We start from the raw sequence: 56,007 nt of genomic DNA, 5'->3' as shown, positions 1-56,007 counted from the left end.
GCGGGTCGCCGTCCGCGATCGTTTGTCGCCGTGTGGGAGCGGGCTTGCCAGCGAGCTGTTGGGGCCATAACCGCTCGCGGGCAAGCCAGCTCCCACACCCATTGTTACCATCCAAACAACAGTGTTTCTCCCCGTATCAAATGACAACTTGTCGCAGGGGCGTGATTTTTTGGTATGCTTACATTCAGTAACTAACTGATTAGTTAATTGCGTTTAAGTGGTCACCGACCCAAGCTGGCGAGTCGCATCGCCCAGGGCGGTGCGCAGACCTTGCAAGCCCCACGGTGAACATTGTCAAGGCTTTGGCTTTCAAAAGCCGAGGCCTCCACTACTCTTAAAACTTCCCCGCAACGTTCATGCGTCAGTAGGATCATGTACATGACTAACACTCGAACTTCGGCAAACGTCAGCCGCTGGCCCGCATGGGTCGCCGGTCTGGGCGTGCTGGTTTTTGCACTTCTCTACATCGGGCTGGGTGGTTACCTCGCGTCCGTTGGCGGTAGCTGGTACTTCGTACTGGCCGGCGTCGGCATGCTGGTTTCCTCCGTCCTGCTGTTCAAGCAGCGCCTGGCCGGTGCCTGGCTGTTCGCCGCTGTAATGGTGGCCAGTGTCATCTGGGCCATCGCCGATGCCGGCTTTGTGTTCTGGCCTCAGGTGTCGCGCCTGTTCGCCCTGGCCGTTCTCAGCCTGGTGGTAGCACTGGTCTACCCGACCCTGCGCAAGGCCAATGGCCTGGCCGGTGGCAAGGGTGGCTACGCGCTGGGCGGCCTGCTGGCTGTCGGCGTGGTTGCCGGTGCCTATGGCATGTTCATCCCGCATGACTCGGTGTCCCCGACCGGCGACGGCCCAGGCCTGACCAAGGTTGACCCGGCTCACGCCCAGAAAGACTGGAAACACTACGGTAACGATGAAGGTGGTGGCCGCTTCGCCGCACTGGACCAGATCAACCGCAGCAACGTTTCCAAGCTGGTACCCGTGTGGACCTACCACACCGGTGACGTGGCCGTCAGCGACGGTAACGGCGCCGAAGACCAGGACACCCCGCTGCAGGTTGGCGACAAGGTGTTCATCTGCACCCCGCACAACAACATCATCGCCCTGGACGCCGACACCGGCAAAGAGCTGTGGAAGCGTGACAACCACGCCCAGAGCAAGGTATGGCAGCGTTGCCGTGGCCTGGCGTACTTCGACGCCACCGCCGCTGTCGCCGCGCCTACCGATGGCAGCACTCCGGCCGCCGCCGTTTCGGTAGCCCCGGGTGCCATGTGCCAGCGTCGCCTGCTGACCAACACCATCGACGCCCGCCTGATCGCGGTTGACGCCGACACCGGTGAATACTGCAAGGACTTCGGCAACAACGGTCAAGTCGACCTGAAAGCCGGCCTGGGCGACGTGCCTGACTCCTACTACCAACTGTCGTCGGCACCGCTGATGGCCGGTACCACCGTGGTGGTTGGCGGCCGTGTAGCCGACAACGTCCAGACCGACATGCCTGGCGGCGTGATCCGTGGCTTCGACGTCGTCACCGGCCAGATGCGCTGGGCGTTCGACCCGGGCAACCCGGAAGACAAGCAAGCGCCGGAAGCCGGCAAGACCTACGTGCGCAGCACCCCGAACAGCTGGGCGCCGATGTCCTACGACCCGGCCATGAACACTGTGTTCCTGCCGATGGGCAGCTCGTCCACCGACATCTACGGTGTAGAGCGCAGCAAGCTGGACCACAAGTACGGTGCCTCGGTACTGGCCTTGAACGCCACCACCGGCGAAGAGAAGTGGGTCTACCAGACCGTCCACAACGACCTGTGGGACTTCGACCTGCCGATGCAGCCTAGCCTGATCGACTTTGCCAAGCCTGACGGCAGCAAGGTTCCTGCCGTGGTGATTGGTACCAAGGCTGGCCAGATCTACGTGCTGGACCGCCACACCGGCAAGCCGCTGACCGAAGTGAAAGAAGTTCCGGTCAAGGCTTCCAACATCCCGAACGAGCCGTACTCGCTGACCCAGCCGAAATCGGTTGGCATGCCGCAGATCGGCGCGCAGACCCTGACCGAATCGGACATGTGGGGTGCCACGCCGTTCGACCAGATGCTGTGCCGTATCGCCTTCAAGAAAATGCGTTACGACGGCCTGTACACCGCACCGGGCAGCGATGTGTCGCTGAGCTTCCCAGGTTCGCTGGGTGGCATGAACTGGGGCAGCATCTCCACTGACCCGGTACACGGTTTCATCTTCCTGAACGACATGCGTCTGGGCCTGTGGAGCCAGATGGTGCCACAACAGAAAGACGCCAAGACCTCCTCGGGCGGTGAAGCACTGAACACCGGCATGGGCGCTGTACCGCTGAAAGGCACCCCATACGCCGTGAACAAGAACCGCTTCCTGTCGGTAGCCGGCATTCCTTGCCAGGCTCCGCCGTTCGGTACCCTGACCGCCGTGGACATGAAGACCCAGAAGATTGCATGGCAAGTGCCGGTCGGCACCGTGCAGGACACTGGCCCAATGGGCATCCGCATGCACCTGCAACTGCCAATCGGCATGCCAACCCTGGGCGGCACCCTGTCCACCCAAGGTGGCCTGGTGTTCATCGCCGGTACCCAGGACTTCTACCTGCGTGCGTTCAACACCGCCAACGGTGAAGAAGCCTGGAAAGCCCGCCTGCCAGTCGGCAGCCAGGGCGGCCCGATGACCTACGTTTCGCCGAAAACCGGCAAGCAGTATGTGGTCATCACCGCCGGTGGTGCTCGCCAGTCGACCGACCGTGGCGACTACGTGATCGCTTACGCGCTGCCTGACAGCAAGTAAGCCCCTCGCGTGAAAGCCCGCTGTCGCCCCCAGGGCGGCAGCGGGTTTTTTTATGCGTGGCCACTTGTGGACGCTGGCGGTACCATTTCATCATTCAGATTATCGAGGCGCACCCATGACCAGCCGCACTGTCGCTGCGAGCCACCCGGCCTACCGGGATGACATCGCCGACCTCATCACCCGCCGGCCATTGCCCGGCCCTGGCCTTGAGCAGGTCGACCCGTTCCTGTTCCTCAACCACCACGGCCCGCAGGTGTACGCGCCGAACAACAACGGCCTGCCGTTCGGCCCGCACCCGCATCGCGGCTTCGAGACCGTGACCTTTATCCTCACCGGCAACCTGGCGCACTACGACACCGGCGGCCACGAAAGCGTGATAGAGGCCGGTGGCGTGCAGTGGATGACGGCCGGCAGCGGCCTGATTCACGCCGAAGTGTCGCCGCCCAGCTTCAAGCAGAGCGGCGGCCCGCTGGAGATCCTGCAGCTGTGGGTGAACCTGCCGTCGACGCTGAAAATGACCGCGCCGCGCTACACCGGCGTGCAGGCCGATGGCATCCCGGCGCTGCCGGTGGCTGACGGCAAGGGTGTGCTCAACCTGATTGCCGGCGAGTTCCACGGCACCCGGGGGCCCATCCCGTCGCTGACCGGCGTGTTCATGAGCACCCTGCGCCTGCAGGCTGGCGCCCAGGTGCAATTGCCGGCACCGGCCGCGCGCAGCGTGTTCCTGTACGTGGTCAGCGGCCAGCTGAGCATCGGCGGCACGCCGGTAAAACCGTGGCACCTGATCAGCCTGAACGCCGACGGCGACACCCTGGCCATCGACGCCAGCAGCGACGCCGTGCTGGTGTTCGGCCACGCCGACCCGATCGATGAACCGGTGGTGGCCCATGGGCCGTTCGTGATGAACACCCGCGGCGAAATCGAACAGGCGATCCGCGATTACCAGGCGGGCAAGTTCAATGGCGATGGCAAGCTGCTGGAGGTGGGGCAGTAACCCTGACGCGGCCTGCCGCCGCTGCTACGTAATGTGGGAGCTGGCTTGCCAGCGAGCTGTTGAGGCCCTGAAAACTCGCTGGCAAGCCAGCTCCCACAAAGACAGTTGCTGCTACATGAAATCCGTAGCAGCTGCCGCAGGCGGCGTCGCCGTTATTACGGGGCGCGCATCGACAGCTCCACGTCCTCGGCGAACGGCAGCGAGAGGTAGCCGCTGGCCGTGGAACGCACCTTTTCCAGGTATTCGGGGCTGTGGTCGGCGTTGTCGGCGACGATCAGCGCCCCGGGTTTCAGGCGGCTTTCCAGCAGCGCCAGGATCTCCGGGTACAGCGCCTTGGCACCATCCAGCAGCACCAAGTCGATCTGCGCGGGTAGGTCGCGGCTCAAGGTCTGCACGGCATCGCCTTCGCGGATTTCCACCAGGTCCAGCAGCCCGCCGGCCGCCAGGTTCTGCCGGGCAACGGCGACCTTGGACGCTTCGAACTCGCTGGTGATCAGCTGGCCGCCGCCGTTGTCCCGCAGGGCCGCGGCCAGGTGCAGGGTGGAGAGCCCGAACGAGGTGCCGAACTCGACAATGGTCTGCGCCTGGCTGCTGCGCGCCAGCAGGTACAGCAGCTTGCCGGTGGCGCGCGACACGGGCAGGGCGAAATCCTTGAGGCGGCTGTACAGCTCGCGGTAACCAGTCTTGCTTTGCATCAGTTGCGCCAGCTGCTCGGCCGGCAGTTGCGACATGTCCGGGTGGTAGGCTTCGGCCTCGTCGAACAGGCGCTCCAGCAGGGCGGCGAGGGGCGCGGAAGTCAGGGTATTCATCGCATTCTCCAGGGTGGGTGTGCAGCGGTGTGGGTGTGGGTCTAGAATGCGATCAATCCATCACATTTTCTATTCGCATTCCCGAGCCCCCATGAGCGAACGCCCCGCACCCCCGATTTTACAGCGCAAACAGCCGCGCCAGGCACGTTCCACCGAGCTGGTGGCGGTCATTCTCCAGGCCGCCACTCAGGTTTTGGCCCAGGAAGGCGCGCAGCGCTTTACTACTGCGCGGGTGGCGGAGAAGGCTGGCGTGAGTATCGGCTCGCTGTACCAGTACTTCCCCAACAAGGCCGCGATCCTGTTCCGCCTGCAAAGCGAGGAATGGCGCCAGACCAGCGACCTGCTCACCGCCATACTCGCCGACGCCGGCACGCCACCCTTGCAGCGCCTGCGGCAGCTGGTGCACGCGTTCATCCAGTCCGAATGCGAAGAAGCCGCCATGCGCGTGGCCCTGGACGACGCTGCGCCGCTGTACCGCAACGCGCCCGAAGCCCAGGCGGCGAGGGCGGCGGGTGAGGGGGCGTTCCAGCGCTTCCTGCTGGAGGTGCTGCCGCAGGCTGACAACGCCGCGCGTGGGCTGGCCGGGGAGTTGATACTCGCGACCTTGAGCGGGGTGGGGAAACGGTTTTCCGAAACTCCGCGCACGCCGGCGCAGATCGAGGCGTATGCAAAGGCGATGGGGGATATGTTTTGTGCGTATTTGGCGGGGTTGGGGGCGCAGAACCGGGCTATGGTGTCCTTATGAATCTCTTGTTCATCTGCGGCAAAAACCGCCTGCGCAGCCCTACCGCCGAGCAGCTTTACGCCAATTATCCGGGCGTGCAAACCGCCTCGGCGGGGGTTGGCCACGACGCCGATGTACCGGTGGACGGGGAGCTGATTGCCTGGGCTGACCTGATCCTGGTCATGGAGCCGGTACACCGTCGCAAGTTGTCGGCGCGCTTTCGCTCCGTGCTGGCTGACAAGCGCGTGGTGTGCCTGGACATCCCTGATGACTATGAGTACATGGAGCCAGCGTTGGTGGAGTTGCTGCAAAGTCGCATGCAACGCTACCTGTAGCAGCTGCCGAAGGCTGCGTCGCGGCCCCTGGGATTCATCAGGTTATGCGCCGCGTCTGTGACGCGGCCTGGCGGCCGCTGCCACAGATAGTCACAAGACGCCGTAGCCGCTGCCTCACGGCAGCGGCTACGAGGGTTACCGCTTACTTGATCAGCGGCACGCCGCTCAGCTTCTCCAGCTCTTCGAAGCTGATGTCCGCGACGATCTCGCGCACTTTCAGGCCGTCGCTGGTCACGTCCAGAATGGCCAGGTCGGTGTAGATGCGGCTCACGCAACCGATGCCGGTCAGCGGGTAGGTGCACTCGGGCACCAGCTTGCTTTCGCCGGTCTTGGTCAGGTGGTCCATCATCACGAACACTTCGCGTGCGCCGGTGGCCAGGTCCATGGCGCCGCCCACGGCCGGGATCGAACCCTCGGCGCCGGTGTGCCAGTTGGCCAGGTCGCCCTTGACCGACACCTGGAAGGCGCCCAGCACGGCGATGTCGATGTGGCCGCCGCGCATCATCGAGAACGAGTCGGCGTGGTGGAAGAAGGCGCCGCCGGTGAGCAGGGTCACGTGCTGCTTGCCGGCGTTGATCAGGTCGTCGTCCTCTTCGCCTTCGGCCGGGCTTGGGCCCATGCCCAGCACGCCGTTTTCGCTGTGCAGGAACACTTCCTTGTCGCCCAGGTAGTTGGCCACCAGGGTCGGCACGCCGATGCCCAGGTTGACGTAGGCGCCTTCTTTGATGTCTTCGGCCACGCGTTGGGCCATTTCGTTACGCGACAGTTTTTTCATGGTCATGGCGGGCCTCAAACGGCTTTGGCGGTCGAAGAAACAGGGTAGGTCGGCACGGCGACCACGCGCTGGACGAAGATGCCCGGCGTGATGATGTGCTCAGGGTCCAGTTCACCCAGTTCGACGATTTCATTGACCTGCGCGATGGCGGTCTTGGCAGCCATGGCCATGATCGGGCCGAAGTTGCGTGCGGCCTTGCGGTACACCAGGTTGCCCCAGCGGTCGCCCTTGTAGGCCTTGATCAGCGCGATGTCGGCGTGCAGCGGCATTTCCAGCACGTAGTTGCGGCCGTCGATGACGCGGGTTTCCTTGCCCTCGGCCAGCAGGGTGCCGTAGCCGGTTGGCGAGAAGAACGCACCGATGCCCGAGCCTGCGGCGCGGATGCGCTCGGCCAGGTTGCCCTGGGGTACCACTTCCAGCTCGACCTTGCCGGCGCGGTACAGCTCGTCGAACACATAAGAGTCGGACTGGCGCGGGAACGAACAGATCACCTTGCGCACGCAGCCGGCTTTCAGCAGCGCGGCCAGGCCAACCTCGCCGTTGCCGGCGTTGTTGCTGATGATGGTCAGGTCGCGGGCACCGGTGGCGATCACGCCATCGACCAGCTCCGAAGGCATGCCGGCGGTGCCGAAGCCACCCACCATGATGACCGAACCGTCGGCAATCCCTTCCACCGCGGCAGCGACGGACTCAAACGTTTTATTGATCAAAGCGAGCTCCTGGTTTTTCCTGGAGTGTGAATGAATCAAGGCACGGGCCAAGGGCTGAGGCCACGTCTTCTTGTTATCAATTTAGCCGAAGCGCTGTCGGCAGCGACGTCAGGCGCCCAATGGGCAGCGCTTGTCGTCATGGCTATAGCGTGCCGTAAAACGGGGCTGGGGGGAGAGTGCCTGAAGCGGAATTGGTGCGATTATCGGACTGTTGTGCGATATAAGGCCGTTTTTTGTTGCCTTTCAACTCATCGAGGCCGCCTTGCGCCGTGCCCATTGCTTGAGCCACTGCACAAGTGCCCCTGGCGCCAGCGGCGGCGAAAACAGGTAGCCCTGGCCCACCGGGTAGCCTTGCTCCTGCAGGCGGGCGCGTTGCGAGTGGGTTTCGATGCCCTCGGCCACCAACGTCAGGTGCAGGCTTTGGCCCACCCCCAATATAGCCTGGCTGAGGGCGCGGGCGGCTTCGCTGTGGTCCAGGTCGGCAACGAAACTGCGGTCCAGCTTCAGTTCGTGGAACGGCAGCCGGCGCAGGTAGCTGAGGCTTGAGTAGCCGGTGCCGAAGTCGTCCATGGACAGCCGAATGCCGCGTGCCTGAATGCGCTGGATGGTGTCCAGGGTGCTGGGGTTGCTGTCCAGCAGAATACTCTCGGTGAGTTCGATGATCAGGTCCTGGGGCGCCAGCCGGTGACGGTGCAGCAGGGTGTCTGCCAGCGTCGCCAGGTCCAGGCGATGGAAGCTCACCGACGACAGGTTGACCGCTACCGACGGCACGTCCACGCCCATGGCACGCCAGGCCGCCAGTTGCCGACAGGCTTCGTCGAGGGCCCAGCGGCCCAGCTCGTCGATCAGCCCGCTTTCCTCGGCCAGTGGAATGAAGCGCCCCGGCGGTATGTCGCCCAGCTGCGGGTGGCTCCAGCGCGCCAGGGCCTCGACGCCGTAGAGCCCGCCGCTGGCCAGCTCCACCTGGGGTTGGTAATGCAGGTGCAACTGCCGGTGGGTGATGGCCTGGCGCAGCGCCGACTCCAGCGCCAAATGCTCGCGGGCGACGCTGTTCATTTCCTGGCTGAAGAAACGGAAGGCGCCGCGGCCGCTGTTCTTCGCCTGGTGCATGGCAATGTCGGCGCGGTGCAGCAGGCTCTCCATGTTGGCGCCGTCCAGCGGGTACAGGGCAATGCCCACGCTGGCGGTGATGCTCAGGCTGGTCTGGGCGATGGTCATGGGCTGGCTGAGCAGCGCCTGGATACGCTCCACCGTGAGGGCGGCGTGCTCGGCGTCACCGGCGGTGAGCAGCACCACGAACTCGTCGGCCGACAGCCGTGCGGCAATATCCGCCTCGGCGAGCTCGTGGCGCAGGCGCGCGGCCACCTGGCGCAGTAGCTCGTCGCCGGCCGGGTGGCCGAGGGAGTCGTTGACCTGGGTGAAGCGGTCAAGGTTGATGAACAGCACCGCCACCGGGTGCGCCTTGCCGGCACCGCTGGCGATGATCGCGTCGGCGCGGGTCTGCAGGAAGGTGCGGTTGGGCAGGCCGGTCAAGCCGTCGTAGAACGCCAGCTGGCGGATGCGGTGGCGCGACGCATCGCGCTCCAGCGCCAGGGCGCAGAGGTTGGCGCAGGCGTCCACCAAACGTTGGTGGAAGGCCTCGGCATGGGCATTGCGCGGCGCATGGAAATAGAAGGCGAAGGTGCCGATGGGCTGGCCTGCGCTATTGCGAATCGGCGTCGACCAACTGCCGATGATGCCCAGTGGCAGGGCCAGGTAGAGAAAGTCGGCCCACAGCGGATCCTCGGCGATGTTGTCGATGCGCACCGCTTCGTTGCGCCAGGCGGCGGTGCCGCACGAGCCGACCTTGGGGCCGATGCTCAGGCCGTTCAGCTGGCGGCAGTATTCGGGGTCCAGGCTGGGCGCGGCCAGCGAGTGCAGTTGGCCCTGGTCGTCCACCGCCAGGATCGAGGCAGTGACTTCCGGGGCGATACGCTCCACTTCCAGGCAAATCAGCTCCAGCACTTCGGTCAGCGGCTGCTCGCGGGCGACGGCCTCCAGCACCTGGTGCTGCAAGGCACGATGGATTTTGCTTTCGGTGATGTCGGTGAACAGCGTGACGGTGTGCTGCAGGTGGCCGTTGTCGTCCACTATCGGGCTGCTGGTCATGCGCGCCCAGTAACGCTGGCCGTGCTTGCCGGTGACAATGGCCTCGCGGTGGCCGCCGTCCTCGGCGCTGCAGTCTTCGCGGGGCGCCAGCAGTTGCGCGGGGTCGCAGCCCCAGACTTCGTGGTCGCTCCAGCCGAACATTTGCCGGAAGCCGGTGTTGGTGTAGGTGATCAGGCCCTGGCGGTCAGTGATCACCGCGGCAGTGTCGCTGACCTCGGCGGCAATCGACAGCAACTTCAGCCGCTCCTGCTGGGCGCGCTCCTGCTCCAGGCGCGCGGTGATGTCCGTGGCGATCTTGAGCACCTGCACCACCTGTCCGTTTTCATCCAGCACCGGCAGGTACGTGGCCTCCAGCCAGCAACTGCTGCCGTCGCGGCGCAGGCGCTCGGCGACACCGGAGCGCGAACCGCCGTCGCGCAGGCTCTGCCAGAACGTCGCGTATTCGGCGCTGCTGACCAGCGCCGGCGGGCAGAAGGCGCTGTGGTGGCGGCCGCGAAGGTCGACGCCGCCATAGCCCAGCAGGGCCAGGTAATTGGCGTTGGCATCGAGCAGGGTGCCCTCGGGGCTGAACCAGGCCATGGCCATCACCCGGTGCAGGGCAGCCAGTTGGACGGCGTTGGCGGTGACGCTGGAAGTGTCAGGTGTCATGGGCACGGCCTGCTGGCGGCAAACGGAAGGCTGCAGGCTTCCGTGCCGCTCGTGAATGCTCAGTATAGCGCCGGGTTTTTGCGCTGCCGCTCATGCCCGTCGGCATTTGCCCATGGCAATGCGCGGCGCTTTTGTAAACAATAGCGCCCTGCAAAACCGCGCGGCCCGTTCGGGCCCGCGCCATGGTCATTTTTACCGGGAACTCCATGCCTTCGATTTTCGCCTGCCACGCGCCATGCTCTCCTGCCCGGGAGCTTCAGCCATGAACGATTTCACCGTTGAGCTGCTGCCCACCCAGGTGGAGCAGGCGCAGCTGATCCGCAACCTGTACCAGTTCTATGCCTACGAGTCTTCGGACTGGGAGCAGGAGGACGTCGACGACGACGGCCGCTATTACATCCATGACGAACACCTGATGCGCTACTGGCACGAGCAGGACTGGAGCGCCAACCTGCTGCTGGTCAACGGCTGCGTGGCCGGTTTCCTGCTGGTGGAGCGCAGCGAACTGCCGGGCATCGATGCGCTGGAGCTGGCCGACCTGTTCATCCTCAAGCGCTACCGCCGCAAGGGCATCGGCAAGGCGTTGGTTACCCAGGTGCTGATGGGCGGCCACGAGAACTGGCTGGTGCGCTACTACCGCCAGGATGACGCGGCCATGGCGTTCTGGGACTCGGTGCTCGAAGAACTGCCGCGCCCGGCGCGCGCCATCGAGCTGGATGACGAGCCGGATTTGGCGAACTTCCTGGTCACCCGGGTTATGCACTGACGCGGCCTTTGGCCGCTGCTACAGGAACTCCATACACCGCCAGGGTGCCGCAAGGCCTCGACCAATAACGCGAATGCTGGTCACCCGGGTTATGCACTGACGCGGCCTTTGGCCGCTGCTACAGGAAGCTCATCCGCCGCCCCGTAGCAGCTGCCGCAGGCTGCGTCACAAGGACGGGACAGGGTGCCGCAAGGCCTCGACCAACAACGCAAACGCCGGCGAAGCCTGGCGCCGGCTGGTGTAGTACAGGTGAAAGCCGGCAAACGCCGGGCTCCAGTCCTCCAGCACGCGCACCAGCTCACCGCGCTGGAAATAAGGCTCGCACAGGTCTTCCGGCACGTAGCTCAGCCCCAGCCCATCCACTGCCGCCGCCAGCAGCTGGTAGACGCCGTTGTGGATGACCTGCCCGGTCACTTTCACGTTGAGGCTTTCACCGCCCTTGGCGAATTCCCAGGCATACAGGCCGCCGTGGGTGGCCAGGCGCAGGTTGTTGCACGGGTGGGCGGTGAGGTCGCGGGGCGTCAACGGTTTGGGGTAGCGGGCGAAATGCCCGGGGGTACCGACCACGGCCATGCGCATGTCGGCGCTGATCCGCGTGGCGATCATGCCTTCGGCCACTTGCTCGCCCAGGCGCACGCCGGCGTCGAAGCCCTGGGCGGCAATGTCCACCAGGCCGTTGTCGCAGCACACCTCGACCTTGATGTCCGGGTACTGCTGCATGAAGGTCCTGAGCCTGGGCCGCAGCACCGCGTCCAAGGAGTAATCGGAAGCGTTGATGCGCAGGTTGCCGGCGGGGCGGTCGCGCAGGTCGCTGAGCGCGGCCAGTTGAATTTCGATTTCCTCGAAGTGCGGGCCCACCGTCTGCAAAAGCCGTTGCCCGGCCTCGGTCGGCGACACGCTGCGCGTAGTGCGGATCAGCAGGCGCAGGCCCAGCCGGGCTTCCAGGCCGCGAATAGTGTGGCTGAGCGCCGATTGCGACACGCCGATCTTCGCCGCGGCTTTGGTGAAGCTTCGCTCGCGGGCCACCGCGAGAAAGGCGAGCAGGTCATTGGCGTTCTCGCGCAGCATTGAGGCAATTCCTTCAGGGGCGGCCCCTGATTCTAGCAGGGGCCGCAGCGCATCAGCCGCCTACGCGCTTCTGCAAATGGGCCGGGTAGCGGTCACCCGCCACGGTGATACCGTCCAGCGCCACCTGGATGGCCGCCAGGTCATCGGCGCCCAGCACTACGCTGGCGGCGCCGGTGTTTTCTTCCAGGCGGTGCAGCTTGGTGGTACCCGGAATCGGCACTATCCACGGCGCCTGGGCCAGCAGCCAGGCCAGGGCGATCTGCGCACGGGTGGCCTGCTTGCGTTCGGCGATCTGCCCCAGCACTTCCACCAGCGCGGCGTTGGCCTTGCGGTTGTGCTCGCTGAAGCGTGGCACCTGGTTGCGAAAGTCGCTGGCGTCGAACGTCGTGGTCTCGGTGATGGCGCCGGTGAGGAAACCCTTGCCCAGCGGGCTGAACGGCACCAGGCCGATGCCCAGTTCCGCCAGCGTCGGCAAAATCTCGCGCTCGGGCTCGCGCCACCACATCGAGTATTCGCTTTGCAGCGCCGCCACCGGTTGCACGGCGTGGGCGCGACGGATCGAACCGACCCCGGCTTCCGACAGCCCGAAGTGCTTGACCTTGCCTTCGGCGATCAAGTCCTTCACCGCGCCCGCCACGTCTTCCATGGGCACGTTGGGGTCGACCCGGTGCTGGTAGAACAGGTCGATACGGTCGGTCTTCAGGCGCTTCAGCGACGCTTCCGCCACCGCGCGAATGCGCTCGGGGCGGCTGTTGAGCGGCTGTTTGGAGTCGCCGTTTTCAAAGCCGAACTTGGTGGCGATGACGACCTGGTCGCGGAACGGCGCGACGGCTTCGCCTACCAGTTCCTCGTTGGTGAACGGGCCGTAGCATTCGGCGGTGTCGAAAAAGCTCACGCCGCGTTCAAAGGCGGCGCGCAGCAATTGCACGCCGGTGGCGCGGTCGACGGCGGGGCCGTAGCCGAAGCTCAGGCCCATGCAGCCCATGCCCAGGGCCGAGACCTGCAGGCCGGTGCTGCCTAGTTGGCGGGTTTGCATGGTAGGTGCCTCCTTGTGGATGAGCAGTGCATGCTACAAGGCGTGGCGTGGGTGATTAAGCCGATGGATCAGAATGGACTTATGAGTGAGGCTCATGAATTCCCTGTAGCAGCGGCCGCCAGGCCGCGTCAGGGCCGGACGCGGCCTGGCGGCCACTGCTACGGGCGGTGGGAGACGACGTGGGCGTGGAAGCCGGTCTGGCCGGGCGCCACTTCCTCGCGCAACGTCAATTGTGGAATCTGGTAATCCCCACCATTCTGCGCCCGGTACGCTATCGGTGCAGCGCTGAACAGCGTGTCCAGCCGCTGCCCCAGGGCATGTTCCAGCGTGGCATAGCGGTCTTCATCCACGCGACTGGTGCGGTGCACCAGGAACGGCGGCAGCACGTCGAAGCCGGGGTAGTGCAGCATGCCGTGCTGGATGGGGAACAGCAGGTCCGCCATCGGCCCATTGATACCGCGCTCGCTGTAATGCGACTCCCAGCCACCGCTGGTCACCACCAGCATGGCGCGCTTGCCCTGCATGGAGCCCTCGCCGTAGCGGTTGCCCCAGCGGGTGTCCGAGTGTTCGCCCACGCCGTAGGCGAAACCGTACGCGTACACCCGTTCAAACCAGCCCTTCATGATCGCCGGCATGGAGAACCACCACAGCGGGAACTGGAAAATAACCGCGTCAGCCCACAACAGCTTCGCCTGTTCGGCGGCGATGTCGGCACTTTGCAGGCCGTTGGCGAAGGCGTGCCGGGACTCTTTCGAGGCGTCGAAGCGGGCCGGGTCCAGGCGCTGCCGGGTGTCGTCGGCGTCCAGCGCGGCCTTCCACTGCATGGCGTACAGGTCCGAAACCTGCACCTGGTGGCCGGCCTGCTGCAGATGGGCGACGCTGAAGTCTTTCAGCGAACCGTTGAGGGATTTGGCTTCCGGGTGGGCGTAGACGATCAGGATGTTCATGGTCGGGTCCGTGCGTGTGGGGGTGGGGCTATCCTCGCGCCGGCTGCGGTATAGTGGAAATGAATAACCCATATTGCAGGTATTGGCATGGTTAATCTGCGGCAGCTGGACCTGAACCTGCTGGTGACCCTGGATGTGCTGCTCAGCGAGCACAACGTGACCCGCGCGGCGCAGCGCCTGAACTATTCGCAGCCGTCCATCAGCGTGCACCTGGCCAAGCTGCGCGAGGTGTTCGATGACCCACTGCTGCTGCCCGGCCCCCGCGGCATGCGCCCCACCGCGCGGGCGCAGGCCCTGCGCGAACCACTGCGCCAGGCGCTGGCGGCACTGGAACATGCAGTGGCACCAGTGGCGCCGTTTGACCCAGCCCAGGCGCGCGACACCTGGCGCGTGGCCGCCTCGGACAACAGCGTGGCGACCATCCTGCTGCCGGCCTTGGGCAGCCTGCGCGCCGCCGCGCCGCACACGCGGTTGGCGGTGTTGCAGATGGTGCCGGCGCACGTTGCGCGGCAGGCCGAGCAGGGCGACGTGGACCTTGCGTTCCATACCCGTGATGACTCGCCGGAAAGCCTGCGCAGCCGCGTGCTGTTTGAAGAGCGCTACGTGCTGGTAGGGCGCCACGACCACCCACGGCTCAAGCGCAAGCCCACCCTGGCGCAGTTCTGCGCGCTTGAGCAGGTGATCGTTTCCCCCGACGGCGGCGGTTTCAGCGGCGCCACCGACAATGCCCTGGCGGCGCTGGGCCTGAGCCGCAAAGTGGTGCTGTCGGTGCCGCATTTCCTCGTGGTGCCGCATGTGCTGGCCAGCAGCGACCTGGTGGCGTTGCTGCCCGAACGTCTGGTGCGGCGCCACCCCGAGCTGCGCGTAGTGGCGCCGCCACTGGCAGTGGCGGGCTTCCAGATGACCATGCTCTGGCCCGAGCGCTGCCACCGCGACCCGGCGCACCGCTGGTTGCGCGAACATATCGCTGCAACATGCGCACTTGTGGGAGCTGGCTTGCCAGCGAGTTTTTAGGCCTCAACAGCTCGCTGGCAAGCCAGCTCCCACGCGCCTGTCGAGAATTTCATGGTGCGGCAACTTGACGCAGGCCTGTCAAAATTGCGCTAATCGGTGCTTTGACGTGTATACAAAAAGCCTTCTCCAGCAGTGTCACGGGCGTGCAGCCTGCCGGCGCTACCCTGGGCGGAGTGCTTTTGCCTGATGACGGAAACCACCCATGAAAAATGTGCCGAACCAGTCTCGCCCCCTGTACATCGCCTACGCCGGCCCTTCGCTTCTGGAAATGCCGCTGCTGAACAAGGGCAGCGCCTTCACCCCGCAGGAACGCATCGACTTCAACCTGATCGGCCTGCTGCCGCAGAACGTCGAGACCATCGAAGAGCAGGTGGACCGCGTCTACCGCCAGTACGAGCAGTGCGCCAGCGACCTGGACAAGCATATCTACCTGCGTTCCATCCAGGATAACAACGAGACCCTGTTCTTCCGCCTGCTGGAAGCGCATCTGGACAAGATGCTGCCGATTATCTACACCCCCACCGTCGGCCAGGCCTGCCAGGAGTTCTCCAAGATCTACCGCACCCACCGCGGCCTGTTCATCTCCTACCCCGACCGTGACCGTATCGACGACATCCTGCGCAGCGCTACCAAGGACTCGGTGAAGATCATCGTGGTCACCGACAGCGAGCGCATTCTGGGCCTGGGCGACCAGGGCATCGGCGGCATGGGCATTCCCATCGGCAAGCTGTCGCTGTACACCGCCTGCGGCGGTATCAGCCCGGCCTACACCCTGCCTATCGTGCTGGACGTGGGCACCAACAACCAGGAGCTGCTGGACGACCCCATGTACATGGGCTGGCGCCACCCGCGCGTCACCGGCCAGGACTACGCCGAGTTCGTCGACCTGTTCATCCAGGCGGTGAAGCGCCGCTGGCCGGACGTGCTGCTGCAGTTCGAGGACTTCGCGCAAACCAACGCCATGCCGCTGCTGGAGAAATACCGCGACGAGCTGTGCTGCTTCAACGATGACATCCAGGGCACTGCCTCGGTGGCCGTGGGCACGCTGCTGGCCGCCTGCAAGGTCAAGGGCCAGAAGCTGGGCGAGCAGGTGGTAGCATTCGTCGGTGCCGGCTCTGCGGGCTGCGGCATTGCCGAGCACATCGTCGCGGCCATGCAGATCGAAGGGCTGTCGGAAAGCGAAGCGCGCCAGCGCATCTTCATGGTCGACCGTTTCGGCCTGCTGACCGACGACATGACCGGCCTGCACGACTTCCAGATGCGCCTGGCGCACAAGGCCAACGCCCTGCAAGGCTGGCAGCGCGACGACAACGGCCTGCCGTTGCTGGAGGTGGTGAAACAGGCCAAGCCGACGATCCTCATCGGTGTGTCGGGCCAGCGCGGGTTGTTCACCGAGGCCGTGGTGCGCGAAGTCTACGCCCACTGCAAGCAGCCGCTGATCATGCCGCTGTCCAACCCCACCTCGCGCGTCGAGGCCACCCCTGCCGAAGTGCTGGAGTGGACCGAAGGCAACGCCTTGGTGGCCACCGGCAGCCCGTTTGCACCCGTGGAAATCAACGGCCGCACCTTGCCGATTGCCCAGTGCAACAACGCCTATATCTTCCCCGGCATCGGCCTGGGCGTGGTAGCCGCCAAGGCCACGCGCATCACCGACGCCATGCTGATGGCTGCCTCCAACGCCCTGGCCGAGTGTTCGCCGGTGGTCACGGGCAGCGGCGACGCCGTGCTGCCGCCGCTGAAAGACATCCAGGCCGTCAGCAAGAAAATCGCCGTGGCTGTCGCCAAGCAGGCCCAGGCCGATGGCGTAGCCCTGGAAACGCCCGAAGAGCTGCTGCTGGCGGCCATCGAGCGCAACTTCTGGTTCCCGCGCTATCGCTTTTACCGCCGTGCGGCGGTATAAGTTCCAGCCATCAAGCTGAATGAAAACGGGCCTGGTCAGGCCCGTTTTTTTTCGTCTTTTTTTCGTCCGATGGACAGGCCGAAACTCCAGCCATCGCCTATTACTCAGTGACACCCGTCGTACAGGACACGCTGCGTGAGCGAGCGCCCGCATTCCCGATTCTCGCTGTTCTGGCTGCTGCCCCTGGCCGCGGCCATTGCCGCCGTGCTGGTGCTGTCCGGGCATTTCATCGGCCAGGGGCCACGCATCACCGTGACGTTCCGCACCGCCGAGGGGCTGGAGGTCAACCACACCCAGGTGATGTACAAGCACGTGCCCATCGGCAAGGTGGTTGCCATCGATATCGACAAGAACCGCGACCGGGTCGATGTCGGCATCGAGTTGCTCGCTTCGGCCAAGGCCTTCGCCGACAAGGGCACGCGGTTCTGGGTGGTGCGCCCGCGCATCGGTTTCAACGAGATTTCCGGGCTGAAGACCCTGCTCAGCGGCAGCTTCATCGGTGCCGACGCCGGCAGCCAGGGCGAGCAGGCCGAGCGCTTTCGCGGCCTGGAACACCCGCCTGCCACCCTGTTTGGCGAGACCGGCACGCGCTTTGTGCTGCACGCCGACGACCTCGGTTCGCTGAACGTCGGCTCGCCGGTGTATTACCGCCGCGTGCAGGTGGGCCGGGTGATAGGGCGGGGCCTGAGCGGGGAGGGCAGCGGCGTCGACGTCACGGTGTTCATCAGCGCGCCCAACGACCGCTTCGTCACCCAGAACAGCCGGTTCTGGAACGCCAGCGGCGTTGATATCAACGTGGGCGTGGGCGGCCGCGAGGTGAACATCGAGTCCATGGCCGCGGTGCTCAACGGCGCGGTGGCGTTCCAGAATCCACCGTACCCCGACAGCCCGCCGGTGGCCGCCGCCAACAGCCGTTTCACCCTATTCGATGAGCGTGGCGATGCCCTGGCCCGGCCACTGGGCTATGCCCGCTACCTGGTGATGCATTTCGACGACTCGGTGCGCGGCCTGGCGGTGGGCGCGCCGGTGGAATTCTTCGGCGTGAGCATTGGCCGGGTCACCTCGGTGCGCCTGGACTATGACGAGGCGCGGCAGCAGCCGGTGACCCACGTGGGCGCCGTCATCTACCCCAACCGCCTGGGTGCGGTGCATGAAAAACTGCACAAGGACCTGGGCCGTGACGACGAGAACACCACCGCCATGCTGGTGGGCCGCTTCATCGAGCACGGCATGCGCGGCCAGGCGCGCACCGGCAACCTGCTGACCGGGCAGAAGTACATCCTGCTGGGCTTCGTGCCGGGCGTGGCGCCGGTGAAATTCGACTACGCCGCGCGGCCGCTGGAGGTGCCCACGGTGTCGGGCAGCCTGTCGGTGATGGAAGACCAGCTCAAGCAGATCATGGCCATGGCCGGGCGCCTGCCTACCCGGCAGCTGTCGGAAAACCTGACGCGCAGCCTGCAGCAGTTGCCGTTGGTGGTGCAGCAGGTGAACCAGCAGGTGGTGCCGCAGTTGCGCGATACGCTGCTGGAGGCGAACCAAACCTTCAAGGGCGTGGTCGATAGTGTCGCCGACGGCACCCGCCAACGTGCGCAGTTCGACGACACGGCATTGCAGATCAAGCAGGCCTCGCGCTCGGTGCAGGCGTTGCTGGACTTGTGGAACCGCTACCCCGAACTGTTCCTGCGCGGGCACTCTGCCGAAGACCCGGCGGCGGCCACCGCGCTGCCACGAAACTGACCGAAAATTTACCCTTTGCAGACGTTTCCTGCGCTTTTTTAACCGATACTCAAAGGCGTGAGATCGAGCGCTGCTCGACAACCCATGGAGATGCACATGAAAAAGATCATTGCGGCAGGTTGTGCCTGCCTGATGCTGCTGACGCCGCTGGCGAGCTTCGCCCAGCCAGGCCCGGACAACGGCGGCCCTGATCGTGGCCACGGCGGTGGCCAGCAGCAGGGTCGCCCGCAGCAGGGTGGCGGTGGCGGCCCGCAGCACGGCGGCGGCCAGCAGCAGCGTCCGCCACAGCATGGTGGCCAGCAGCAACAGCATCGCCCAGGCGGCCCGGGTGGTGGCGGCCAGGCCTACCGCCCGCAACCGGGCATGCCCCGGCCGCACAGCGAATGGCACCGCGGCGGCTTCGCGCCCCAGCAATACCGCGGCGACCGCTACTGGGTCACTGACTGGCACTCCCGTCACCTGCGCCAGCCACCGCGTGACCACCGCTGGCTGTACGTGAACGGCGACTACGTGCTGGTAGCCATCGCCACCGGCGCCATCGTGCAGATCCTCAGCGGCTACTGAGCCCGATACGCAAACCCCGCGTAGCAGCTGCCGCAGGCTGCGTCCGGTACCGCTGCGGTGCACCTGGACAACCGTAGTGCCTGAGGACGCGGCCTTGCGGCCGCTGCTACAGACGATTCGCGTAGCAGCTGCCGCAGGCTGCGTCCGGCACCACTGCGGTGCTGCTGGACAACCGCGGTGCCCGAGGACGCGGCCTTGCGGCCGCTGCTACGGAAGATTCGCGTAGCAGCTGCCGCAGGCTGCGTCCGCTACCACTGCGGTGCTGCTGAAACTGCGCGGTAACTATAGCCGCGGTCTTGGTGTAGCCGCTGCCGCCAGTGTCTTGAAACCGCGTTGCCTGCATCGCGACTAAAGTCGGCTCCTACCCCGTGCGTGGTAGGAGCCGGCCTTGGCCGCGATGCAGACGACGCGATCTAAGCGGCATACGCAGGCGGTGTCTTACTTGCGAACCTGCCACACAGGCACACCCTGCTCATCAATGGCCCAATGCGCCGCACCAGGCGCTATGCACACGCCACCCACCCAACGCTCATGGCTGGCCAGGTCAGGCCAATACGCCAGCCCCGCCAACACCTGTTCACCCAACGGCGTCAGTTGCAGCGGCCGCTGCGCCCATGGCAACTGCGGTTCGTGCTCGGCCAGCAAGGGCTTGGCGCCATCGATCAACGGCCGCAGCATGGCGTGGAACATGAGGTCGCCCAAATACGGCAGCGGTTCATGCCGCAGCATCAGCAGGCCGAACACCTTGCCCAGCGGCAATGTGCCGGCGTCGGCGATGATGTTCAGCGCCAGGCGCTCGGTCAGCGACAACCCGTCGTGCACGCCCGGCAGCTCCTGCAGCTGGCGCCGCAACGCGCGGCCCAGCAAGGGCAGGGCAGGGTGGTCGGCCCGGGCCAGGGCGGCCAGCGCCACCGGCGAGGGCTCGCAGTACGCCTGCCAGGCCTGCCGCGCCAGCTGCAGCATGGCGGCGTCCACGGGCCGGCGTTGTGGCCACAGCCAGGCCAGCACGTCGGGCGCCAGTTGGCCGATGCCGATGAAGCGCTCGACGCCAGGCACCTCACTCACCTCGATCAACTCAAGGCCTGCAGGCACCTGCGCAAGCCCGGCCAGCGCACGCATCAGGAACAGCTGGTCGTAGGCGTCCGCTTCGCACCACAACACGCCCGGTTGGCCATTGCCCAGTTCGGCCAGGTCGCGGTATTCGGCATCGAAGCGGCGGGTTACTTCAGCCAGGTCCATGCCGAATGCCCGGCTGATGAACTGGCTGCGCTGGCGGCTGTAGGCCGCGGCCGGCAACTGCTGTACCGGCCCCATGCACAGTGGGTCGGTGAGCATGCAAAAACGCCCCTTGAACCCGGCCAGCTGCAGGCTGTGGGCGATGTCGTTGCCGCAGCGCCAATGGGTGGTACGCGGCTCGTCACTGGCGGCGAAATCGGGGTGGCGCGCCGCGAAGTCGAGGGCGTCGACGTGGGCCTTCAACTTCGGCCAACTGCTGAAGCCCAGCTCCTTGGCTATCTGCCATTGGGCGTCGGCCAGAGTCTGGTCGAAGGGCGGTTGCTGCTTCAGCTGCTTGAGGCGTTCCTTGGCGCGCTTGCGCTGCTGCTCAAGGTTGATGCGGCCATCGGTGTGGGATGACAGGGTTGGGGCGGGCATACGATCTCCTTGTGCAACCAAGGTCCGCTTCATGGCTGGGAGTCGTGATGACAGGCAAGCGATTCGTGTCCTGGGCGCAGCCCTTCCCGCGGATGGCGGCGTGGATGACGCCGTGGTGGCCACTATAGGCAGCCAGGCCGCAGCTGGCAACGCTTATGCTTCGCCGGCATAACCGCGCACCATCGATTATTGGACGGCCACGGCGCCGTCGGGGAATGCTGCCGGCTTTTGCACGGCACAGGGAACCCTGCCCATGAGCACCACGCGACAACTGAAACTGGGCGCCTTCATGCGCCCGGTCAGCATCCACACCGGCGCCTGGCGTTACCCGGGTGCCTGGCGCGACGCCAACTTCAACTTCCAACACCTCAAGCGCCTGGCCCAGACCCTGGAACGCGGCAAGTTCGACGCCTTCTTCATGGCCGACCACCTGGCGCTGCTGAACATGCCGCTGGACGCCCTCAAGCGCAGCCACACGGCTACCTCGTTCGAGCCGTTCACGTTGCTTTCGGCCCTGAGCCAGGCCACCGAGCACCTGGGCCTGGTGGCCACGGCGTCCACCAGCTTCGACGAGCCGTTCCACATCGCCCGGCGCTTCGCCTCCCTGGACCACCTGAGCAACGGCCGCGCCGGCTGGAACATCGTCACCACCTCCAACCCCGACGCGGCGAAAAACTTCGGCCTGGAGCAGCACCTCGACCACGACCAGCGCTACGCCCGCGCCCGCGAGTTCTACGACGTGGTCACCGGCCTGTGGGACAGCTGGGCCGACGACGCCTTCATTCGCGACGCCGACAGCGGCGAGTTTTTCGACCCGGCCAGGTTGCACACACTCAACCACCGTGGCGCGCATTTGAACGTGCGCGGGCCGCTGCACATCGCCCGGCCCGTGCAGGGCTGGCCGGTGATCGTGCAGGCGGGCTCGTCCGAACCCGGCCGGCAGCTGGCGGCTGAAACCGCCGAGGTCATCTTTGCCGCGCCGAGCAATTTGCAGGAGGGGCGCGCGTTCTACGCCGACGTCAAGGCGCGCCTGGCGCCGTTGGGACGCGAACGCGAGCACCTGAAAATTCTTCCGGCGGCCTTCGTGGTGGTGGGCGACACCCTGCAACAGGCAAAAGCCATCCGCGCCCGGCTCGACAGCCTGGTGCACTACGAAAGCGCCATCGCCTCGCTGTCCATCGCCCTGGGCACCGACGCCTCGCGCTTCGACCCCGACGGCTACCTGCCACCGGTGCCGCAGACCAACGACAGCCAAAGCAGCCGCGAACGGGTGCTGGCCCTGGCCGACCGCGAGCAGCTCACCGTGCGCCAACTGGCCCAGCGCCTGGGTGGCTACGCGGGCCTGGCCTTCGTCGGCACCGCGCACAGCATCGCCGACGAGATGCAGGAATGGCTGGAACGCGAGGGCAGCGACGGCTTCAACGTGATGTTCCCGTGGTTGCCCGGCGGGCTCGATGATTTCGTCGACAAAGTGGTACCGGAGCTGCAGGGGCGGGGGATTTTCCGGCGCGAGTACGAGGGCGATACCTTGCGTGAAAACCTCGGCTTGCCGCGCCCGGCGAACCGCTTTTTCCCCGGTTAGCGAGCGTCTGCGCCGGCCCCTGGAAGGCAATCTCCCACCGGGCTGGCCTTATGCCTTTTGTATCACAATTGTAAACTTTTAATTCCTTCCTGAAATCTCCCGCTTTGTTGCAGAGTGGCCGGGCCACGCCCCAGCCGGGGCCTTTTACCGTTCTGCATTCAAGGCATGGAGCAACCGATGGGCGCCACCCCCACTACGCATTACCCCCTGATTGGCCAACTGTTCAAGCGTGACTACGGCTGGCTGTGCGGGCGCATCGCCCGGGTATTGGGGTGCCCGCACAATGCGCAGGACGTGGCGGCGGAAACCTTCCTGCGGGTGCTGGCGCTGCCCGACCCGTCGGCCATTCGCGAGCCGCGTGCGTTGCTGACCACCATCGCGCGGCGCCTGGTATACGAGGGTTGGCGTCGCCAGGATCTGGAACGGGCGTACCTGGAAAGCCTGGCGCTGGCCCCCGAGCAGGTGCACCCCTCGCCCGAGGAGCGCGCGGTGCTGATCGAGACGCTGGTGGCGGTGGACCGGCTGCTGGACGGGCTGTCGGCCAAGGCCAAGGCGGCGTTCCTCTGCCACCAGCTGGACGGCCTGACCTATGCGCAGATCGGCGCGCAGCTGGGGGTGTCCACCAGCCGCGTGCAACAGTACATGGCCCAGGCGTTTGCCCGTTGCTACCACCTGATGGCCGACGCATGAACAGCCCGGTGCCCGACAGCGTGGTCATCGACGAAGCGGCGCAGTGGATGGCGCTGCTGCACTCGGGGCAGGTCAATGACCAGCAGGTGCAGGCCCTGGCGCAGTGGCGGGCCAGCGATGCCCAGCATGAGGCCGTGTGGCAGCGGATGACCCAGGGCGTGGGCCAATTGCCCAGCGCGGCGCTGCGCGGCGTGCCACGCCAGGCGCTGTTGCGCAGTTTGCAGGCGCCCAGCAGCCGCCGGCGTTTTTTGCAGGGCAGCCTGGGCCTGGCGGCGCTGGTCAGCGGCGCGCAGTGGCTGGGCCACGACGGTGCCTGGCCAGGCAGCGCTGGCCTGCAGACCGCCACCGGCCAGCGCCAGGCGCTGACCCTGGACGATGGCAGCGCGCTGGTGCTGGACGCCCGCAGCCGCGTGGCCGAACGCTTCGACGCCACCGAGCGGCTGCTGCACCTGTACCAGGGCGGCTTGTGGCTGGACGTGGCGCGCGAACAGCGGCCCTTCATCGTCGAGACCGAGCACGGCCAGGTACGCGCGCTGGGCACCCGCTTCGTGGTGCAGCGCGATGAGGGCGGCACAACGTTGAGCATGCTCCATTCCCAGGCGCTGATTACTACCCGCAGTGGCCTCCGGCAAGTGGTGGACGCAGGGCGCAGCGTGCGCTTCGACGCCCAGCAGTTCCTGCTCGCCAGCACCGCCAGCGACGCCGACGCCGCCTGGATCGACGGCCGCCTGGAAGCCCGCGACTGGAGCCTGGGGCAGGTCATCGAACGGCTGCGCAGCTATCGCCCCGGCGTGATTCGCGTCAGCGCCAGGGCGGCTGCCTTGCGCCTGAGCGGCATCTTTCCGCTCGACGACAGCGACCGTGCGCTGCAGTTGCTGGGCCTGTCGCTGCCTATCGCGGTCACGCGCTACAGCGCGTATTGGGTGACCATCGACGTGGTGGACGTTTTATGAAATACGGCGTTTAGCAGCAGGTGTTTTTTGGGAGGTGGCTTGCCAGCGAGCTTTTAGGGCCACACAGCTCGCTGGCAAGCCAGCTCCCACAAAAGCCCCGTAGCAGCTGCATAAGCTCAGCACCTTTCCATCTAACCGCCCCCCTGTAAAACCCGGCCCCTCGCTGCACAACCCTGGAAACAACCAGATATCAGGGATGCCCCCTCGTGAAGCCATTTACCTTGACGCGTATCAGTGCCGGCCTGCTGCTGGGCTTGAACCTTGTGCCCCAGTGGGCGCAGGCGGTGCCGTTCGACCTGCCGGCCGGGCCGCTGGATGCGACGCTGCTGCAAATCTCCCGGCAGACCGGCCAGGTCATCGCCTTCGACCAGCGCCTGGTGCGCGGCCAGGTGGCGCCAGCGGTGCAGGGCGACCTCAACACCGAGCAGGCCTTGAGCACTGCGCTGCAAGGCACCGGCCTGCACAGCGAGGCCACCGCCACCGGCGTGGTCATCAGCGCCGACGCCCGCGCGCAACCTGCCGCCGCTACCAGCGCCACGCCGCCCACCACGCAACTGGAGCGGGTGGAAGTCACCGGCAGCGCCATCCGCCGGGTAGACGCGGAAACCGCCGTGCCGGTGACCATCCTGCGGGTGGAGCAGCTCAAGGAGCAGGGCGTCACCAGCACCGAACAATTGGTCAGCCGCATCGCCAGCAACCAGTCCTCGGTCAATTCCAGCCGTGCCGTGGGCTCCAGCAGTGGCGGCGCCTCGTTCGCCGACCTGCGCGGCATTGGCCCGAACAAGACCCTGGTGCTGCTCAACGGTCGCCGCCTGAGCAACAACGCCATCAGCGGCGCCGGCGTCGACCTCAATACCATCCCCTTCGCCGCCCTGGACCGCGTGGAGGTACTGCGCGACGGCGCCTCGGCCCTGTACGGCACCGACGCCATCGGCGGCGTAATCAACTTCATCACCAAGAAGAGCGTGGTCGGCGGCTCCATCAGCGGCGGCCTCACCAGCCCCACCCACGCAGGCGACGGCGACACCCACGACCTCAGCGCCAGCTATGGCTTCGGCGACCTGGACGAGGACCGCTTCAACGTGTTCGCCGTGGCCAACTACGACAAGGAAGACAGCCTGGCGGCCAAGGACCGCAGCTACACCTACAACTACCAGCCCGGCCGCGGCCTGGACTACACCTCGGGCACCACCTCGCCGGCCAACTGGAGCCAGGGCAGCAACGCCACCAACCCGCTGGCGGGCGGGGGTTGCAAAGCCCCGGGTTTGATCCTGCGCAACGGCATCTGCCGCGAGAGCCTGTGGAGCTCGCTGGACCTGATTCCCGAATCGGAAAAGACCTCGCTGTTCACCAAGGCCAGCGGCAAGCTGGCCGATGACCAGACAGTAAGCCTGGAATATTTCTTCGCCAAGAACCAGAGCCGCACCCAGGTGGGCGCCGCACCGCTGACCGGCCTGCAGGTGAACCCCGGCACCACTTACTACCCCGGCAACGGCGTCACCCCCGGCCCCACGGGCTTTGCCCTCGACCCCACGCAGCCGGTGGACGTGAACTGGCGTGAAAGCGCCGAGGGCCCACGGCGCCAGAGCGACGACAACACCAACCAGCGCCTGCTGCTGACCTTCGAAGGCAACGCCGCCGGCTGGGATTACAACCTGGGCGCCTCGTACAACCAGAACAAGGTGGTGGGCAGCATCAACAGCGGCTACGTCAACGACAGCGCGGTGGCCGCCGGCGTTGCCGATGGCACCATCAACCCGTTCGGCCCGCAAAGCGCGGCCGGCGCCGCCTACCTGGCCGCCAACGCCGTGGAAGGCGACTACAGCACCTCCATTGGCCGCGTGAAGGCCATCGACGGCCGTGCCAGCCGCGACATCGGCGACTGGTTCGGCGCCGGCCCTGCCGCCCTGGCCCTGGGCGGCGAGTACCGCAAGGAAGAGTTCCACCAGGATTACCAACCGTTCGCCGCCGACGTCCAGAGCCTGGGCGTCGACCCCAATGCCGCGGTGTCGGGCGACCGCTCGGTGCAGGCCGAATACGCCGAGCTGAACGTGCCGGTGCTCGACACCCTGGAAGTCAGCGCTGCCGTGCGCCACGACAAATACAGCGACTTTGGCAGCACCACCAACCCCAAGTATTCGTTCCGCTTCCAGCCGTTCAAGGAACTGGTGCTGCGCGGCGCGTACAGCGAGGGCTTCCGCGCGCCGTCGCTGTATGAGCTGTACAACCCCAACTACACCACCTTCACCAACGCCAACTACAACGACCCGCGCCTGTGCGCCGGCGGCCGGCCCAGCAACGGCGGCATCGCCAACCGCGACTGCGCCCAGCAGTTCTTCAGCCGCACCGGCGGCAACACTCAGCTGAGCCCGGAGACTGCGCGCAACGTCACCTTCGGCTTCGTCTACCAGCCGGTGCGCGACCTGTCGGTGGGCCTGGACTTCTGGTGGATCAAAATCGCCAACCAGATCGCCGAGTTCCCCGAGTCGGCGATCTTCGACAACCCCGACGCGTTCGCCGACCGCATCGTGCGCAAGGCCGATGGCTCCATCGACCACATCGTCACCGGCCTCGCCAACCTGGGCAAGGTCAAGACCAGCGGCATCGACGTCTCCCTGGACTACCGCTTCCCCAACACCCCCTACGGTCAGTTCGGTTTGGGCCTGCAGGGCACCTACGTGACCCGCTATGACTACCAGGAGCAGATCGGCGGCCCCTTCATCGACAAGCTCGGTGACTTCCGTGGCGGTGACTTCACCTCGGCCGGCGCCATCGCCCGCTGGCGCCAGAACCTGGCCCTGAGCTGGAACCTGGGCCCGTACGGCGCCAGCCTGGTCAACCGCTTCACCAGCGGCTACCACGACTCCGACCCGGACACCCACCACAGCGTGGGTTCGTACAACGTCTGGGACCTGTCGGGCACCTACCACTGGCGCAAGAGCGTGGACTTCACCGTGGGTGTGCAGAACCTGTTCGACCGCGAGCCGCCGTTCAGCAACCAGACCTACACCTTCCAGAGCGGCTACGACCCCAAGTACGCCGACCCCTATGGCCGCGTGCTGTTCACCAAGCTGGCCTACAACTTCTGACGGTGGGCGTTATGCACTTTGAATCTGACAAGGCAACGGTTAGCGCCAATGAATGCTAAGGCCAGCCCTATAAAAAACCGCGCCTCGCTGCACAACCTGGCAGGCAAACACGTCTTTGCCGTGTTGCTGGCCACGGCCAGCGTGGCACCGAGCGCGTGGGGTGCCCCCCAGGGGTACCTCACCGTCTACGGCGAAGCGCCACGCTACCGCGATGGTTTCCAGCACTTCGACTACGTCAACGCCAACGCGCCCAAGGGCGGCAGCCTGCGGCGCTCGTCGATGGAGGATGGCGCCTTCGACCACATCATTCCTTATGTGGACAAGGGCACCGGGGTGACCCAGGTCGACAGCTGGCTGTATGCGCCGCTGGGCTACCGCGCCAAGGACGAGCCCTACACCGTCTACGGCCTGGTGGCCCGGCAGTTCGAATTGGCACCGGACCGGCGCTGGCTGCGCCTGACCCTCAACGAGCAGGCGCGCTTCGCCGACGGCCAGGCCATCACCGCCGAGGACGTGCGCTACACCTTCAACCTGTTCATGACCCAGGGTAGCCTCAAGTACCGCCAGCAGTTCGCCGACGTCGACCAGGTGCGGGTGGAGTCGCCCACCCGCGTGCTGTTCACCTTCAAGGACAACGGCAACCGCAACCTGCCGTTGGACATTGCCAGCCTGCCGGTGCTGCCCGAGCACTGGTGGCGCAGCCGCGACTTCGCCAATGGCGGCGGTTTCGAGCCGCCGCTGGGCAGCGGGCCGTACCGGGTGAGCCGCGTTGACCCCGGCCGCAGCATTCACTTTGAGCGCGACAAGCACTGGTGGGGCCGCGACCTGCCGGTAAGCCGCGGCCTGTACAACTTCGACGAGCTGAGCGTGGAATTCTTCGGTGACACCCAGGTGTCGCAGCAGGTGCTCAAGGCGGGCGGCTACGACTACAACCGCGAGTTCTCGGCCACGGCCTACACCCTGGGGTATGCCGGCGCCGCCCAGGATGACGGCCGCCTGGTGCGCGAACACCTGGCGCCGGGCGCTGCGGAGAACAGCCAGGGCTTTGCCTTCAACCTGCAGAAGCCGATGTTCCAGGACCGCCGCGTGCGCCAGGCCATCGCCATGCTCTGGGACTTCGAATGGAGCAACCGGCAGATGATGCGCGGTATGTACTTGCGCCAGCGCAGCTACTTCTCGCACAGCGACCTGGCCGCCACCGGCTTGCCCAGCGCCGAAGAGCTGAAAATACTTGAGCCGTGGCGCGGGCAAGTGCCCGATGAAGTCTTCAGCCAGGCCTTCGAAGCGCCGAAGACCGACGGCAGCGGCATCGTCCGCAACCAGCAGCTGCAAGCTTTGCAACTGCTGGAAAGCGCCGGCTGGCACCCACGGGGCGACCAACTGGTGAACGCCGCCGGGCAACCGCTGAACTTCACCTTCCTCAACGTGCAGCGCGGTTTCGAGCGCCTGCTGCTGCCGTTCAAGCGCAACCTGGCGCAGATCGGCATCGGCTTCAACATTCGCCAGGTCGACGCCGCGCAGTACACCAACCGCGTGCGCGCGCGGGACTACGACATGATCGTCATCGCCTACCCGGTCACGCCCACGCCGGGGCGCGAGCTGTACAACTACTACGGCTCGGCCAGCGCCGCCGACCCCGGTTCCAATAATTACTCGGTGCTGCGCAGCCCGGCGGTGGACGGCCTGATCGACGGCCTGGTGAAAGCCGACAGCCGCGCCGCCATGGTGCAGCATGCCCACGCCCTGGACCGGGTGCTGCAGTGGGGCTACTACTGGATTCCCAACTACTACCCGCCGGGTGTGTCCTCGGTGTGGTGGAACCGCTACGGCCGGCCCGCCGTGCAGGCCGCCAACGAGCCCGGCCTGGATACCTGGTGGCAGGTAAGCCCGGCGGCGCTGACCAGCGCGCAGATGCAACGGGCCGAGGAGGGCGACCGTCATGTGGGCCTATAGCTTGCGGCGCGTGGCGCTGATGGTGCCGACCCTGCTGTGCATCCTGCTGGTGAATTTCGCCATCGTCCAGGCGGCGCCGGGCGGCCCGGTGGAGCAGGCCATTGCCCGCCTGCAAGGCCTGGGCGCGGTGGCCAGCGGCGGCAGCGCCAGCGACAGTGCCGGCGGCGCTGGCCGTGCCAGCCGTGGCCTGGACCCGGCGCTGGTGGCCGAGATCGAGCGCCAGTACGGCTTCGACAAACCGCCACTGCAACGCCTGTGGCTGATGCTGGACAACTACGCCCACCTGGACCTGGGCACCAGCTTCTTCCGCGGCGCCAAGGTCACCGAGCTGATCCTCGACAAGCTGCCGGTGACCCTGTCGCTGGGGCTGTGGGCCACGCTGATCACCTACCTGGTGTCGATCCCGCTGGGCATCGGCAAGGCGGTGCGCAACGGCAGTGCCTTCGACGGCTGGAGCAGCGCGCTCATCGCTTTCGGCTACGCCATGCCGGCGTTCCTGTTTGCCATTTTGCTGATCGTGCTGTTTGGCGGTGGTACGGCGTTGGACTGGTTCCCGGTGCGCGGGCTGGTCTCGGAGAATTTCAGCCAATTGGGGCCGCTGGCCAAGGTCGCCGACTACTTCTGGCACCTGGTGCTGCCGGTGGCTGCGCTGGTGGTGGGCGGCTTCGCCACCCTGACCCTGCTGACCAAGAACAGCGTGCTCAGCGAGGTCAGCCGCCTGTACGTGGTGACCGCGCGGGCCAAGGGCCTCAGCGAGCGCCAGGTGCTGTACCGGCACGTGTTTCGCAACGCCATGCTGTTGCTGGTGGCGGGCTTGCCCAACGCGCTGGTCAATGTGCTGTTTGGCGGCTCGCTGCTGATCGAGGTGATCTTTTCCCTCGATGGCCTCGGGCGCTTGAGCTACGAGGCGGCCGTGGCGCGTGACTACCCGGTGGTGTTCGGCTCGCTGTTGCTGTTCACCCTGGCGGGCCTGGTGATCAAGTTGGTGGGCGACCTGTGCTACCGGCTGGTCGACCCGCGTATCGATTTTTCCGCAAGGAGTTGAGCATGTTCGCGCTTTCCCCCGTGGCGCGCCGCCGTTGGCTGCGCTTTCGCCAGCACCGCCGTGGCTGGTGGTCGCTGTGGCTGTTCGTGGCGCTGCTGGGCCTGTGCCTGGGCGCCGAAGGGCTGGCCAACGACAAGCCGCTGCTGCTGGCCTGGAAGGGCCATTATTACTTTCCGGCGCTGGTGCGCTACACCGAGCAGGATTTTGGCGGCCAGCTGCCGTTCCAGCCCGATTACCGTGCGGCCTCCACGCGCCAACTGATCGAGGGGCAGGGCGGCTGGATGCTGTTCGCGCCGGTCCCATTCGGTGCCGAAACCGTGAACTACGACCTTGCCGGGCCTGCCCCCAGCCCGCCGTCGAAAGACAATTGGCTGGGCACCGACGACCAGGCGCGCGACGTGCTGGCGCGGGTCATTTACGGCGCGCGGGTGTCGCTGCTGTTCGCCTTGGCGCTGACCGTGGTCAGCACCGTCATTGGCGTCGCCGCCGGCGCGCTGCAGGGTTACTACGGTGGCTGGGTGGACCTGCTGGGCCAGCGCCTGCTGGAGATCTGGTCGGGGCTGCCGGTGCTGTACCTGCTGATCATTCTGTCGGGCTTCGTCGAGCCGAACTTTTGGTGGCTGCTGGGCATCATGGCCCTGTTCACCTGGCTGGCGCTGGTGGACGTGGTGCGCGCCGAGTTCCTGCGTGGGCGCAACCTTGAGTGCGTGCGCGCGGCCAGGGCGTTGGGGGTGAGCGACGGCCGGCTGATGCTGCGGCACATCCTGCCCAACGCCTTCAACGCCACGCTGACCTGGCTGCCGTTCATTGTCACCGGCGCCATCTCGACGCTGTCGGCGCTGGACTTTCTCGGCTTCGGCATGCCGGTGGGCACCGCCTCCCTGGGCGAGCTGATCGGCCAGGGCAAAAACAACCTGCAGGCGCCCTGGCTGGGGCTGACGGCGTTCTTCGCCCTGGCGCTGATTCTTTCCCTGCTGGTGTTCATCGGTGAAGCCTGCCGTGACGCCTTCGACCCGAGTGCCTGACATGACCGACCCGCTTATCACCCTTCGGCAACTGCGCGTGGCCTTCAACGGCACGCCCGTGGTGCACGGCCTGGACCTGGACATCTACCCCGGCGAGTGCCTGGCGCTGGTGGGCGAGTCCGGCTCGGGCAAGTCGGTGACCGCGCACTCCATCCTGCAACTGCTGCCCAAGGCAACCACCCGCACCCAGGGCAGCGTTCGCTACCACGGCGAGGAATTGCTGGGCGCCAGCGCCAAGCGCCTGCAGGCGCTGCGCGGCAACCGCATCGCCATGGTGTTCCAGGAGCCCATGAGTTCGCTGAACCCGCTGCACACGGTGGAAAAACAGTTGGCGGAAACCCTGCGGCTGCACAAGGGCATGAGCGCCCGCGAGGCGCGCACGCGCATCCTCGAACTGCTGGAACTGGTGGGCATCCGCGACCCGCGCCAGCGCCTGGGCAGCTACCCGCACCAGCTGTCCGGCGGCCAGCGCCAACGGGTGATGATTGCCATGGCCCTGGCCTGCGAGCCGCAACTGCTGATTGCCGACGAGCCCACCACCGCCCTCGATGTCACCGTGCAGCGGCGCATCCTGGCGCTGCTCAAGCACCTGCAGCAACGCCTGGGCATGGCGCTGTTGCTGATCAGCCATGACCTCAACCTGGTGCGCGATATTGCCCAGCGGGTGGCGGTGATGCGCGGCGGCGAGATAGTCGAGCAGGGCGCCAGCGCCGAGCTGTTCGCCCACCCCCGGCACCCCTACACGCGGCAGCTGCTGGACGCCGAACCGGGTGGCCGGGTGCACGCCGACCCCGACGCGCCGCTGCTGTTGCAGGTGCGTGACCTGCGCGTGGCCTTTGCCCGTGGCGGCTGGCCGTGGCGCAAGCAGTGGCTGCACGCGGTGGACGGCGTCGACCTGCAGGTGCGGCGTGGGCAGACCTTGGGCATCGTCGGCGAGTCGGGCTCGGGCAAGTCCACCCTGGGCCAGGCGCTGCTGCGGCTGATCCCGTCCCAGGGCAGCGTGCAATTTCAGGGCAGCGAGCTGCAAGGCCTCGGCGCCCGCGCCATGCGCCCCTGGCGGGCGCACGTGCAGGTGGTGTTCCAGGACCCGTTCGGCAGCCTCAGCCCGCGCCTCAGCGTGCTGCAGATCATCGCAGAGGGTTTGCAGGTGCACCGGCAATTGCCGCCCGATGCCTGCGAGGCATTGGTGATCGAGGCCTTGCATGAGGTGGGCCTGGATCCGGGTTGCCGGCACCGCTACCCCCACGAATTCTCTGGTGGCCAGCGCCAACGCATTGCCATTGCCCGGGCACTGGTGCTCAAGCCGCAGTTGATCGTGCTGGACGAGCCGACCTCGGCGCTGGACCGCTCGGTGCAGAAACAGATTCTGGCGTTGTTGCGGCGGCTGCAGGCCGACCATGGCCTGGCGTATATTTTCATTAGCCACGACCTGGCGGTGGTGCGCGCGTTGGCGCATCAGGTGATGGTGCTGCAGGCGGGCAGGGTGGTGGAGTACAGCAGCACCGAGCGGCTATTCACCCAGCCGCGCCAGGCCTACACCCGCGAACTGCTGAGCGCCGCAGCTTACTGATGCTACACCCCGTAGCAGCGGCCAAAGGCCGCGTCCCAGGCCCCGCAGTGGGGACGCAGCCTTCGGCAGCTGCTACGGCCTGGAGGCGGGCCAGTCAGGCGTCCTTGAGCACCGAACGCAATATCGCGTCCAGGTCCAGCCATGGGTATTGGTTCTGCTCGGTGCGCGCCGAGCAGTCCTTGCCGTGGACGAAAGGCGTGTAGGCCTTGGTCGCCAATTGCGACTGCCCGCACACCGGGCACTGCAGGTGGTCGCCCAGCAGACGCCAGGCACGGTCCCAGTTCCTGAGCTTGATGGGTCTGTCTGGCACGGCATCATGCCCCGTCAAAACTAAACGCTGATCATGCGCCAATCCAGGGGGGAAATGCCGGCCATTTGTCGGGATCAGAAAGTATTCAGACCGCCGTTTCCTGTAAAAAATGCCACCGCACGCCGGCCTCGGTGACGCTCATTGCCACCACCGACCAACGCGCGGTTTCGACGCCGTGCAGCCGGTGCACCTCGCGGTAGCGCAGGGTCACGCCACTGCCTTCCTCCCAGACGACTTGCACGTCGCTGACCTGGATCTGCAAGCCCGGCCTGGCGCCGGCCGCACCCTGGAACATGTTGGCGACCTGCTGGCGGTTCACCTCGACGCCCTGGGTGGTGACCATGCGAAAGTCGTCGGCGAAGGCGGGCATCAGCTCGGCGATTGCCGTCTGGGCGGGGCCTTGGGCAGCGCTGAAGGCGGTGTGAATGTGTTCGTGTACGTGATGCACGCTGTGGCAGGCGCGCTCAAGCTTGGTGGTGGGCATGGCAGTCCTTTTGAACAGGCAATGAAGTGAGCTGCAGCAGTGGCAGAAGCCCCAGCAAGGCGGCGATCAAGAACGTGAAGTGGTAGGCCTGGCCAGCGGCCAAGTGTTGGGCCGATGCCGTGTAGATCACCAGCATCAGTGCCGCACCCAGGCTGAAGGCTACCTGGCGGTTGATGTTCCAGATAACGCTGGCCCGCTGCGTGGCCTGACCGCTGAAGTCCAGCAACGCGGTGGTCTGCGCGGTGTTGGCGCCGATACCGCCGCCCAGCCCCATCAGGGCATAGGCCAGCACCAACAGCGGCAGGTCGGCGCGGCTGTCGGCCAGGGCCAGCAGCGCGATGCCGGCACTGTGCATGCCCATCCCCAGCATGAACAGGCGCCGGGCGCCGAGGCGGGCGTAGGCAACGCCGCACCCCAGCATGGCGACCAGGGCGCCGCCGGCATACAGCAGCATGAGCTGGCCAGTACGCTGTGCGCTGAACCGCAGGGTGTCCTGCAGGTAGAAAATGTTCAGCAGGTTAACGCCCGTGAAGATGCCGGGAATGGCCTGGTAGACCAGTACTGAGGTGCGCAGCCTGGCGTTGCCAAGCAAGCCCAGGTCGACGATGGGGTGGGGTGTGCGGCGGTAGTGGCGGATGTACAGGCCCCCCCACAATGCGCCGAAGGCCAGGCAGGGCAGGGCTGCAGGGCTGCCATAGAGCGACAGGCCCAGCAGCACGCAGGCCAGCGCGGCGCTCACCAGGAGCAGGCCTTTGATGTCCGGGCGCAGCACGCTCGCATCGGCTGCCTCGCGCACCCATAGCCACGCCAATGCTGCGGCCAGCAGTGCCAGTGGCGCGTTGCAGATGAATACCAAGCGCCACGACCCACGGTCGACAATGAAACCACCGAGGGTTGGCGCAAGGGCGGGGGCAAGCAGCGCGACCACCATCACCAGCGTTGAAATACGCGCGCGGTCGGCGCCCTGGAACAGGTTGAAGGTCAGGGCCTGGCCGACCGGTATCAGTAACCCACCCGCCATGCCTTGCAGCAGGCGCCAGGCCACCAGCTGCGCGAACGTAGCAGCCCCGGCGCACTGCCACGCCGCCAGGGCGAATACCAGCATGGACAACGCCAGCAACCCGCGCGGGCCCCAACGGCCGGCCAGCCAGGGGCTGATGGGCATCACCAGGGTCAGCCCGAGGATGTAGGCATTGGCTACCCAGGCAACATCGGCGCGGCTGACCTGCAGCGCACCGGCGATCGATGGCATGGCCACCGCAGACATGAAGATGTTGATGCAGTCGATGAAGAAGCCCAGCACGAATACGCAGGCTATGCGGTAACGGTAGGTCATGGTCGATCCTCGTGGCAGCGCAGGATAGGGACCGTGGTGGGGCGCTGTCGATGGCAGTAGACTGGAAACAGTGTTTGACAGGAGTGAACAATGAGCGGCGTCGCCATCCATACCCAACTGCATCGCATCCAGACCTTCCTGGCCGTAGTCGACTTCGGTTCCTATACCCGCGCAGCGCAGCATCTGGGCATCAGCAAGGCCATGGCCAGCCTGCACGTGAAATCCCTGGAGCAGGCCCTGGCCGTTACGTTGCTGACCCGCAGCACTCGTGCCATCGCCTTGACGGAGAGCGGGCAGGCCTTCCACCAGGATTTCAAGGCCGTGGTTGCCAGCATCGACAGCGCGTTCGACAAGGTCATGCAACGCAGCCACCGGATTGCCGGCACCTTGCGCATCAGCACTACCAGCGAATATGGCGAGCGCTTCGTGCTGCCGTTGCTGCCGGCGTTCGTGGCGCAATACCCGGACCTGGGCATCAGCTATCAGGTGAACTCGTCGCTGAACGACCTGGTGGCGGAAAAACTCGACCTGGTGGTGCGCCTGGGCAGCCTGCGTGATTCGGGTTTCAAGTGTCGCCAACTGGCGCAGTACGCCATCGTGCTGGTGGCGGCCCCAGCGTTGCTGGAGGCGGGGGGCGAAGACGTCGACCGGCTGCCGTGGATTGCCAACAGCAACCTGGCCAAGCCAACCCAGTGGACGTTGCGCCGTGACGATGGCAGCCCGGTGCAGGTCAGTGGCCGGGCTGCGTTCCACGCCAACGCGGCCTCCGCCATTCGTGCCATGGCCGTTGCAGGCCTTGGCGTGGCGGTGCTGCCCGAGTGGCTGGTGGCACAGGACCTTGCCGAGGGAACCTTGCGCCGCTTGTTGCCCGATTGCAGCCTGCCGCAGCAACCGGTGAGCGTGGTGTTTCCCAACAGCGATCCGTTACCTGCCAAGACTCGGGCTTTCATTGATTTCCTGGCGACACGGTTGGGCCAGTGACGCGGCCTGCGGCCGCTGCTACAGGGGCGCCTTGGCGATGGCGTCGTTGAATGCCGGCAGGTCCTTGGGCGTGCGCGAGGTAATCAGCGTCCAGCCGTTGGCGCCGCATTGCTTGACCGCTTCATCCACCCAGCCGGCGGCCTTGGCGTTGACCAGGTCAGTGCGCACGCTGGCGTAGGAGGTCAGCGTCTTGCCCTCGATGACGCCGGCGTCGATCAACACCCAGGGGCCATGGCAGATGGCGGCCACGGTCTTGCCGGCCTTGACGAATTCGTTGACCAGCCGCTGCGCGTCCTTGTCCTGGCGCAGGGTGTCGGCGTTGACGGTGCCGCCGGGGATCACCAGGGCATCGAAGTCGGCGCCTTTCACCTCCGCCAGGCGGGTATCGGACTCCACCGTGCGGTCCTTCTCGGTGTCCTGCTGAAAGGTCTGGGTGGCGCCGCCCTTGATAGAGGCGTGCACCAGCGTGGCGCCCAGGCCGCGCAGGGTTTCCAGCGGCTGGAGCAGTTCATCGCGCTCGATGCCGGTGTTGCTGGTGATCACCAGGATTTTCTTGCCTTGAAGTGACGTGCCCATGGGGAAGCCCTCTGCCGTAATAGGGGATTGTTCAGCGTTCAGTGGAAAAAACGGACCGGAGTACAAATGTACTCCTGGCAATTAAAGCGCTATCGATCAGCTCTCTGCAGGTTCCGATGAAGCCGTTTCATCCGTGCCTTCGCGGGGGCTGGCGCGTTGGCCGGCCAGGCGCCATTTCACCTCGGTAATGCCGTAGCGCTCGGCCATGGGTCGGCTAACCTGGCGGGTTTGCTGGCGGCCGAATTTGGGGATGATGCCGACCCCTGCGTCGCAACTGGCCCAGTGCCAGGCCAGGGCGTTGTCCATTTTTTCCAGGCGGATGATGAACGAGGCCGGTTTGCCGTGTAGCAGGTATTCGATGACGTAGAGCTGTGGGTTCATGGGCGCCTCCATCGTGCCATGTGGTTGGGAACACGGCGGGGCGCGGTTGATTCAAAAAAAATGCAGGCAAATGCGATAAATGGCGCGGCTGCAAGCCTTCGCCGGATTCCTGACGCCGAGGCGCCAGGGGAAGGACCTGTGGGAGCTGGCATGCCAGCGAGCTTTTAAGGCCTCAACAGCTCGCTGGCAAGCCAGCTCCCACAAAAGCCGCCAGGCGTCAGAACCGATCCAGGCGGTAGGCGCTCGAAGCGGGTGCCTCGCCATTGGCCAGCGCGGCGACCATCTCCGCGGTCAGCGCCGCCTGGGTCAGGCCCAGATGCTGGTGCCCGAACGCCAACAGCACCTTGCCGCCTGCCACCCGGTCGATCACCGGCAGGGAATCGGGCAGCGACGGCCGAAAACCCATCCACTCGGTGGCGCCGCTGGCGTCCAGGTCGCGGCTGAACAGGCCTTGGCTGAGGCGGTGCAGCTGCCGCGCGCGGGCCATGGACGGCGGCGCGTCGAGGCCGGCGAATTCCACCGTGCCGGCCAGGCGCAGGCCGCCTGCCATGGGGGTCATGATGAACTTGCGTTCCAGCGAGGTGACGGCGAACGGCAGGCGGTGTTGTTCTGCCGGTAGCATCAGGTGGTAGCCGCGCTCGGTGTCCAGCGGCACCTGCTTGCCGGTCAGCCGCCTGGTCAGCGGCGCCGAATGCGCGCCGCAGGCCAGCAGCACCTGGCGCGCAGCAATCGCGCCCTGGTCAGTGTTCAGCACCACGCCGCCGTCGTGGAGGCGGCCGTCGAGCACGCTGTGCTGCAGGAACTGCACGCCACAGCCCTTGGCGGCTTCCACCAGTTCGGTGAGCACGGTGTAGGGGTCGATGAAATGCCCGGTGGCGGGGAAGAACAGCCCGCCCTGCAGGTGTTCGCTCAGTTGCGGCGCGGCCTGGCGCACGGCGTCGGCGGCCCAGAAGTCCACCGGCACTTGCTGTTGGCGCATGCGCGCCTGCAAGGCGTCCAGGGCGGCGCGGGATTCGGGGCGCTCGAACACCAGCAGCGAACCATCCTCCTTCAGCAGCCCGGGGCGCTGCACGCTGGCCAACAGGCGCTGCCAGGCGCCCAGGCTGCCTTCGTTGAGGGCGCGGATACCGGCCACGGTGCGCTGGAACGGCGCCGGCCGCAGGTTCAGCAGCAGCCGGGTGAACCACGGCAGCGCGCGGGGCAGGTACTTCCAGTCCAGGCGCAGCGGGCCCATGGGGTCCATGAGCATGGCCGGCAGGCGCTTGAGAATTGACACGTCGGCGATCGGGAACACCTGCTCGGTGGCCAGGTGCCCGGCGTTGCCGTAGGAGGCGCCGAGGCCTGGCGCCTGGCGGTCGAGGACCAGCACCCGGCGGCCTTGGCGCGCCAGGGCCAGGGCGCAGGTGACGCCGATGATGCCGGCGCCGACCACGGCGACGTCCGCCGTGGCCGGTGCAACGAAGGGCTGGTTCATGGCTCATGCCTCCCTGTGGCCGTCGACCAGACGCCGCAGCTGCAGGTTGTTGGCGGCACCGAGGGCCACGGGCAACAGGCTGTCGGGGAAGTCCTGGTAACACACCGGGCGCAGGAAGCGCAGGATGGCTGCGGTGCCGACCGAGGTGCCACGTGCATCTGAGGTGGCCGGGAACGGCCCGCCGTGCACCATGGCGTCGCACACTTCGACGCCGGTTGGCCAACCGTTGACCAGCAGGCGCCCGGCCTTGCGCTCCAGCACCGGCAGCAAGGCGCGGGCCTGGGGCAGGTCGGCGTCGTCGAGGTGCAGGGTGGCGGTCAGTTGGCCTTCCAGGTGTTCGAGCACCTGGCGCACTTGCTGGTCATCGTCGCACTGCACAATCAGTGAGGCGGCGCCAAACACTTCGGCTTGCAGCGCCGGGGCGCCGAGGAAGTCGCTGGCGTCGGCAATGAACAGCTGGGCCTGGCCCTGGTTTGGCCCGTTGGCGGGCAGGCCCTGGCCCAGGGTATGCGCCAGCGGGTTGCTGGCCAGCGCTGTGACGCCCTGCTGGTAGGCCTGGAAGATACCGGGCGTCAGCATGGTTTGCGCGGGGGCGACCTTAAGCGCCGCCACGGCGGCTGTGCTGAAGCGTTCCAGGGCAGCGCCACGCTGGGCGATGACCAGGCCGGGGTTGGTGCAGAACTGCCCGGCGCCCTGGGTCAGCGACGTGACAAACGCCTGGGCCAGCGCTTCCCCACGTGCCTGCAGGGCGGCCGGGAACAGCAGCACCGGGTTGATCGAACTCATTTCCGCGTACACCGGAATCGGTTCCGGCCGCGCGTGGGCCGCGTCGCACAGGGCCAGGCCGCCGCTGCGCGAACCGGTAAAGCCCACGGCCTTGATGCGCGGGTCGCTCACCAGGGCGATGCCCACTTCGCGGCCCGAACCGAACAGCAGCGAGAACACCCCGTCCGGCAGTTCGCAGCGCTGCACGGCGCGGGCCACGGCCTGGCCCACCAGTTCGCTGGTGCCGGGGTGGGCGCCGTGGGCCTTGACTACCACCGGGCAGCCGGCGGCCAGGGCCGAGGCGGTGTCGCCACCGGCCACCGAGAAGGCCAGGGGGAAATTGCTGGCGCCGAATACCGCCACCGGGCCCAGGGCGATGTGCCGTTGGCGCAGGTCGGCGCGCGGCAGGGGCTGGCGCTGGGGCAGGGCGGGGTCGATGCGCGCATCCAGCCACTCGCCGTCCAGCACCGTGCGGGCGAAGGTGCGCAGCTGCTGGCAGGTGCGCCCGCGTTCGCCAAGAATACGTGCGCGTGGCAGCCCGGTTTCGGCCACTGCGCGGTCAATCAGGGTGTCGCCAAGGGCTTCGATTTCCTCGGCGATGGCCTGCAGGAAGGCTGCGCGGGCGGCCGGCGGCGTCTCGCGGTAGACGTCAAAGGCGTCCCACGCCAGGGCGCAGGCCTGAGCCACGTGCTCGCGGTTGCCACTGGCGTAGCCGGGTTGCAGCGGCAGGTCGGTGGCGGGGTTGATGGCGTAAACCTCGGCGCCGTTGCCGGCGACGGCGTGGCGGCCGATCAGCAGCTTGCCTGTCAGTGTCATGGTGCATCCTTAAAAGGTCACGAGGCCGGGCCCCAGGGCCCGGCGCGGCAAGGGTGTCAGGCCTGGTTCTGCTCGGCCGACCAGGCGGCGTACCACTGGCGGAACAGCGCGTACTGCTGTTCGGCGTAGCGGCGCTGGGCGTCGCTGAGCACGTCGGTTTCGTTGAAGTGCAGGCTGTATTCCAGGTCGCCGTTGAGCACCATCAGGTGCTTGTAGTACAGCACCAGGTCGCAGCCTTCATCGAACGATGACAGCACCGCCAGCGCCGCCTCCAGTTCGCGCGCCAGGCGGCGGGCGCGGGCGTCGCCCTTGGCCGCCTGCTTGCTCAGCGCCACCAGGTGCAGCACCTCGCGCGGCAGGGCGTTGCCGATGCCGGTGATGGCGCCGGTGGCGTTGCAGTTGACGAAGCCGTGCACCACCTGGGTATCGACACCCACCATCAGGGTCACGTCGTCATCCTGGGAGGTGATGTTTTCCGCGGCGTAGCGCAGGTCGGCGGCGCCGCCGAATTCCTTGAAGCCGATCAGGTTGGGGTGTTCGCGGCGCAGTTCGAAGAACAGCTCGGCGCGGGTGGCGAAACCGTAGTAAGGGCTGTTGTAGATGACCGCCGGCAGTTGTGGCGCGGCCTTGAGGATGGCGCTGAAATGCGCCTTCTGCGCGGCCGGCGAGGCGCCACGCGACAGCACCCGCGGAATCACCATCAGGCCCTGGGCGCCCACCTTGGCGGCATGGGCCGCGTGGGCCACGGCTTCGCGGCTATTGACCGCGCCGGTGCCGACGATGGTCGGGATGCCGGCGGCCACCAGGCGCGCCACGCCTTCCTGGCGCTGGGCTTCGGTGAGCAGCGGCCAGTCACCCATGGAACCGCAGTAGACCACGGCGCTCATGCCGGCTTCGATCAGTTGGCGACCCTTGGCCACCAGGGCGTCGAAGTCCGGGGTACGCGCGGCGGTGCATGGAGTCATCAGGGCGGGCATGCAGCCGGTGAAGATGTTGTCGGTCATGGTGCGTTCTCCAATAGTCAATGAGTGCGAAAAAGCGGGGCTCAGATGCCCCAGGCAAACGGGTCTTGCTCGTCGATCAGCAGGGTGCTGTCGGCGGTCATGTAGGCGCGGCCGGTGATGAACGGGCGAATGCGCTCGCCCTCCCATTCGAAGCGGCCTTCGAACTGGCTGCCGGTGATGCTCGCCTGCACCCACCGCTCGCCCTCGGCCAGCTTGCCGTCGGCGGCCAGGCACGCCAGCTTGGCGCTGGTGCCGGTGCCGCACGGCGAGCGGTCGTAGGCCTTGCCGGGGCACATCACGAAGTTGCGGCTGTTGGCGTGCGGGTCGGCGGCGAACAGCTCCACGTGGTCGATCAGCGCGCCGCCTTCGCCGTGGATGCCCTGGGCTTCCAGGGCCTTTAGCAGCGCCCAGGTGAACGCGGTGAGGGCCTCGACGTTGGCCAGTTCCAACACCTGGTCATGCTCGGCCACCAGGAAGAACCAGTTGCCGCCCCAGGCGATGTCGCCGTGCACCAGGCCATGGCCGGGCACCTGCACCGGCACGCGCTGGCGGTAGCGGTACGACGGCACGTTGCCGACGGTGACGGCGCCGTCGGCATGCAGCGTGGCGCTGACTTGGCCCACTGGCGTGTCGATGCGGTGCTCGCCCGGGCCAATCAGCCCCAAATGCTGCAGGGAGGCCACCAGGCCGATGGTGCCGTGGCCGCACATGTTCAGGTAGCCGCTGTTGTTGAAGAAGATCACCCCGCAGGTGGCGTCGGCCGACACCGGCGGGCAGTACAGGGCGCCCACCAGCACGTCGTTGCCGCGAGGCTCCAGCAGGCAGGCGCGGCGCCAGTCGTCATGCAGTTCGCGCAGCTCGTCGCGCTGGCCGGCGAGGGTGCTGGCGGTCAGCGCCGGGAAGCCTTTCATCACCAGCCGCGTGGGTTCACCGCCGGTGTGGGAATCGATCACGTGTACCTGTTTCATGGATTCGTCCAGGTTGAATTAACGGGTAGTGGCGTGGGGCAGGTGCGCCGGTTGCAGGCGGCCGGCGTTCTCCACCGCTTCGCTTTCGGCATCGTCCGCGTCCAGGCGCACCAGGTGGGCCGGCACGCCGGTGGCGGCGCCCCAGTAGTAGATGACCAGCGCGCTGGCGGCCACGGCCAGGGTGTCGTAAGGGTGGCCAAGCACGCCCAGGCCGCCGAAGCTGCCCAGCCAGGAGAGCAAAATGGTCACGGCGTAGAAGCCGATCAGCCAGGCCGAGGAACGCACTTGCTGGCCGATGCTCAGGTGGTCGGTGGGCACCAGGCGCTGGCACAGCAGGTACACCACGAACATCAGGATTTGCAGGCCCAGCAGCCAGGAAACGGTGCCCCAGCCCGACCAGTAGACGATCAGCGCGGCGACGATGAACGACACCGGGCCCAGCAGCGCGAAGCCTTTCACCCGGAATGGCCGTGGCATGCCGGGGGCGTTGCGGCGCAGGGCGGCCACCGAGATTGGCGCGATGGCGTAGCTCAGCACCAGGGCGGCGGACACCACGTTGATCAGCGCTTCCCAAGAGGGGAACGGCAGGGTCCAGAACAGCGACAGGCCGAAGGTGAGCCACAGCGCCGGGCGGGGGATGCCGGATTTTTCGTCGATGCGGGTGAACACCTTGAAGAAGGTACCGGTGCGCGCCCAGCCGTAGATCACCCGCGGCGTGGCGTTCATGTAGATGTTGCCGCAGCCACTGGGCGAAATCACCGCGTCGGCCACCACCAGGTACGCCAGCCAGCCCACGCCCAGTGCCAGGGCGATGTCGCGGTAAGGCAACGAGAACGCCTTGCTGATGCCGGCCCAGCCCTGGCTGAGCATCTCGGTTGGAATGCCACCCAGGAACGCTACCTGCAGCAGCACGTAGATGCCGGTGGACAGCAGCACCGAGAGGATCAGCGCGATAGGAATGGTGCGTTGCGGGTTGCGCACTTCGCTGGCCACCGAAATGATCGGCGTCAGGCCCAGGTAGGCGAAAATGATGCCGCCGGCCGACACCGCCATTTCCACGCCGGACAGGCCGAACGGGGCGAAGCCGTGCACGGTGAAGTTGGCCGGCTTGAAGAAGGTGAACAGCACGCCGATCACCAGCAGCGGCACGATGAACTTGAACATGCTGATGAAGTTGTTGGCCTTGGCGAAGGTCTTGACGCTGTAGTAGTTCAGCGCGAAGAACAGGCACAGCAGCGCGAACTGCAACAGCCACCCCAGCAGCGTCGGGTTGCCGGTGCCCGGCTGGCTCAGTGCCGGTAGCCAGGCGGCCGCGTATTGACGGGCGGCGACCACTTCAATGGCCACCAGGCTTGAAAACGCGATCAGCGTGATGAAGCCCATCAGGTAGCCCAGCAACGGGCCGTGGGAGAAAACCGGGTAGCGCACCACGCCACCGGCGCGGGGCAGGGCGGCACCCAGTTCGCAGTAGACGATGCCCAGTAGCAGTACCGCGAAGCCGCCCAGCATCCACGAGAAAATACCCGCGGGGCCGGCGATGGTGGACACGTGGCTGGCCGCGAACAGCCAGCCGGAACCGAAAATGGCACCCAAGCCGATGAAGGTCAGGTCTACCAATGAGAGTTGTTTCTTGAACTTGCCTGTGCCGGACATGGCGTCGCCTTCTTGTGTGTTATTGGTCGGCAGGAGTTGATGTCGCATTGCAGTCGTTATTGTTGGGCGGCGCGTTGGGGGCGCTTCCCGTGGGCTCTACAGTGAACCTTGCGGCACTGCTTTACTTGATGGTTTTCACCAGCGGCCATGACGAAATCGGCACAATTGGTAGAAAGGTTTCAGCTGCTGGACAGCATCCGTACACTGCGGCAAGCTGGCCGGCCGCAGCGCTGCCATGGCGGTACGCGCCGCCGTGAGGAGCCTGGTCCATGACCCTGGATGCACTGACGCTGCTGGGCCAGGGCAACGCCCTGAACCGCCCGCAAACACTGGATGAAATGCTCGCCGGCGTGGCGCCCTTGCTGCCCATGCTGGACGTGATTCCCAACGCGGTGATCTTCATCAAGGACACCCAGGCGCGCTATCGCCTGGCCAACCGCACCCTGTTGCAGCGTTGCGGTTTCAAGCGCCTGCAGCCGCTGTTGGGCAAGACCAGCGCCCAGGTGTTCCCCGCACAATTGGGCCCTGGCTACACCGAGCAGGACCGCCGCGTGCTGGAAGAAGGGTTGGTGCTTGAGGACCAGCTGGAGCTGCACTTGTACGGCAGCCGCGAGCCGGGCTGGTGCCTCACCCACAAGCAGCCCATCTACAACCACGCCGGTGCAATCATCGGCCTCGCCGGCATCTCCGTAGACCTGCAGACGGCCAGCGCCAGCCACCCGGCGTACCAGCGCCTGGCGGCGGTGGACGAGTACATTCGCGGGCACTTCCAGGGGCCCATCAGCATGGCCGAGCTGACCCGTATTGCCGGGATTTCAGTGGCGCAGCTGGAGCGCTACTGCAAGCGCGTCTTCCACCTCACGCCCCGGCAGATGATCCACAAGGTGCGCCTGGAACATGCCCATCGGCTGCTGCACAGCGAGCTTCCGATCACCGAGGTGGCGATGCAGTGCGGCTACACCGACCACAGTGCCTTCAGCCGCCAGTTCAAGACGCTGACCGGGTTTACCCCGCGGCAGTATCGGCAGGCGACCGTTGCCCAGGGTGGCGGTGATTTTTGACGCGGCCTGGCGGCCGCTGCTACAAGGGTTGTTTATTTCAAGGGAATGGTCATGACGTCAGGACAATGCCTGTGCGGCACCGTGCGCTTCAGCCTCGAAGCGGCGCCGCGAACCTTCTACCGCTGCCACTGCACCTTGTGCCGCCGGCAGACGGGCGTGGGGCATAACCTCGCTACCCTGGTGAAGGCCGTCGACTTCCACTGGCACGCTGGCGAGGCCGCCATCACCACCTGGCAGAAGCCCAGCGGCTACCGCAATGACTTCTGCAGCCAATGCGGTTCCACCGTGCCCAACGCCTTGCGTGGCCAGCCGTATATGTGGATTCCGCTGGGGCTGCTGGATAGCCCGCTGGACGCCCTGTGCGTGGGCGATTACTGCACCGACGACGCCATGGCCTGGGACCGGCAACGCTGCGCCACCCACCACGCCGCCGCCCCCCAAACCCTCGACGCCCTCATCCAAGCCCTTACAATATCCCCGTAGCAGCAACTGTCTTTGTGGGAGCTGGCTTGCCAGCGAGTTTTTAGGGCCTCAACAGCTCGCTGGCAAGCCAGCTCCCACAACAACGGCCGCGTCAGGGGGCATGCCCCCCACACATCCGTTCCAGGAGGAAACCATGACCGCACCCACGTTCGACAGCCCCATCCCCATCTTGCGCAGCTTCGATGAAGCTAAGTCCCGCGAGTTCTACCTCGATTTCCTGGGCTTCAGCGTCGAGTTCGAGCACCGTTTCGAAGCCGGCCTGCCGCTGTACCTGGGCATTCGCCGCGGCGCGCTGCAACTGCACCTGTCAGAACACCACGGCGATGCCTGCCCGGGGGCGACGGTGTTTATTCCGATGCACAACATAGAACAGCTGCGCGATGAGTTGGTCGCCAAGCGCTACGGCAATGCGCGGCCCGATATCGTGCAGCAGGACTGGGGGCAGGTGCTGGAAGTGTACGACCCGTTCGGCAACCGTCTGCGGTTCTGCCAGATGTGAGGGTGGTGTGGCGGGACGCGGCCTGGCGGCTGCTGCTACGGGTATCTGGAAATATTTTGAAACATTTATGACGGCCATCAGTCCACTGCACACACCAGCCAAAGACGCCCCCATGAAAACACCCCGACCCTCCGCGCGCCTTGCCCCGCTTACCGAACTTCGCAACCTGAAAATGGCCCGTTCCGCCCACGCGTATGTGCGTGGCAGCACGGTGCAGTTTTACCAGTGGCTGCACAGCCAACCAGGCAAGCGCTTGCCCAGTGGGCCGGCGGTGTGGATTTGTGGTGACTGCCACGCCGGCAACCTGGGGCCCACGGGTGACCTGAAAGGCAAGATCGACATCCATATCCGCGACCTCGACCAGACCGTCATCGGCAACCCGGCCCACGACCTGGTGCGCCTGGCGCTGTCGTTGGCCACCGCCGCACGTGGCTCCGACCTGCCAGGGGTGGCCACCGCGAAGATGCTCGAAGAGATGATGCGCGGCTACCAGTTGGCCTTCGAAACCAACGTCGACGAAGACCCGCCGCGCCCGGCCCAGGTAAAAGCCGGCATGCGCAGCGCCGTGCAGCGCACCTGGAAACACCTGGCCCAGGAGCGCATCGAAGACACCCGCCCCACCATCCCCCAGGGCAAGCACTTCTGGCCGCTGGCGAAAGAAGAGCGCACGGCCTTGAAGAAGCTTTGCGCCAGCGACGAGATTCATGCGCTGGTGACCTCGCTCAAGGGCCGCTCCAGGGATGATCGCGTCGAGCTGCTGGATTCGGCCTACTGGGTCAAGGGCTGCAGCTCACTGGGCCTGAACCGCTACGCGGCGCTGTTGGGCGTGGGCGATGACGACGACCCCGACTACTGCCTGATCGACATCAAGCAGGCGGTGGGCGCCGCCGCACCGCGCGCTGCCCGCGCGTCCATGCCGCGTGACAACGGCCAACGCGTGGTGGAGGGCGCCCGGCACTTGTCGCCAGGGCTGGGCAACCGCATGCTCACCACGCGCATGCTCGACAACGGCTTTTTCATCCGCGAACTGCTGCCCCAGGACATGAAGCTGGAACTGGACCAGCTCACCCAAGTGGAGGCCATGCGCGTGGCTGCCTACCTGGCGCGGGTGGTGGGCCTGGCCCACGCCCGGCAGATGGACCTGGCCACCCGCGCCAGCTGGATCAAGGACCTGCAGCTGAACCGCTCGCGCACCCTGGACGCACCGTCCTGGCTGTGGGAGAGCGTGGTGCAACTGGTGGCCAGCCACGAAATGGGCTACCTGGAGCACTGCCGCCGTTACGCGCTGGAAGAGGCCAAGCGGGCGAAATCCGGCAAAAAGTGATTACCAGGTATCGACAAACCCCGGGCTCGCCCCGTGCTTGCGCGGCGGCACCGCATTGAGCCCGCGAATCAGCCAGGCGCGGGTGTCCTGTGGGTCGATTACCGCATCGATTTCGAGAAAACTGGCCATGTTGATCGCCTTGCCATTCTGGTAGGCCTTGGCCACCAGCTTGTCGTACAGCGCCTGGCGCTGCGCGGGCGTTTGCTGCGCCGCCAGCTCCTTGGCAAAGCCCAGCTGCACCGCGCCTTCCAGGCCCATGGCGCCGAACTCGGCGCTGGGCCAGGCGATGGTGAACACCGGGCTGTGGAAACTGCCGGCGGCCATGGCCTGGGCGCCCAGGCCGTAGCCCTTGCGCAGCACCACGGTAAAGAACGGCACGCTGAGGCTGGCAGCGGTGACGAACAGGCGTGACACGTGGCGCACGGTGGCCTGCTGTTCCGCTGCCGGGCCGACCATGAACCCCGGGGTGTCGCACAACGACAGCAGCGGCAGGCCGAAGCGGTCGCACAGCTGCATGAAGCGCGCGGCCTTGTCGCCGGCCGCCGCGTCGATGGCGCCACCCAGGTGCAACGGGTTGTTGGCCAGCAGGCCGAAGGGCCGGCCTTCGATGCGCACCAGGGCGGTGATCAGCCCGGGGGCGAAGTCGCGGCGCAGTTCCAGGCAGGAACCCGTGTCCACCAGGGTGGCGATCAACGTGCGAATGTCGTAGCCGCGCAGGCGGTTTTCCGGGATGGCGTGGCGCAGCAGGCGCTGGTCGGCGCACTGCCAGTCGCCCAACGGGCCCTGGAAATAGGCCAGGTAACGCTTGGCCATCGCCACTGCCTGCGCCTGGTCTTCGACCAGTACGTCGATCACGCCGTTGGCGCTTTGCACCACGCTGGGGCCGACTTCTTCAGCGCTGAAGCGGCCCAGGCCACCTCCCTCGATCATCGCCGGGCCGGCCATGCCGATGCTGGCGTCGCGGGTGGCGATGATCACGTGGCAGCAGCCCAGCAGCGCGGCATTGCCGGCAAAGCAACGGCCCGACACCACGCCCACCAGCGGCACCTGTGCCGACAGCCCGGCCATGGCCACGAAGGTATGGCAGTCGAGGCCCGCCACGCCGACGAAATCGCTGTCGCCGGGGCGGCCGCCGCCGCCTTCGGCAAACAGCACCACCGGCAGCTGCCACTCCCGCGCCAGGCCCAGCAGGCGGTCGGTCTTCTTGTGGTTCATCATGCCCTGGGTGCCGGCGAACACGCTGTAGTCGTAGGCCAGCACCAGGCAGCGGGCGGCCTGCGCGCCGAACAGCGTGGCGTTGACCGTGCCGGTGCCAGCCACCAGGCCGTCTGCCGGGCTTTGTGCAATCAGCTCCTCCAGGCTGCGCCGGCGGCGCTGGGCGGCCAGGGCAAGGTTGCCGTATTCACTGAAGCTGCCCGGGTCGAGCAGGTCGGCGAGGTTTTCGCGGGCAGTGCGCAGGCCCTTGGCGTGGCGCTTGGCGACGGCCTTGGGGCGGCGCTCATCGAGGGTCAGCGCGTGTCGGTCGAGGGCTTCGGCGAGGTCGGCGCGCAGCTGGTCGAGGTCCACGGCCTGTTCGCTGTGTGAGTCGTAGGCGCCCAGTTCGGCGGGTTGCAGGACCACCAGCGCCTGGCCTTCGCTGACGCTGTCGCCCGGCGTTCCCAGCAGCTGCTCGACGATGGCATCGCACTGGGCCTTGAGCACGAACTGCATTTTCATGGCTTCCAGCACCGCCAGGTCCTGGCCCTGGCGTACCGGGTCGCCGATAGCGACTTCGTGGCTGACCAGCACGCCCGCGCTGGGCGCCGTTGCCGCCACGCAGCTTGGGGGCAGCGCCGCTTGCGGGTGTTGCGCGGCGCTGCCCAGCGCCACGGCGGTGGCGGCGAACAGGCTGGGGTGCGGCGCCTGCGGTGCCGCCAGCAGGGCCGGCAGTTGGGCGCCGATGAACGCGGTGGTCAGCGCTTGCCGAGCCAGTTCCGGGCGCAGCAGCAGGTTCTGCAGAAAGCTAATGTTGCTGGCCACGCCTTCCAGGCGAAACTCGCACAGCGCCCGGTAGATGCGGCGCAGTACCGTGGGCAGGTCATCGGCGCGCACGATCAGCTTGGCCACCAGCGAGTCGAAGCCCGGGTGGCTATGCAGCCCGGCATAGCCGCAGCCGTCTACCCGCAGCCCGGCACCACTGGGCGGCTCATACGCGCTGATCAGCCCGCTGCTGGCGCGCGCGCTGCCGTCAGCCTGCATGCGCTCAAGGTTGACCCGCGCCTGCACGGCCACGCCACGCGGCACGGGCGGCTCGGCCAGGCCCAGCTCGGCCAGGCTGTAGCCCTGGGCCAGGCGCAACTGGGCCTGTACCAGGTCGACGCCGGTGATGGCCTCGGTGATGGTGTGCTCCACTTGCAGGCGCGGGTTGGCCTCCATGAACACGAACTGGCCACGGGCCTCGTCGAGCAGGAACTCGAAGGTGCCGATGCCGCGGTATTCGCAGGCGCGCGCCAGGGTCAGGGCCGCGTCCAGCAGTTGCTGGCGCAGGGCCGGGGCGAGGAAGGGGGCGGGGGCGATCTCCAGCAGTTTCTGGTGCTGGCGCTGCAGGCTGCAATCGCGCTCCCACAGGTGGCTTGCGCGGGTGCCGTCGCCGATTACCTGCACCTCGATATGCCGCGCCTGCTCGATCAAGCGCTCGGCATACAGGGCATCCTGGCCGAAGGCCGCCTGGGCCTCGGCCTGGCACAGCGCGAAGGCTGCGGCCAGCTCGCTGTCGTCGCGCACCGCGCGCATGCCGCGGCCACCGCCGCCGGCCAGGGCCTTGAGCATGACAGGGCCGTGTTGCAGCAAGCGCCGCGCTGCCGCCAGGTCCACGGCGCCGTCGCTGCCGCTGGCAATGGGCACTCCGCACTGCGCCGCCAGGGCGCGGGCGCGGGCCTTGTCGCCCAGCAGCGCCAGGGTCTGCGGCGACGGCCCGACGAAGGTCAGCCCGGCCTCGGCGCAGCCCCGGGCGAAGTCGGCGTTTTCACTGAGGAAACCGTAGCCGGGGTGAATCGCCTCGCAGCCTTCGGCGCGCGCGATGGCCAGCAGTTGCGCCTGGTCGAGGTATGCGGTGGCGCCGCGCCCGTGCAGGGGCACCTGGCGGTCGGCCTTGCGCCGGTGCAGGGCTTCGCTGTCGTCCTCGCTGTACACCGCAACGCTGGTGATGCCCAACTCGGCGGCGGCGCGGGCGATGCGGATGGCGATCTCGCCACGGTTGGCGATCAGCAGGGTGGTGATGGCTTGGGTCACAGTAAGGCTTCCAATTCCTGTTTCTTGACTTTACCGGTAGCGGTCATGGGCAGGTGCGCTACTAACCGCACCTGCGGGACCTTGTAGCGGGCCATGGCGCCCAGGCACCACTGCGCCAGGCTGGCGGCGGTCTCGCTGCTGCCGGGCTTGAGCACGATGAAGGCCACGGGCTCCTGGCCCCGCGCCGCATGGGCGCGCCCCAGCACTGCGCTGGCCTGCACGGCGGGGTGTTGGCCGAGCAGCGCTTCCAGTTCGCTGGGGAACACACTCATGCCGTTGACCTTGAGCATTTCCCGGCGCCGGCCCAGGTAGCGGATAAAGCCCTGCTCGGTGATCTGCCCCAGGTCGCCGGTGTGCAGCCAGCCGTCGCGCAGGGCCTCGGCGCTGGCCTCAGGGCGCTGCCAATAGCCCTTGAACACGGCGGGCGAGCGCAGGCACAGCTCACCGGTGGCACCCAGCGGCAGCAGCGCGCCGCTGTCGAAATCGCACACTTTGAACTGCGTGCCTGGCACCGGCAGGCCGACGAAAGTCGGGGCTTCGCGCAGGTCGTTGTCCTCGGCCTGCAGGCCGTAGGTGAAGGTGTCGCAGGTGTGGGTTTCGGTCATGCCGAAACTGAATTCGAATAATGTGCAGCCGGTCAGCGCGTGCCAGCGCCGGCGGTAGTCCAGGGTCAGTTTCTTGATGAAGGAAATCGCCCCCACCCGCTGCAGCGAGCGCAGGTCGTGCTCGGCCACTTGCGGGTGGTCCAGCACCTCGGCGAGGTTATCCACCAGCATGCCGGTGTGAGTCACCCGGTAATGCGCCACGGCGGCCATGAACGCCAGTGAGTCCCAGCGCGCCAGCAACACCAGGCTGCAGCCGCTGTAGATGGGGAATAGCAGCCCGGCGTTTTCGCCGGCAATCCAGAACTGCGGCAGGAAGTTAAGGCTCACCGCGTGGCGGTCGCAGCCCAGCGCGGTGGGCACGAAACTGGCGCAGGTGTAGAGCATGTCGCGGTGGGTGTGGATGCAGCCCTTGGGCAGGCCGGTGGTGCCGCCGGTGTAGTTGAGCGCGGCAATGTCGTCCAGCTGCACGTGATGCGTCGGCACCTGTGCGTGGCAGGCCGCGAGAGCCGGGTAGAAGTCGAGGGCGTCGGCCACCTGCAGCTTCGGTGCCACCAGCAGGTCGGGCAGCAGTAGCGTTGGTTGTGCCGGGCACAGTTCGCTGAGGCTGGTGGCGATCAGGCTGTGCAGCGCGGTGCGGTCGCGTACCTGCTGTACCAGGTTCATCAGTTGGTCCAGGCCGATCAGCACGGTGGCGCCGCAGTCGTGCAGTTGATGGGCCAGCTCCAAGTGCTGGGACAGCGGGCTGACCGGGGCGTGCACGGCGCCGGCCTTGAGAATGCCGAAGAAGGCGATGTGCGTCTGCGGGCAGTTGGGCAGCAGCACGGCCACCCGGTCGCCCACGCCCACGCCCAATTCGCGCAACAAAGCGGCGCAGCGGTCGCTGAGGTGGTCCAGTTCACCGAAGGTCAGGGTGTGGCCATAGAAGTGCAGCGCAACCTGCTCGGGCTGGGTGCTGGCCCAATGGCGCAGGTAGTCGGTGAGCGGCCGTTCGCCCAGGGGGTATTGCGCAGTGCGTGGCACGTTGGCGGGCCAGGCCTGGGCCCAGCGCTGCTGGAGTTGTGCGAGATAGGCGGCTTCGTCCATGGCGGGGCCTCGGGGTGGGGGCAGTGGCGGTTAGCTTAGTCTCCCCAGCCGTTTCGCTTGGGCGCGATTAACCTTGTGAATGCAGCGCAATTTCCCTGTAGCCGCTGCCGCCAGGCTGCGCTGGCCGGTGTGAACCCACACGTTTTCCAGCGAGGCACAGGGCCAGCGCAGCCTGCGGCAGCGGCTACGCGATGGTGAGGTGGCTAGATCGGTGGCGGGCGGCGCGGGCAGCGGGCCAGGTAGTCGGTGAGGGTGATGGCGGGGTGGTCGCCGGTGGCCAGGGCCACGTAGCCGTCCGGGCGGATGAGGTACAGGGCGTTGGGGGCGAGGCCGGCGTGGTCGAAGGCGCTTTGCCAGGCGAATACGTGCAGGGCCAGGCCTTCGGTTTCGCACACGGCGCGCAATTTTTCGTCGGCTTCGCCGTAGACGTGCACCTGCCAGTCGATGGATTTCAGCGGGGCGAAGTTGTCGCGCCCCTCGAAGGCCACCCAGGGCAGGCGGTCGCCGCCGTGCACGTGGCCGGCGACGCCGTCGCTGAGTGCACTGTGGCGGTAGTTCAAGGTCAGTTGCGACACGGTGCGGAACAGCCATTCGCGCACCGGCCCCAGGGCCAGCGCCCTGGGTATCAGCAAAGGCGCCAGGCGGGTACGCAGCAGGTCGGCGATGGGGCCTTGGGAGGTGGCGAAGGTAAACACCCGATCAGTGGTGGCCACCAGTTGCCGGGCGAAGCCGATGCGCTCCTGCTCGTAGCTGTCCAGCAGGCTCTCGTCGGCGCTGCCCTTGAGTACGCTGGCCAGCTTCCAGGCCAGGTTGATGGCGTCGCCGATACCGGTGTTCATGCCCTGGCCGCCGGCCGGGCTGTGGATGTGCGCCGCGTCGCCGAGCAGGAAGGTGCGGCCCTGGCGGAACTGCTCGGTGACGCGGTGGTGGACGTGGTAGGTGGAGAACCAGTTGAGCTGGTCCACCTGCACTTTCAGGTGGTCGATGGCGCGGCGGCTGATGTCATCGAACTGCAGGCTGTCGGCGCGTGCCGCGCGTTCGTCGCGCACGGTGCCGATCAGCCGTGCGCGGCCAGTGCCGGCCAGCGGGAACACCGCGAGGAAGTCGGCTTCATCGAGGTCCACGTGCAGCTCGCCATTGAACGCCGGGCCCTGGCCCACCACATCGGCGACGTAGAAAATCTGCTGGTAGGTGCCGCCCGGAAAGCCGCTGCCCAGGGCGTTGCGTACCGTGGAGCGGGCACCGTCGCAGCCGGCCAGGTAGCTGGCCACGCATGACTCCAGGTGACCGTCGTGGTGTTGCAGCTGCGCCAGCACCTGCTCGCCCTGGTCGACGAAACCACGCAAGGTCACGCCGCGCTCCACGCTGACGCCTTGCGCCTGCAGGCGCTCGATCAGCAGGCGCTCGTGTTCGTCCTGCGGGAATATTTCCAGGAAGCTATAGGGCGTCAGGCCCTCGCCGATAGTGGAGAACGGCAGGTGCGCGACCGCCGTGCCCTTGACCCACAGGTTGATCGCCGCCACGGTGTGGCCGTGCTTGAGAATGTGCTCGCTGAGGTCCAGCTGCTGGTACAGTTCCAGGGTGCGCGCCTGCACCGCCAGGGCGCGGGAAGTAGTGCCCGGTTCCATGGCCTGGTCGATGATACGCGGCTGGATGCCTTGGGCAGCCAGCCACAGGGCCAGCACCAGGCCGGTGGGGCCGGCACCGACGATGAGCACGTCGCAGCGTTGCATGGCAGTTACCTCGTGGGCGGGGTAATTGCAGTATGGCAGGGGTGAGGCGGGCATGCGTTTTTACCGTTGCGACGCCGATTCTCTGCCGGGCAAACAAGGCGCTCCCCGGAGATGCCACTGGAATGGCACGCTGAAAACAAACAGTGGGACCGGGCCGTGCCCGGGAAGCGCCGCGCGGGCGGCGCGCGGTCTCATGGGCGCAGCGGGAACATCGCCGAGCACGTGGTGGGCGCACCAGCATGCCCGACCTGCACCCAGGCCCCGCAACCTTCAGACAGCCACACCGCGCGGGATTCAAAATCATCCACACCGGTATCGCGGCCATGGCTGCCATGCGCTGGGCGTTGTTCCTGCTGCGCCGATGAGACCGCGCGCCGCCCGCGCGGCGCTTCGCGGCCACAGGCCGCTCCTACGGTCTGTTTCCAGCGTGCCGTTCCAGTGGCATCTCCCGGGGCCGCCTTGTTTGTCCGACGCCAGGCTGATGTGTTGCCTCGGTAGTTTGGGACGAGGCACAAAAAAGCCCGGTTCAATGAACCGGGCTGGTTTGCAACGCAACATCTCAATAACGCTGATAGTCAGAACCAAACTCGCGACGCACTTCCGCGACATAAATCGGCGCCTGCTGGTCTGCATGCTGCTGCGGCAACACATGCTCGCTGCCGTTCTCGGCCATGCGCATGTTGCGGTCACGGGCGTGTTCGGCGCCGTCCTGGGCGACGGTGGCCTGGGGGTGGCTGGTGACGGTCTGCGGGGTAGCAAAGGCGCTGCCGGTGGCCATCAGTGACAGGGCAAGGCTGAAGGTGATTACTGGTTTCATGGTGAGGCTCCAGAGTGGGTGGGGGAGAACATGGAGCCAACTCTACGACTGCCCGCCGCGCGAGAAAAACCACCTGCGAGCATAGTCACTATCGATTTCGATGATTGCGGCCACCGGCGCCTCTAGGGCGCCGGTTAGCGGATGGTAGGCGGGCTGTATAAGCCCATTGTCGGGGTTGCTTGCGGCCGGTTTCGCGCGCAAAGGTAGCGTGCCCTGCCACGCAGTCAGCGCCCCAGGAACCATCGGTAATAGGGATTGGCACCGTCCTCGCGGGCCACCTCCTGCATGTCCCGCAACCAGGCGTCGCGCTCGCCCTGGTAGGCGTGCAGGCTGGCACGGTAGAACAGTTGCAGGCGGCGTTGGTGTTCGGCCACCCGGGCCTCGAAGTCCGCATTGCTGTTGCTCAGTAGCAGTGGCCGTTGCAAGGCCAGCAACGCGGGCAGGGTGCGGGTCAGTTCGTCCGGGCGTACCCAGGGCGCGTACTCGATGTGCGGCCAATCGTCGGTGACGGCGCGGGCGTCTGCGGCGAAGGCCTCAAGGCCGCTGCGGTCGGTGAGCCAGGTGGCCAGCAGGGCTGCCGGTGAGCTGATGCCCACCGCTTGCAGGGCGTCCCGCACGTCGGGCTGGTTGAAGCGTGCGCTGATGCGCGCCACGTCCAGCTTCAGCGGGCTGAGCGAGCCGATCAGCAGGGTTTCGTGCAGTTCGGTGGTCCACAGGCTGGCGTAGGGGAAGGCAGCGAGGAAGCTGCGCACCAGCGCCCGGCTTTCGTCCAGGTTCTGGGTGGGCAGCGGCAGCCACTGGGCCACCAGGCCGTCGCTGTTGAGGCGCTGCGCCGCCAGCTGGTAGAAGTCCTGCGAGTACAGGTTGACCACGCCGGCGGCGGAGGGGGGCGGCGGCTCCAGGGCGATCAGGTCATAGCCCTGGGCGTTGCCCAGCAATTCCCGGCGGCCGTCGTGCAGGCGGATGTCCAGCCGCGGGTCATGGGCGGCGTCGAAGTTGCCAGTGAACAGCGGCGCCGCCTGCAGCACGGCCGGCAGCAGCTCGGCCACTACCCGTTGTTGCAGCCCCGGGTATTGCAGCAGGGCGCCTGCGGTGATGCCGGTGCCCAGGCCGATGACCAGCGCCGAGCGCGGTTCGCCGTTGTGGATGAGCAGCGGTAGCAGGGCCTGCAGGCGCATGTAGCGCAGCGACGGCATGGCGTCGCCGGTGTTGGATACGCCCTGGATGTACAGGCGGTTGAACTGGCGCCCGGGCTGGCCCTGGGTAACCACCGCCACGGTGCCGCCACGGCCTTCCTGGTAAAACGCCAGGCTGCCCTGGCGGGCGCCGGGCAGCAGTTGCGCGAGTTTGTCCGCAGGCGTCACCAGGGTCAGCAGCAGCGATGCCAGGCCCAGCGCCAGCACCGCACGCCGGCGGCCTTTGCGCACGCCCGGGCGGCGGTGCACCGCCACCCCGGCAATCAGCCCGGCCGCCACCGCCAGCACGCCCAGGCTGTGCACCAGGCCCAGCCATGGCACCAGCACCAGGCCGCTGAGCAGCACGCCAACGATGCCGCCCAGGGTATTGAGCCCCAGCACCGCGCCTACGCCCTGGCCAACCTGGCCGGGCACCACGCACAGGCGCAGCGCCAACGGGAAGGCGGCGCCCAGCAGCAGGGTGGGCAGCAGCACCACGCCGACGGCGGCCACTACGAAACGGGCGAGCATGGCCAGGGTCAGGTCGCCACCGGCCGTGCGTACCAGCCCTGCGGCATGGCTTTGCAGAGTCACAAGCCAAGGGCCGAGCACCGCCACGTCGAGCAACGCCAGCAGGCCGGCGCCGGCGATCAGCACGGCAAACAGCCCCCA

44 protein-coding genes and 1 pseudogene (1 of these 45 running past the window's edge) are annotated in these 56,007 nt (G+C 66.7%); 22 read left to right on the top strand and 23 right to left on the bottom strand.

Going from position 1 to position 56,007, the window contains the following annotated elements; all coding sequences use genetic code 11:
* Nucleotides 1–378 precede the first annotated feature (378 nt).
* Nucleotides 379–2,802 (top strand): glucose/quinate/shikimate family membrane-bound PQQ-dependent dehydrogenase, encoded by a 2,424-nt coding sequence (locus tag AC0SZ7_RS06885; RefSeq protein ID WP_475503676.1) that lies wholly within the window; start codon nt 379–381, stop codon nt 2,800–2,802.
* 115 nt (nt 2,803–2,917) lie between these two features.
* Nucleotides 2,918–3,796, top strand: coding sequence for a pirin family protein (locus AC0SZ7_RS06880; protein WP_475503675.1), 879 nt, complete (start codon nt 2,918–2,920; stop codon nt 3,794–3,796).
* A gap of 155 nt (nt 3,797–3,951) precedes the next feature.
* On the opposite strand, the gene AC0SZ7_RS06875 is transcribed toward AC0SZ7_RS06880, so the two are convergent.
* Nucleotides 3,952–4,605: an O-methyltransferase gene (locus tag AC0SZ7_RS06875; RefSeq protein ID WP_475503674.1), complete on the bottom strand. Its 654-nt coding sequence runs from the start codon at nt 4,603–4,605 to the stop codon at nt 3,952–3,954.
* Nucleotides 4,606–4,696: 91 nt separating this feature from the next.
* On the opposite strand from AC0SZ7_RS06875, the gene AC0SZ7_RS06870 reads away from it, so the two are divergent.
* Nucleotides 4,697–5,350, top strand: a complete 654-nt coding sequence (locus AC0SZ7_RS06870) for a TetR/AcrR family transcriptional regulator (protein WP_475503673.1) — start codon at nt 4,697–4,699, stop codon at nt 5,348–5,350.
* Nucleotides 5,347–5,664 (top strand): low molecular weight protein tyrosine phosphatase family protein, encoded by a 318-nt coding sequence (locus tag AC0SZ7_RS06865; RefSeq protein ID WP_475503672.1) that lies wholly within the window; start codon nt 5,347–5,349, stop codon nt 5,662–5,664. The genes AC0SZ7_RS06870 and AC0SZ7_RS06865 overlap by 4 nt, the downstream gene beginning before the upstream one ends.
* A gap of 142 nt (nt 5,665–5,806) precedes the next feature.
* Here the strand turns inward: AC0SZ7_RS06865 and AC0SZ7_RS06860 are convergent, their stop codons facing one another.
* From AC0SZ7_RS06860 to AC0SZ7_RS06850, 3 genes are all read right to left on the bottom strand, one after another.
* On the bottom strand, nt 5,807–6,445 hold the full coding sequence (locus AC0SZ7_RS06860; RefSeq protein ID WP_027980436.1) for a 3-oxoacid CoA-transferase subunit B: 639 nt from the start codon (nt 6,443–6,445) through the stop codon (nt 5,807–5,809).
* Nucleotides 6,446–6,453: 8 nt separating this feature from the next.
* Nucleotides 6,454–7,149, bottom strand: a complete 696-nt coding sequence (locus tag AC0SZ7_RS06855) for a 3-oxoacid CoA-transferase subunit A (protein WP_416423872.1) — start codon at nt 7,147–7,149, stop codon at nt 6,454–6,456.
* 243 nt (nt 7,150–7,392) lie between these two features.
* Nucleotides 7,393–9,945, bottom strand: coding sequence for a sensor domain-containing protein (locus AC0SZ7_RS06850; RefSeq protein ID WP_475503671.1), 2,553 nt, complete (start codon nt 9,943–9,945; stop codon nt 7,393–7,395).
* Between the two features lie 262 nt (nt 9,946–10,207).
* On the opposite strand from AC0SZ7_RS06850, the gene AC0SZ7_RS06845 reads away from it, so the two are divergent.
* Nucleotides 10,208–10,711, top strand: a complete 504-nt coding sequence (locus AC0SZ7_RS06845; protein WP_475503670.1) for a GNAT family N-acetyltransferase — start codon at nt 10,208–10,210, stop codon at nt 10,709–10,711.
* A 165-nt stretch (nt 10,712–10,876) separates the two neighbouring features.
* Here AC0SZ7_RS06845 and AC0SZ7_RS06840 read toward each other — a convergent pair whose 3' ends face one another.
* The 3 genes from AC0SZ7_RS06840 to AC0SZ7_RS06830 all read right to left on the bottom strand — a co-directional run bounded on the left by AC0SZ7_RS06840 (nt 10,877) and on the right by AC0SZ7_RS06830 (nt 13,762).
* Nucleotides 10,877–11,779 (bottom strand): LysR family transcriptional regulator, encoded by a 903-nt coding sequence (locus AC0SZ7_RS06840; RefSeq protein ID WP_475503669.1) that lies wholly within the window; start codon nt 11,777–11,779, stop codon nt 10,877–10,879.
* A 52-nt stretch (nt 11,780–11,831) separates the two neighbouring features.
* The gene (locus tag AC0SZ7_RS06835; RefSeq protein WP_475503668.1) at nt 11,832–12,815 is read right to left on the bottom strand and encodes an aldo/keto reductase; all 984 of its coding nucleotides are present in this window, start codon (nt 12,813–12,815) and stop codon (nt 11,832–11,834) included.
* 158 nt (nt 12,816–12,973) lie between these two features.
* Nucleotides 12,974–13,762, bottom strand: coding sequence for an NAD(P)H-dependent oxidoreductase (locus AC0SZ7_RS06830; RefSeq protein WP_475503667.1), 789 nt, complete (start codon nt 13,760–13,762; stop codon nt 12,974–12,976).
* An 87-nt stretch (nt 13,763–13,849) separates the two neighbouring features.
* On the opposite strand from AC0SZ7_RS06830, the gene AC0SZ7_RS06825 reads away from it, so the two are divergent.
* The 4 genes from AC0SZ7_RS06825 to AC0SZ7_RS06810 all read left to right on the top strand — a co-directional run bounded on the left by AC0SZ7_RS06825 (nt 13,850) and on the right by AC0SZ7_RS06810 (nt 18,977).
* Entirely contained in the window at nt 13,850–14,776 is a 927-nt protein-coding gene (locus tag AC0SZ7_RS06825) for a LysR family transcriptional regulator (RefSeq protein WP_475503666.1), read from the top strand.
* A 202-nt stretch (nt 14,777–14,978) separates the two neighbouring features.
* Complete coding sequence (locus AC0SZ7_RS06820) at nt 14,979–16,676, top strand: NAD-dependent malic enzyme (protein ID WP_475503665.1); 1,698 nt, start codon at nt 14,979–14,981, stop codon at nt 16,674–16,676.
* Between the two features lie 135 nt (nt 16,677–16,811).
* Entirely contained in the window at nt 16,812–18,413 is a 1,602-nt protein-coding gene (locus AC0SZ7_RS06815) for a PqiB family protein (RefSeq protein ID WP_475503664.1), read from the top strand.
* Between the two features lie 96 nt (nt 18,414–18,509).
* Nucleotides 18,510–18,977 carry an RcnB family protein gene (locus tag AC0SZ7_RS06810; RefSeq protein ID WP_475503663.1) on the top strand — a complete coding sequence of 156 codons (468 nt, stop codon included), beginning with the start codon at nt 18,510–18,512 and terminating at the stop codon, nt 18,975–18,977.
* Nucleotides 18,978–19,415: 438 nt separating this feature from the next.
* Here the strand turns inward: AC0SZ7_RS06810 and AC0SZ7_RS06805 are convergent, their stop codons facing one another.
* Entirely contained in the window at nt 19,416–20,630 is a 1,215-nt protein-coding gene (locus AC0SZ7_RS06805) for a DUF1835 domain-containing protein (RefSeq protein ID WP_475503662.1), read from the bottom strand.
* Nucleotides 20,631–20,883: 253 nt separating this feature from the next.
* On the opposite strand from AC0SZ7_RS06805, the gene AC0SZ7_RS06800 reads away from it, so the two are divergent.
* The 8 genes from AC0SZ7_RS06800 to AC0SZ7_RS06765 all read left to right on the top strand — a co-directional run bounded on the left by AC0SZ7_RS06800 (nt 20,884) and on the right by AC0SZ7_RS06765 (nt 32,537).
* Nucleotides 20,884–22,212 carry an LLM class flavin-dependent oxidoreductase gene (locus tag AC0SZ7_RS06800; protein ID WP_475503661.1) on the top strand — a complete coding sequence of 443 codons (1,329 nt, stop codon included), beginning with the start codon at nt 20,884–20,886 and terminating at the stop codon, nt 22,210–22,212.
* Between the two features lie 177 nt (nt 22,213–22,389).
* Complete coding sequence (locus AC0SZ7_RS06795) at nt 22,390–22,902, top strand: sigma-70 family RNA polymerase sigma factor (protein WP_475503660.1); 513 nt, start codon at nt 22,390–22,392, stop codon at nt 22,900–22,902.
* Nucleotides 22,899–23,855, top strand: a complete 957-nt coding sequence (locus AC0SZ7_RS06790) for a FecR domain-containing protein (protein WP_475503659.1) — start codon at nt 22,899–22,901, stop codon at nt 23,853–23,855. Before AC0SZ7_RS06795 ends, AC0SZ7_RS06790 begins: the two co-directional genes overlap by 4 nt.
* Before the next feature lie 263 nt (nt 23,856–24,118).
* Nucleotides 24,119–26,944 carry a TonB-dependent receptor gene (locus AC0SZ7_RS06785; RefSeq protein WP_475503786.1) on the top strand — a complete coding sequence of 942 codons (2,826 nt, stop codon included), beginning with the start codon at nt 24,119–24,121 and terminating at the stop codon, nt 26,942–26,944.
* Between the two features lie 48 nt (nt 26,945–26,992).
* A complete protein-coding gene (locus AC0SZ7_RS06780; RefSeq protein WP_475503658.1) occupies nt 26,993–28,897 on the top strand; it encodes an extracellular solute-binding protein in 1,905 nt (634 codons plus the stop codon).
* The gene (locus tag AC0SZ7_RS06775; RefSeq protein ID WP_475503657.1) at nt 28,884–29,942 is read left to right on the top strand and encodes a microcin C ABC transporter permease YejB; all 1,059 of its coding nucleotides are present in this window, start codon (nt 28,884–28,886) and stop codon (nt 29,940–29,942) included. Before AC0SZ7_RS06780 ends, AC0SZ7_RS06775 begins: the two co-directional genes overlap by 14 nt.
* A 2-nt stretch (nt 29,943–29,944) precedes the next feature.
* Entirely contained in the window at nt 29,945–30,967 is a 1,023-nt protein-coding gene (locus AC0SZ7_RS06770) for an ABC transporter permease (protein ID WP_475503656.1), read from the top strand.
* Between the two features lies 1 nt (nt 30,968).
* A complete protein-coding gene (locus AC0SZ7_RS06765) occupies nt 30,969–32,537 on the top strand; it encodes an ABC transporter ATP-binding protein (RefSeq protein ID WP_475503655.1) in 1,569 nt (522 codons plus the stop codon).
* A 94-nt stretch (nt 32,538–32,631) separates the two neighbouring features.
* Here the strand turns inward: AC0SZ7_RS06765 and AC0SZ7_RS06760 are convergent, their stop codons facing one another.
* From AC0SZ7_RS06760 to AC0SZ7_RS06750, 3 genes are all read right to left on the bottom strand, one after another.
* Nucleotides 32,632–32,847 carry a hypothetical protein gene (locus tag AC0SZ7_RS06760; RefSeq protein ID WP_475503654.1) on the bottom strand — a complete coding sequence of 72 codons (216 nt, stop codon included), beginning with the start codon at nt 32,845–32,847 and terminating at the stop codon, nt 32,632–32,634.
* 85 nt (nt 32,848–32,932) lie between these two features.
* Nucleotides 32,933–33,331: a DUF4440 domain-containing protein gene (locus AC0SZ7_RS06755; RefSeq protein WP_475503653.1), complete on the bottom strand. Its 399-nt coding sequence runs from the start codon at nt 33,329–33,331 to the stop codon at nt 32,933–32,935.
* Entirely contained in the window at nt 33,312–34,667 is a 1,356-nt protein-coding gene (locus tag AC0SZ7_RS06750) for an MFS transporter (RefSeq protein WP_475503652.1), read from the bottom strand. The genes AC0SZ7_RS06755 and AC0SZ7_RS06750 overlap by 20 nt, the downstream gene beginning before the upstream one ends.
* 90 nt (nt 34,668–34,757) lie before the next feature.
* On the opposite strand from AC0SZ7_RS06750, the gene AC0SZ7_RS06745 reads away from it, so the two are divergent.
* On the top strand, nt 34,758–35,648 hold the full coding sequence (locus AC0SZ7_RS06745; protein ID WP_475503651.1) for a LysR family transcriptional regulator: 891 nt from the start codon (nt 34,758–34,760) through the stop codon (nt 35,646–35,648).
* 18 nt (nt 35,649–35,666) lie between these two features.
* Here the strand turns inward: AC0SZ7_RS06745 and AC0SZ7_RS06740 are convergent, their stop codons facing one another.
* From AC0SZ7_RS06740 to AC0SZ7_RS06710, 7 genes are all read right to left on the bottom strand, one after another.
* A complete protein-coding gene (locus tag AC0SZ7_RS06740) occupies nt 35,667–36,224 on the bottom strand; it encodes a type 1 glutamine amidotransferase domain-containing protein (RefSeq protein WP_475503650.1) in 558 nt (185 codons plus the stop codon).
* 96 nt (nt 36,225–36,320) lie between these two features.
* Nucleotides 36,321–36,605: a DUF6555 family protein gene (locus tag AC0SZ7_RS06735; protein ID WP_475503649.1), complete on the bottom strand. Its 285-nt coding sequence runs from the start codon at nt 36,603–36,605 to the stop codon at nt 36,321–36,323.
* A 217-nt stretch (nt 36,606–36,822) separates the two neighbouring features.
* Complete coding sequence (locus tag AC0SZ7_RS06730) at nt 36,823–38,079, bottom strand: NAD(P)/FAD-dependent oxidoreductase (protein WP_475503648.1); 1,257 nt, start codon at nt 38,077–38,079, stop codon at nt 36,823–36,825.
* A 3-nt stretch (nt 38,080–38,082) separates the two neighbouring features.
* Nucleotides 38,083–39,660: an aldehyde dehydrogenase (NADP(+)) gene (locus tag AC0SZ7_RS06725; RefSeq protein WP_475503647.1), complete on the bottom strand. Its 1,578-nt coding sequence runs from the start codon at nt 39,658–39,660 to the stop codon at nt 38,083–38,085.
* A 56-nt stretch (nt 39,661–39,716) separates the two neighbouring features.
* The gene (locus AC0SZ7_RS06720; RefSeq protein WP_475503646.1) at nt 39,717–40,664 is read right to left on the bottom strand and encodes a dihydrodipicolinate synthase family protein; all 948 of its coding nucleotides are present in this window, start codon (nt 40,662–40,664) and stop codon (nt 39,717–39,719) included.
* A gap of 41 nt (nt 40,665–40,705) precedes the next feature.
* On the bottom strand, nt 40,706–41,632 hold the full coding sequence (locus tag AC0SZ7_RS06715; protein ID WP_475503645.1) for a 4-hydroxyproline epimerase: 927 nt from the start codon (nt 41,630–41,632) through the stop codon (nt 40,706–40,708).
* An 18-nt stretch (nt 41,633–41,650) separates the two neighbouring features.
* Nucleotides 41,651–43,285 (bottom strand): APC family permease, encoded by a 1,635-nt coding sequence (locus tag AC0SZ7_RS06710; protein ID WP_475503644.1) that lies wholly within the window; start codon nt 43,283–43,285, stop codon nt 41,651–41,653.
* 269 nt (nt 43,286–43,554) lie between these two features.
* Here AC0SZ7_RS06710 and AC0SZ7_RS06705 point away from each other — a divergent pair, with 269 nt between their 5' ends.
* The 4 genes and pseudogenes from AC0SZ7_RS06705 to AC0SZ7_RS06690 all read left to right on the top strand — a co-directional run bounded on the left by AC0SZ7_RS06705 (nt 43,555) and on the right by AC0SZ7_RS06690 (nt 46,652).
* Entirely contained in the window at nt 43,555–44,346 is a 792-nt protein-coding gene (locus AC0SZ7_RS06705; protein WP_475503643.1) for a helix-turn-helix domain-containing protein, read from the top strand.
* 51 nt (nt 44,347–44,397) lie between these two features.
* Complete coding sequence (locus AC0SZ7_RS06700; RefSeq protein WP_475503642.1) at nt 44,398–44,829, top strand: GFA family protein; 432 nt, start codon at nt 44,398–44,400, stop codon at nt 44,827–44,829.
* 121 nt (nt 44,830–44,950) lie between these two features.
* Nucleotides 44,951–45,328, top strand: a pseudogene (locus AC0SZ7_RS06695) (glyoxalase superfamily protein); the annotation flags it as partial.
* A gap of 112 nt (nt 45,329–45,440) precedes the next feature.
* A complete protein-coding gene (locus AC0SZ7_RS06690; RefSeq protein WP_475503641.1) occupies nt 45,441–46,652 on the top strand; it encodes a DUF2252 domain-containing protein in 1,212 nt (403 codons plus the stop codon).
* Here AC0SZ7_RS06690 and AC0SZ7_RS06685 read toward each other — a convergent pair whose 3' ends face one another.
* The 5 genes from AC0SZ7_RS06685 to AC0SZ7_RS06665 all read right to left on the bottom strand — a co-directional run.
* Nucleotides 46,653–49,922: an acetyl-CoA carboxylase family protein gene (locus AC0SZ7_RS06685; protein ID WP_475503640.1), complete on the bottom strand. Its 3,270-nt coding sequence runs from the start codon at nt 49,920–49,922 to the stop codon at nt 46,653–46,655.
* A complete protein-coding gene (locus tag AC0SZ7_RS06680) occupies nt 49,919–51,610 on the bottom strand; it encodes an AMP-binding protein (RefSeq protein ID WP_475503639.1) in 1,692 nt (563 codons plus the stop codon). Before AC0SZ7_RS06680 ends, AC0SZ7_RS06685 begins: the two co-directional genes overlap by 4 nt.
* A gap of 203 nt (nt 51,611–51,813) precedes the next feature.
* Nucleotides 51,814–53,343 (bottom strand): FAD-dependent monooxygenase, encoded by a 1,530-nt coding sequence (locus tag AC0SZ7_RS06675; protein ID WP_475503638.1) that lies wholly within the window; start codon nt 53,341–53,343, stop codon nt 51,814–51,816.
* A 559-nt stretch (nt 53,344–53,902) separates the two neighbouring features.
* Complete coding sequence (locus AC0SZ7_RS06670; RefSeq protein ID WP_475503637.1) at nt 53,903–54,160, bottom strand: hypothetical protein; 258 nt, start codon at nt 54,158–54,160, stop codon at nt 53,903–53,905.
* A gap of 224 nt (nt 54,161–54,384) precedes the next feature.
* Nucleotides 54,385–56,007 carry the 3' portion of a spermidine synthase gene (locus AC0SZ7_RS06665; RefSeq protein WP_475503636.1) on the bottom strand. 876 nt of this gene lie beyond the right edge of the window, so the window shows 1,623 of its 2,499 coding nt (coding positions 877–2,499); its start codon lies beyond the right edge, outside the window — the gene reads right to left on this strand; the stop codon is at nt 54,385–54,387.

The organism is Pseudomonas sp. JC1203 (assembly GCF_056175065.1).
This window is presented reverse-complemented; position numbering and strand designations above follow the sequence as displayed.

What these genes read in the sequence shown, in the direction of transcription:
- AC0SZ7_RS06885 (WP_475503676.1), top strand. Translation starts at nt 379, where the DNA reads ATGACTAACACTCGAACTTCGGCAAACGTCAGCCGCTGGCCCGCATGG.
- AC0SZ7_RS06880 (WP_475503675.1), top strand. Translation starts at nt 2,918, where the DNA reads ATGACCAGCCGCACTGTCGCTGCGAGCCACCCGGCCTACCGGGATGAC.
- AC0SZ7_RS06875 (WP_475503674.1), bottom strand. Translation starts at nt 4,605, where the DNA reads ATGAATACCCTGACTTCCGCGCCCCTCGCCGCCCTGCTGGAGCGCCTG.
- AC0SZ7_RS06870 (WP_475503673.1), top strand. Translation starts at nt 4,697, where the DNA reads ATGAGCGAACGCCCCGCACCCCCGATTTTACAGCGCAAACAGCCGCGC.
- AC0SZ7_RS06865 (WP_475503672.1), top strand. Translation starts at nt 5,347, where the DNA reads ATGAATCTCTTGTTCATCTGCGGCAAAAACCGCCTGCGCAGCCCTACC.
- AC0SZ7_RS06860 (WP_027980436.1), bottom strand. Translation starts at nt 6,445, where the DNA reads ATGACCATGAAAAAACTGTCGCGTAACGAAATGGCCCAACGCGTGGCC.
- AC0SZ7_RS06850 (WP_475503671.1), bottom strand. Translation starts at nt 9,945, where the DNA reads ATGACACCTGACACTTCCAGCGTCACCGCCAACGCCGTCCAACTGGCT.
- AC0SZ7_RS06845 (WP_475503670.1), top strand. Translation starts at nt 10,208, where the DNA reads ATGAACGATTTCACCGTTGAGCTGCTGCCCACCCAGGTGGAGCAGGCG.
- AC0SZ7_RS06840 (WP_475503669.1), bottom strand. Translation starts at nt 11,779, where the DNA reads ATGCTGCGCGAGAACGCCAATGACCTGCTCGCCTTTCTCGCGGTGGCC.
- AC0SZ7_RS06835 (WP_475503668.1), bottom strand. Translation starts at nt 12,815, where the DNA reads ATGCAAACCCGCCAACTAGGCAGCACCGGCCTGCAGGTCTCGGCCCTG.
- AC0SZ7_RS06830 (WP_475503667.1), bottom strand. Translation starts at nt 13,762, where the DNA reads ATGAACATCCTGATCGTCTACGCCCACCCGGAAGCCAAATCCCTCAAC.
- AC0SZ7_RS06825 (WP_475503666.1), top strand. Translation starts at nt 13,850, where the DNA reads ATGGTTAATCTGCGGCAGCTGGACCTGAACCTGCTGGTGACCCTGGAT.
- AC0SZ7_RS06820 (WP_475503665.1), top strand. Translation starts at nt 14,979, where the DNA reads ATGAAAAATGTGCCGAACCAGTCTCGCCCCCTGTACATCGCCTACGCC.
- AC0SZ7_RS06810 (WP_475503663.1), top strand. Translation starts at nt 18,510, where the DNA reads ATGAAAAAGATCATTGCGGCAGGTTGTGCCTGCCTGATGCTGCTGACG.
- AC0SZ7_RS06805 (WP_475503662.1), bottom strand. Translation starts at nt 20,630, where the DNA reads ATGCCCGCCCCAACCCTGTCATCCCACACCGATGGCCGCATCAACCTT.
- AC0SZ7_RS06800 (WP_475503661.1), top strand. Translation starts at nt 20,884, where the DNA reads ATGAGCACCACGCGACAACTGAAACTGGGCGCCTTCATGCGCCCGGTC.
- AC0SZ7_RS06795 (WP_475503660.1), top strand. Translation starts at nt 22,390, where the DNA reads ATGGGCGCCACCCCCACTACGCATTACCCCCTGATTGGCCAACTGTTC.
- AC0SZ7_RS06790 (WP_475503659.1), top strand. Translation starts at nt 22,899, where the DNA reads ATGAACAGCCCGGTGCCCGACAGCGTGGTCATCGACGAAGCGGCGCAG.
- AC0SZ7_RS06780 (WP_475503658.1), top strand. Translation starts at nt 26,993, where the DNA reads ATGAATGCTAAGGCCAGCCCTATAAAAAACCGCGCCTCGCTGCACAAC.
- AC0SZ7_RS06775 (WP_475503657.1), top strand. Translation starts at nt 28,884, where the DNA reads ATGTGGGCCTATAGCTTGCGGCGCGTGGCGCTGATGGTGCCGACCCTG.
- AC0SZ7_RS06770 (WP_475503656.1), top strand. Translation starts at nt 29,945, where the DNA reads ATGTTCGCGCTTTCCCCCGTGGCGCGCCGCCGTTGGCTGCGCTTTCGC.
- AC0SZ7_RS06765 (WP_475503655.1), top strand. Translation starts at nt 30,969, where the DNA reads ATGACCGACCCGCTTATCACCCTTCGGCAACTGCGCGTGGCCTTCAAC.
- AC0SZ7_RS06755 (WP_475503653.1), bottom strand. Translation starts at nt 33,331, where the DNA reads ATGCCCACCACCAAGCTTGAGCGCGCCTGCCACAGCGTGCATCACGTA.
- AC0SZ7_RS06750 (WP_475503652.1), bottom strand. Translation starts at nt 34,667, where the DNA reads ATGACCTACCGTTACCGCATAGCCTGCGTATTCGTGCTGGGCTTCTTC.
- AC0SZ7_RS06745 (WP_475503651.1), top strand. Translation starts at nt 34,758, where the DNA reads ATGAGCGGCGTCGCCATCCATACCCAACTGCATCGCATCCAGACCTTC.
- AC0SZ7_RS06740 (WP_475503650.1), bottom strand. Translation starts at nt 36,224, where the DNA reads ATGGGCACGTCACTTCAAGGCAAGAAAATCCTGGTGATCACCAGCAAC.
- AC0SZ7_RS06735 (WP_475503649.1), bottom strand. Translation starts at nt 36,605, where the DNA reads ATGAACCCACAGCTCTACGTCATCGAATACCTGCTACACGGCAAACCG.
- AC0SZ7_RS06730 (WP_475503648.1), bottom strand. Translation starts at nt 38,079, where the DNA reads ATGAACCAGCCCTTCGTTGCACCGGCCACGGCGGACGTCGCCGTGGTC.
- AC0SZ7_RS06725 (WP_475503647.1), bottom strand. Translation starts at nt 39,660, where the DNA reads ATGACACTGACAGGCAAGCTGCTGATCGGCCGCCACGCCGTCGCCGGC.
- AC0SZ7_RS06720 (WP_475503646.1), bottom strand. Translation starts at nt 40,664, where the DNA reads ATGACCGACAACATCTTCACCGGCTGCATGCCCGCCCTGATGACTCCA.
- AC0SZ7_RS06715 (WP_475503645.1), bottom strand. Translation starts at nt 41,632, where the DNA reads ATGAAACAGGTACACGTGATCGATTCCCACACCGGCGGTGAACCCACG.
- AC0SZ7_RS06710 (WP_475503644.1), bottom strand. Translation starts at nt 43,285, where the DNA reads ATGTCCGGCACAGGCAAGTTCAAGAAACAACTCTCATTGGTAGACCTG.
- AC0SZ7_RS06705 (WP_475503643.1), top strand. Translation starts at nt 43,555, where the DNA reads ATGACCCTGGATGCACTGACGCTGCTGGGCCAGGGCAACGCCCTGAAC.
- AC0SZ7_RS06700 (WP_475503642.1), top strand. Translation starts at nt 44,398, where the DNA reads ATGACGTCAGGACAATGCCTGTGCGGCACCGTGCGCTTCAGCCTCGAA.
- AC0SZ7_RS06690 (WP_475503641.1), top strand. Translation starts at nt 45,441, where the DNA reads ATGAAAACACCCCGACCCTCCGCGCGCCTTGCCCCGCTTACCGAACTT.
- AC0SZ7_RS06680 (WP_475503639.1), bottom strand. Translation starts at nt 51,610, where the DNA reads ATGGACGAAGCCGCCTATCTCGCACAACTCCAGCAGCGCTGGGCCCAG.
- AC0SZ7_RS06675 (WP_475503638.1), bottom strand. Translation starts at nt 53,343, where the DNA reads ATGCAACGCTGCGACGTGCTCATCGTCGGTGCCGGCCCCACCGGCCTG.
- AC0SZ7_RS06670 (WP_475503637.1), bottom strand. Translation starts at nt 54,160, where the DNA reads ATGAAACCAGTAATCACCTTCAGCCTTGCCCTGTCACTGATGGCCACC.